General features: G+C 41.6%; 32 protein-coding genes, 2 pseudogenes and 1 riboswitch. Of the genes and pseudogenes, 13 read left to right on the top strand and 21 right to left on the bottom strand.

What is annotated here, in order from left to right; all coding sequences use genetic code 11:
* Positions 1–298: 298 nt before the first annotated feature.
* The 6 genes from V7K79_RS06150 to V7K79_RS06125 all read right to left on the bottom strand — a co-directional run bounded on the left by V7K79_RS06150 (position 299) and on the right by V7K79_RS06125 (position 10,714).
* The gene (locus tag V7K79_RS06150; protein WP_335045681.1) at positions 299–2,272 is read right to left on the bottom strand and encodes a hybrid sensor histidine kinase/response regulator; all 1,974 of its coding nucleotides are present in this window, start codon (positions 2,270–2,272) and stop codon (positions 299–301) included.
* Positions 2,269–2,745 (bottom strand): response regulator, encoded by a 477-nt coding sequence (locus tag V7K79_RS06145; RefSeq protein ID WP_335045679.1) that lies wholly within the window; start codon positions 2,743–2,745, stop codon positions 2,269–2,271. The genes V7K79_RS06150 and V7K79_RS06145 overlap by 4 nt, the downstream gene beginning before the upstream one ends.
* Positions 2,742–5,879 carry a PAS domain S-box protein gene (locus V7K79_RS06140; protein ID WP_335045677.1) on the bottom strand — a complete coding sequence of 1,046 codons (3,138 nt, stop codon included), beginning with the start codon at positions 5,877–5,879 and terminating at the stop codon, positions 2,742–2,744. Before V7K79_RS06140 ends, V7K79_RS06145 begins: the two co-directional genes overlap by 4 nt.
* Positions 5,880–5,883: 4 nt before the next feature.
* Complete coding sequence (locus V7K79_RS06135) at positions 5,884–6,123, bottom strand: helix-turn-helix domain-containing protein (protein WP_335045675.1); 240 nt, start codon at positions 6,121–6,123, stop codon at positions 5,884–5,886.
* Between the two features lie 96 nt (positions 6,124–6,219).
* The gene (locus V7K79_RS06130) at positions 6,220–6,387 is read right to left on the bottom strand and encodes a hypothetical protein (RefSeq protein WP_335045673.1); all 168 of its coding nucleotides are present in this window, start codon (positions 6,385–6,387) and stop codon (positions 6,220–6,222) included.
* Between the two features lie 529 nt (positions 6,388–6,916).
* On the bottom strand, positions 6,917–10,714 hold the full coding sequence (locus V7K79_RS06125) for a protein kinase domain-containing protein (protein WP_335045671.1): 3,798 nt from the start codon (positions 10,712–10,714) through the stop codon (positions 6,917–6,919).
* A 154-nt stretch (positions 10,715–10,868) separates the two neighbouring features.
* Between V7K79_RS06125 and V7K79_RS06120 the strand changes: the two genes are divergently transcribed.
* Positions 10,869–11,090, top strand: coding sequence for a hypothetical protein (locus V7K79_RS06120; RefSeq protein ID WP_335045666.1), 222 nt, complete (start codon positions 10,869–10,871; stop codon positions 11,088–11,090).
* 31 nt (positions 11,091–11,121) lie between these two features.
* On the opposite strand, the gene V7K79_RS06115 is transcribed toward V7K79_RS06120, so the two are convergent.
* From V7K79_RS06115 to V7K79_RS06100, 4 genes are all read right to left on the bottom strand, one after another.
* Positions 11,122–12,420 carry a P-loop NTPase fold protein gene (locus V7K79_RS06115; protein WP_335045664.1) on the bottom strand — a complete coding sequence of 433 codons (1,299 nt, stop codon included), beginning with the start codon at positions 12,418–12,420 and terminating at the stop codon, positions 11,122–11,124.
* A gap of 145 nt (positions 12,421–12,565) precedes the next feature.
* Entirely contained in the window at positions 12,566–13,573 is a 1,008-nt protein-coding gene (locus tag V7K79_RS06110) for a pentapeptide repeat-containing protein (RefSeq protein ID WP_335045663.1), read from the bottom strand.
* A gap of 110 nt (positions 13,574–13,683) precedes the next feature.
* Entirely contained in the window at positions 13,684–15,159 is a 1,476-nt protein-coding gene (locus V7K79_RS06105) for a pentapeptide repeat-containing protein (RefSeq protein ID WP_335045661.1), read from the bottom strand.
* Positions 15,160–15,511: 352 nt separating this feature from the next.
* Complete coding sequence (locus V7K79_RS06100; RefSeq protein WP_335045659.1) at positions 15,512–16,222, bottom strand: pentapeptide repeat-containing protein; 711 nt, start codon at positions 16,220–16,222, stop codon at positions 15,512–15,514.
* A 199-nt stretch (positions 16,223–16,421) separates the two neighbouring features.
* Here V7K79_RS06100 and V7K79_RS06095 point away from each other — a divergent pair, with 199 nt between their 5' ends.
* Together V7K79_RS06095 and V7K79_RS06090 are read left to right on the top strand one after the other, a co-directional pair.
* Entirely contained in the window at positions 16,422–17,612 is a 1,191-nt protein-coding gene (locus V7K79_RS06095) for an FAD-dependent oxidoreductase (protein ID WP_335045657.1), read from the top strand.
* 186 nt (positions 17,613–17,798) lie between these two features.
* Positions 17,799–17,883, top strand: a riboswitch (ZMP/ZTP riboswitch).
* A 37-nt stretch (positions 17,884–17,920) separates the two neighbouring features.
* Positions 17,921–18,472 carry a GNAT family N-acetyltransferase gene (locus V7K79_RS06090; protein WP_335045655.1) on the top strand — a complete coding sequence of 184 codons (552 nt, stop codon included), beginning with the start codon at positions 17,921–17,923 and terminating at the stop codon, positions 18,470–18,472.
* 159 nt (positions 18,473–18,631) lie between these two features.
* On the opposite strand, the gene V7K79_RS06085 is transcribed toward V7K79_RS06090, so the two are convergent.
* From V7K79_RS06085 to V7K79_RS06075, 3 genes are all read right to left on the bottom strand, one after another.
* Entirely contained in the window at positions 18,632–20,470 is a 1,839-nt protein-coding gene (locus V7K79_RS06085; protein WP_335045654.1) for a tetratricopeptide repeat protein, read from the bottom strand.
* Between the two features lie 303 nt (positions 20,471–20,773).
* Entirely contained in the window at positions 20,774–23,941 is a 3,168-nt protein-coding gene (locus V7K79_RS06080) for a plasmid replication protein, CyRepA1 family (RefSeq protein ID WP_335045652.1), read from the bottom strand.
* Positions 23,942–24,145: 204 nt separating this feature from the next.
* The gene (locus V7K79_RS06075) at positions 24,146–24,316 is read right to left on the bottom strand and encodes a hypothetical protein (RefSeq protein WP_335045650.1); all 171 of its coding nucleotides are present in this window, start codon (positions 24,314–24,316) and stop codon (positions 24,146–24,148) included.
* A gap of 289 nt (positions 24,317–24,605) precedes the next feature.
* On the opposite strand from V7K79_RS06075, the gene V7K79_RS06070 reads away from it, so the two are divergent.
* The 3 genes from V7K79_RS06070 (at position 24,606) to V7K79_RS06060 (ending at position 26,685) form a co-directional block, all read left to right on the top strand.
* A complete protein-coding gene (locus V7K79_RS06070) occupies positions 24,606–25,421 on the top strand; it encodes a hypothetical protein (protein WP_335045648.1) in 816 nt (271 codons plus the stop codon).
* 101 nt (positions 25,422–25,522) lie between these two features.
* Complete coding sequence (locus V7K79_RS06065; RefSeq protein ID WP_335045646.1) at positions 25,523–26,314, top strand: hypothetical protein; 792 nt, start codon at positions 25,523–25,525, stop codon at positions 26,312–26,314.
* Positions 26,315–26,400: 86 nt separating this feature from the next.
* Positions 26,401–26,685 (top strand): hypothetical protein, encoded by a 285-nt coding sequence (locus tag V7K79_RS06060; protein WP_335045645.1) that lies wholly within the window; start codon positions 26,401–26,403, stop codon positions 26,683–26,685.
* A 76-nt stretch (positions 26,686–26,761) separates the two neighbouring features.
* Here the strand turns inward: V7K79_RS06060 and bchB are convergent, their stop codons facing one another.
* Entirely contained in the window at positions 26,762–28,288 is a 1,527-nt protein-coding gene (gene bchB, locus V7K79_RS06055) for a ferredoxin:protochlorophyllide reductase (ATP-dependent) subunit B (protein ID WP_335045643.1), read from the bottom strand.
* A 450-nt stretch (positions 28,289–28,738) separates the two neighbouring features.
* Here bchB and V7K79_RS06050 point away from each other — a divergent pair, with 450 nt between their 5' ends.
* The gene (locus tag V7K79_RS06050; protein WP_335045641.1) at positions 28,739–29,428 is read left to right on the top strand and encodes a Uma2 family endonuclease; all 690 of its coding nucleotides are present in this window, start codon (positions 28,739–28,741) and stop codon (positions 29,426–29,428) included.
* Positions 29,429–29,460: 32 nt separating this feature from the next.
* Here V7K79_RS06050 and V7K79_RS06045 read toward each other — a convergent pair whose 3' ends face one another.
* Positions 29,461–30,480 carry a DUF6745 domain-containing protein gene (locus V7K79_RS06045; RefSeq protein ID WP_335045639.1) on the bottom strand — a complete coding sequence of 340 codons (1,020 nt, stop codon included), beginning with the start codon at positions 30,478–30,480 and terminating at the stop codon, positions 29,461–29,463.
* Complete coding sequence (locus V7K79_RS06040) at positions 30,467–30,853, bottom strand: hypothetical protein (RefSeq protein WP_335045637.1); 387 nt, start codon at positions 30,851–30,853, stop codon at positions 30,467–30,469. Before V7K79_RS06040 ends, V7K79_RS06045 begins: the two co-directional genes overlap by 14 nt.
* A 308-nt stretch (positions 30,854–31,161) precedes the next feature.
* Here V7K79_RS06040 and topA point away from each other — a divergent pair, with 308 nt between their 5' ends.
* The 5 genes from topA (at position 31,162) to V7K79_RS06015 (ending at position 38,949) form a co-directional block, all read left to right on the top strand.
* Positions 31,162–33,813, top strand: coding sequence for a type I DNA topoisomerase (gene topA / locus V7K79_RS06035; protein ID WP_335045635.1), 2,652 nt, complete (start codon positions 31,162–31,164; stop codon positions 33,811–33,813).
* 524 nt (positions 33,814–34,337) lie between these two features.
* On the top strand, positions 34,338–34,478 hold the full coding sequence (locus V7K79_RS06030) for a hypothetical protein (protein WP_012410890.1): 141 nt from the start codon (positions 34,338–34,340) through the stop codon (positions 34,476–34,478).
* A gap of 7 nt (positions 34,479–34,485) precedes the next feature.
* Positions 34,486–34,950 carry a type II 3-dehydroquinate dehydratase gene (gene aroQ, locus V7K79_RS06025; protein WP_335045633.1) on the top strand — a complete coding sequence of 155 codons (465 nt, stop codon included), beginning with the start codon at positions 34,486–34,488 and terminating at the stop codon, positions 34,948–34,950.
* Between the two features lie 115 nt (positions 34,951–35,065).
* Positions 35,066–36,010: an ADP-ribosylglycohydrolase family protein gene (locus V7K79_RS06020; protein ID WP_335045631.1), complete on the top strand. Its 945-nt coding sequence runs from the start codon at positions 35,066–35,068 to the stop codon at positions 36,008–36,010.
* Positions 36,011–36,240: 230 nt separating this feature from the next.
* Positions 36,241–38,949, top strand: coding sequence for an HD family phosphohydrolase (locus V7K79_RS06015; protein WP_335045629.1), 2,709 nt, complete (start codon positions 36,241–36,243; stop codon positions 38,947–38,949).
* 443 nt (positions 38,950–39,392) lie between these two features.
* Here V7K79_RS06015 and V7K79_RS06010 read toward each other — a convergent pair whose 3' ends face one another.
* Positions 39,393–42,335: a hypothetical protein gene (locus V7K79_RS06010; protein WP_335045627.1), complete on the bottom strand. Its 2,943-nt coding sequence runs from the start codon at positions 42,333–42,335 to the stop codon at positions 39,393–39,395.
* A gap of 168 nt (positions 42,336–42,503) precedes the next feature.
* Positions 42,504–45,332 (bottom strand): hypothetical protein, encoded by a 2,829-nt coding sequence (locus V7K79_RS06005; RefSeq protein ID WP_335045625.1) that lies wholly within the window; start codon positions 45,330–45,332, stop codon positions 42,504–42,506.
* Positions 45,333–45,427: 95 nt separating this feature from the next.
* On the opposite strand from V7K79_RS06005, the pseudogene V7K79_RS06000 reads away from it, so the two are divergent.
* Positions 45,428–45,833: pseudogene (locus tag V7K79_RS06000) on the top strand (transposase); the annotation flags it as partial.
* A 209-nt stretch (positions 45,834–46,042) separates the two neighbouring features.
* Here V7K79_RS06000 and V7K79_RS05995 read toward each other — a convergent pair.
* The 3 genes and pseudogenes from V7K79_RS05995 to V7K79_RS05985 all read right to left on the bottom strand — a co-directional run.
* On the bottom strand, positions 46,043–46,192 hold the full coding sequence (locus tag V7K79_RS05995; RefSeq protein WP_335045623.1) for a hypothetical protein: 150 nt from the start codon (positions 46,190–46,192) through the stop codon (positions 46,043–46,045).
* 329 nt (positions 46,193–46,521) lie between these two features.
* Entirely contained in the window at positions 46,522–46,812 is a 291-nt protein-coding gene (locus V7K79_RS05990; protein WP_335045621.1) for a hypothetical protein, read from the bottom strand.
* 220 nt (positions 46,813–47,032) lie between these two features.
* Positions 47,033–47,224, bottom strand: a pseudogene (locus tag V7K79_RS05985) (DUF4277 domain-containing protein); the annotation flags it as partial.
* Between the last annotated feature and the right edge of the window lie 80 nt (positions 47,225–47,304).

Below are 47,304 nucleotides of genomic sequence, written 5' to 3'. Positions count from 1 at the left end.
CTGCAATGAATCAATTTAAACCCTCTTATGCTTCTGGATGATTTAGCTCCTAAACTACTTGCTTATTCCGGAAAGTGACAGAAGAGGGATATTTATAGATTTGCAGAGGCGCAATACTGTTCGGTTTATACAAGAGACGCGATGAATCACGTCTTTGCAATCTAAAATTATCCATTCCCCAGATATTTCTCAACATTTACGAGAGTATTTACTCAGATTTTTTATTATTTGTGAAGAATAGTTTAAAACCTGTAATATTAAGCATAGTTCATCTAATTACTCAGGTTGATAATAAACCCTAAGTAGATTGGACTAAATTAGAAATCGCCATGAGCAATTCCTCTGGTGCTACAGGTTTAACGATGTGCTGCTGAAACCCTGCTCTTAATGCGTACTGCTGATTGATTTCGCCTGCGTAAGCAGTCAGAGCGATCGCCGGCATCTTTTTTCCTCCAATTTTTGCTTCCAGAGTCCGTACCTGTTGCATCAGCATATAGCCGTTCATCTCTGGCATTCCAATATCGCTGAGTAAGATATCTGGTTTTGACTGGGTTAGGGCTTGTAATGCTTCGTATCCTGATGCTACTGCGGTGACGATCGCGCCAAACTGTTGCAGTACAATACTGAAAAAGTCGCGGGTATCATCATTGTCGTCAACAACCAGCACTTGTAAACCCATTAGTGGAGAAGAAGTAAAAGTGGCAGTTGAGGAATCAGTTTTTGTGTCATCCTCGATTGTCGCCCCGTCTTTGATCAGCGGCAATCTAACTGTGAAAATCGCTCCTTTGTCCTCGCCAGGACTTTTTGCCCCAACCGTTCCCCCGTGCATCTCGATCAAGTGACGAGCGATTGCTAAACCTAACCCTAATCCACCAAACCTTCTAGTTGTTGTACTATCACCTTGACGGAAATAGTCAAATACATAAGGTAAAAAGTCAGGGTGAATGCCTTTACCTGTATCGCTGACGGTAATCTGCGCTTGAGCGTCGATACGCTGCAATCGCACACTTACTTTTCCCTTAGCCTCAGTAAACTTGACGGCATTCGATAGAAGGTTCCAGAAAACTTGCTGTAAGCGGGCTGAATCGCCCAAAACTTTCCCCACATTTGGCTCGATCATCGTCTCAATCTCAATGGTTTTAGCCTCTGCTGCCAAATGCACTGTTTCCATTGCGGCTTCAATTGTGGATACCAAATCGACTGGAATCGTGTTGAGGCTGAGTTTGCCTTGGAGGATGCGAGAAACATCTAGTAAGTCTTCAATTAGTTGAGCTTGTAATTTGGCATTGCGCTCAATAGTTTTCAGAGCTTTGTTGAGCGATGCCTCATCAAATTTCCGACTCTGCAACAATCTTGCCCAACCGAGAATCGGATTCAAAGGCGATCGCAATTCATGAGAAAGTACTGCCAAAAACTCATCTTTGATTCGGTTAGCAGCTTCAGCTTCCGCCCTGGCTGTTTGTTCGAGTTGCAAAAGGCGATCGCGTTCTGATTCGGTGCGTTTGCGATCGGTGATATCAGTTAGCATAGCGATCGCACCCAAACACTCACCTTGCTCATTCAAAATCGTTCTGGCAGAAATCAGTGTCCAGATGTACGAACCATCTTGGCAGCGCAATCGCCCTTCTTTGAGATCGCTCTCTTCTCCTTTGAACCACTTTAGTTTCGCTTCGTCGGCTGTATCATCATCAGCCCGATCCATAAAATCAAATATAGAACGACCGAGTATTTCTGCTGCCGGATAACCTAACATCTGAGATATCCGCTGATTCACAAACTCTGTTCGGGCTTCAGAGTCAATCATCCAGATTCCCTCATAAGAGGTATCAACAATTCGGCGATACTTGGCTTCACTCTCCTGTAAAGACTTTTCTACTTGCTTGCGCTCACGCCGCTCTTGAGCTTCCCGCAATGCCCGTTGCACTGAAGGAACTAACCGCCCTAGTCGTTGCTTTAATACATAATCGGTTGCACCGTTCTTCAAAGCTTCGATCGCTAATTCTTCACCCAGAGCAGCAGAGACAAAGATAAAAGGAATCTCAGGAGTGCGATTTCGGGCAATTTCCAAGGCAGAAATTCCATCAAAAGAGGGCAAGGCATAATCGGCAAGAATTAAATCGAAAGTTTCTGTTTCCAGAGCAGCTAAAAAATCAGCACCGGTTTCGACTCGGATCAGTTGGCAATCAATTCCCCCTTCGGTTAGTATCGCTTGGGTTAGCTCTGCATCTAACACGCTGTCTTCCAAAAGAAGGAAACGGAGGATATTCATCATTTGCTCTCCTTTTGATGATGAGGTGCCGCAGGTAAAGCACCAACCGGAGGCTGATTGATCACTGCCCAAAACAGGCCAACACCTTTAATAGAATCGACAAAATCATGGTAATCTACAGGCTTGACAACATAAGCATTAACCCCTAACTCATAGCAGCGAACCAAATCCGGTTCCTCGCGGGAAGAAGTCAGTACCACCACTGGAATTACTCGCATTACTGGGTCAGATTTGAGTTGTGTCAGCACTTCTAACCCATCAATTTTAGGCAATTTCAAATCGAGCAGCACTACCACAGGATACCCTTCCATTCGCAACCGGAACAACCCCCGGCGATAAAGATAATCTAATGCTTCTTCTCCATCACGTACCACGACTACTTCATTGGCGAGATGGTTTTCTGACAAAGCGGCAAGGATTAACTCTGCATCGTTGGCACTGTCTTCAATTAGCAGAATCCGCTTCAGTTCTTTCATTCATTTTCCTTTTTGGACAATTTAGGCAGCGAGAAATAAAAGGTGGCGCCACTGTCAACTATAGCCTCTGCCCAAACTCGACCATTATGCCGATGAATAATGCGTTGCACGTTTGCCAATCCAACACCAGTGCCTTCAAATTGTGGGTCGCTATGCAGACGTTGAAATACTCCGAATAGCTTGTGTACATATTGCATATTAAAGCCTATGCCGTTATCTTGTACAAAAAAGATAACTTCGTTTTCATTGTCAATACTTCCAATAGTAATTTCTGCTGGGTTTTGAGTCTGGGTATATTTTACGGCATTGCCGATCAGGTTACGAAGCACCAGCCGCAGCATGGAGGGATCGCCCTGCGCTTCTGGCAGTGGCTCGATGTGCCAAATGATTGTGCATTTTGGGGTTTCTGCGATCGAGTCGCGTTTTACTTCTTGTACCAATTCCTCCATATTGAGGTTGATGTAGCGCATTTCCGTGCGCCCCATGCGAGAAAATGTCAGCAACTCATCGATCAGTATTCCTGCCCGTTTGGCAGTTTCGGCAATTATTCTTAAATAGCGCTGACTTGTTTGATCTAAGCTGGTTGAAGTTTGGCGCTTCTGAAGCAAATCGACAAATCCGGCGATGTGGCGTAACGGTGCCCGCAAGTCGTGAGAAACTGAGTAAGAAAAGGATTCGAGTTCTTTATTAGCGGCTTCGAGTTGGGCAGTGCGTTCGTGAATTCCCAGCTCTAGGATTTCATTGAGTTGTTGCAGAGAGGCTTGGGCAAGTTTGCGCTCGTGAATGTCGCTGGCAATGCCCACCCACTTGATAATCTGTCCGCTTTGATCTCGAAATGGTAAACCCCGGACAATATGCCAACGATAGCTACGATCAGAAACTTGCCGGAAGCGAACTTCTACTTCGTACTCTGTGGCGTTAGCAACAGCCTGCATGGAAGTTTTTAAGACACGATCGCGATCATCAGGGTGAATGGCATAAATCCAGCCATAGCCAACGGTCTGCTCCATTGTCAATCCGCTATAGTCTAACCAGTATTGATTACAATAGGTAATACCACCATCGCGATCGCCCATCCAAATTGCTTGTGGTGATACCTCTGTTAAAATTCGGTATAGCTCCTCACTGTCACGTAGCGCTTCTTCTGCTAACTTGCGATCGTGGATATCAACACAGGAGCCGATATAGCCAAGAAACTCCCCTGTTGGTGTTAAGCGTGGCACACCAGTATCCAAAAGCCAACGGTGTTCGCCATCAAAGTGTCTGAGGCGATATTCCATTGTAAATTTTTGTCGGGCATCAAAGGCATTGATGTATGTATCTAAGCAACGCTGAAAATCATCGGGATGTACACCTTCAGCCCACCCATTGCCCATCTCTTGCTCCAGAGTCCGCCCGGTAAAATCTAGCCAGAATTTATTAAAGTAGTTACAAAGTGTGTCAGTGCCGGACATCCACACCAGTATGGGAGTGGTGTCTGCCATTTGGCGAAAGCGAGCTTCACTTTCACGCAACGCTGCTTCTGCCTGCTGGCGTTTGCGTAGTACAACTTGCTGTTCGCTAATGTCGGTGACTAAGGCTGCATACCCTTCAACGATTCCCTGTCTATTAACCTGGGGAATATAAATGGCATTAACGTAGCGTGTCCCACCATCTTTATAAGGTATTTCACTTTCAAATGTAACCTGTTCTCCTGCTAGTACCTGTTCTACATAGCGACGAATTCCTTGATATGCAGGTTCACCCACAACTTCCCAAATATACTTTCCATATATATCTGCCGCCGGATGCCCAAACCAATCTTGATATGCTCGGTTGTTGAAGCGGTAGCGTTGTTCTGAATCTACAAAGGAAATCAGAACTGGCAACGTATCTGTAATTAAACGAAGTTCTGTTTCTCGTTGCCGCAGTGCTTCTTCTATGAGCTTACGGTTGGTGATATCGCGCCAGCAATCTATTGCACCAATAATCTCACCTTGGGAATCTCGAATTGGTACAACGTTAGCGATCGCTGTAATTGCAGTACCATCTGGACGTTCAATAATGTATTCTTGATTGCGGATAGTTTCACCATAGCGCGTCGCACGGTATAAAGGTAGTTGCTCTAAGGTGAGGGGCGTTATACCATCAGCGAGAAACAGATTGTAGAGCTGAACATAAGACTCAGAAGATATGCCAACGAGAGATTCACTCGCTCTGCCCAAAAGCTCTTGTGCGAGTTTGCTGTTAGCGATGATTGGGAAATCAGGGGAACCGCCAGTAATAGTAATTCCCTCTGGGACGTGTTCTAGGAGCAATTGTAAAATGCTTTGGGCGACTTCTGCTTGGTGGGAGCGATGCTGGGCTTCTGCTTCGGCTTGTTTGCGTTCGCTCAAGTCAAGAGCAAAACCAATGATTGTCCGATCTCCTTGTTTGGCAAAACCAAGTAAAACCGGAACTAGAGAGCCGTCTTTGCGGATGTATTCCTGCTCAAAGGGCTTACAACTCCCAGTAATTGTCAGTTCTTGAATCGCTCGCTCGCTCACCTCAATGTATTCGAGTGGAACGATCTCGCCCCAGCGGATTCGACTAGAACGCAAATCCTCGCGGGTATAATTGAGCATTTTTAGAAAGGCATCATTGGCTTCAATGATTAAGCCATTGAGATTGACCACAATCACCCCAATAATATTAGACTCGGTTAAGCAACCAAACCGTGCCTCACTTTCGCGTAATGACTTCAGGTTCGCTTCAGCTTTTCTTTGGGCTATGCGGCGTGATTCGTTGAGCCAGATGATTAACCCTGCTGTGATCGTGAACACAACTAGCCGCACTGAAATGTCCACATTTGTTGTAATCTTCAGCAAAGAAAGCGGATGAAGATACAAGTAGTTGATTATCAAAGTAGACAAAACAGTTGCAAGTAGTCCCGGTGCGAAACCCCCGTACCAGGCACTCACCATCACCGCAGCCAAAAATATTGCCGTAGGTACTGCGGTGAAATATGGACGGAGCAGCAGCGTTAGTCCCACTGCTAAGGCAACGGATAGCAAAGCAATACAATAGTGCAGCAGTTGCTCCCGAATGATTGCGCCCTTGTTTCTACCGCCAGCAAAGATGTTTTGGGATTGAGATACCTTCGCTTTACGACTCATAACCCTACTCTGCTTCTAGAAAATACTGATTTAGCAGTCTTTTGCCGGGTTCATCCATCTTCGGTAACATTTCTTTTATTAATTTTAGTGCTATGGATGAAGGGACTGTATGCTGATTCTTCCAACGATTAACTGTTTTGAAATGAACTCCCACTTTAGCAGCAAACTGTTTTTGAGAAAGATTAAGCTGCTGACGAAGTTTCCAAATGAAATCTAAAGTTTCCAGCCGCTTTGTTAGAGACATTTCTGTATTTTATCCCCATAGGATAACTAGGATAATACAGATGTCGTGTTTATTATCTCTTACTTAGAGAAGATTTTAAAAGTGATTGGCTGTAATTTAGGCTTTTTGAGTAATACGATATTGCACAACTTCGTTGATGAATTGACTGCGTTGGCGTAGCCTCTCCTCTGGAGAATCGCTTACCCTTTTAGTATTTAAATTTGCGCCCAGAATAGAAGAGTCATAGTGCTGTAGCAAATCTTCTGAGTCATCGTAAATTGCCATATTACCCAATCCCCTATTTCTTTTACTTCATCATCCCATGAGAGGAGAAGAAGGTTAGAGAAGAGATGGCGATCGCCTGAGATAATTTTAGAAGATGCGTAGATGCTGCCTCGGCTTGTCGCCAGATATTGCCTCAATAAAACTTCACCAACTCCAAATCACGTTCTGCGCGTTGGATGGCTCCCTCTTTTAACTGTTCTCTAAAATTGGCTAAGGTTTTCTGAGCAATATAATATTGCATAGCTTCATTGATGAATCTACTGCGATCGCATAGCGTCTACTCTGAAGAATCGCCTTTTTCAATGACTCGATCAATTAGTTCAATTGTCTCATCTGGCAAGATAATGTTAATCCGGCGATGCATAATGTTTCGCTTTGTCTTGCACGGCAATTTTATTGTACACATCTAAAGTGTGTATGATTGTGCAAAGCGATCGCCTGAGATAATTAAGGAAAGTGCTGCGATCGCCTCAAAATTTTACCAAAGCAAGTCTGATTTGAGGTCTCGACCATTTCTTTGCGTCCTTTTCTACATTGTTAAATCTTGTAAAACCTCTTTAGCTGACTGGTATCTCTCACGAAAGTCGTAAGACACCATCTTATTTAAGACCACAGCCAATTTATGACTAGTTTTGGAAATTTCTCGCCAAATTAGTGTATTTGTGTTCTCCTCTCGCTGGAGTTGGTTAGGAAATTGCCCAGTTAATGCTTGAATAGCAATCATTCCTAAAGCATAAATATCGCTGTTTAGTCTTGGATGACCTACCAACTGCTCAGGAGGTGCATAACCCATAGTACCCACTGCTATCGTCTCATATTGTAAAGTCTGAATTTGTTTGACAGCACCAAAATCAATTAACACAAGTTTTCCATTATCTTCTCGCCGAATTAAATTACTAGGTTTGATATCTCGATGAATCACACCATGATTATGAACAAAAACCAGCACTTGCAACACATCTTCAAGTATATTGATCACTTGCTGTTCTAGTAAAAATTTACCATAAGTTAATTCTTCTTGAAGAGAATGCCCATAAATATACTCTTGTATAAGATACAATTGCTGATTATCTTCAAAATAATTTAGTAGTTTTGGAATTTGATTATGTTGTCCTAGAATATTTAAAATATCAGCTTCATTTTTAAATAAACGTCTAGCAACTTCTAAAAATTGAGCCTCCTTATGTTCTAATTGCAAATGCTTTACTACACATAGAGGATTATCTAAATGATTCATATCTTCCGCAAGGTAAGTCCTACCAAAACCTCCAGAACTAAGATTTTTAATAATTTTGTAACGCTTGTTCAATAATTTATTTATGATAACAGTATTACTATCAAGTTGCATTGCCGTTCTGGGATTAATCTCATTTACTGTTAACGTATTTTGCAACTGGTTTATACGTATCTCTTGCTCATAAATCTGAAGGATTAGGTTGTCTTTTTGTTGATTATTTTTATAAGCTAAATAGCCAGCTATAATACCTCCAAATCCTATCAATCCAAGAGATATTTTATCTTGATTAGTCGAGTAAATTCCAATAGAAAATAAAATTGACGTTATCACCAAAGCAGCATTAAAAATTATTTTCCTCCACAAAGGATTTAAAATAAATATATATTTTAATACTTGTTTGATTTGATTTAATAGTTTATTTAAAATAATAACTAATTTATTGCCAATAGAATTAGTTATTATTTTATTGTCAATATTAGTTATAATAGTTCTTTTGGAAGTTAATAGTATATTTAATGACTGTGGTACTACCGAAATATTATTTGTTTGAAGGAAAGTTTTATTATTAAAAATTTCTTTTTTAATAGAAAATTCTATCTTTTGACGAATCAAATCAACTAAATAATCATGAACAAGTTGATAGCGGTTGCCGTAAAATTCTGGGAACAAAGATACTAATCCTGATTTGACTAAAATTTCTAAGACTAAATCCAATTTGTCTGAATCTGCTCCTAAACCAGCTTTCAAGTCAGCGTATGTCTTAATAGGACGAGTACCATTGTTATTTGTTAGCAAATACAGCACTAATTCGGCAGTATTTTCATTACCATAACCAAAATCCCTTAATACTTCCTCTAAAAAACGCTGGAGAAGTTTCTCCTTTGTGCCAAATTGATAATACTTTTCTAAAGTAGTTATTTTATCTGTTTGTAGCTGTACTCCTACTATTTGTAACTCAATAGGCCGAACTTCTCTTGTTTCACCTGCTAAATCATTTACTAATTGCTCAATTAACTCAGGTTTAAAATCTAAATGCGTTCTCTCAGTTAAATTGTGAATAACATTTTTAGCTTCTTGTCGTGAGAAATTAGCTAAATAATAACGATTTCTTTTTGTTAAGATATCATTATTTATTGTTGACATATAACTCAAACGTTCACATTCTAATAAATAATGTAAATAATCTTCTCGTAACGAAAATATAATTTTGACAAAAGGAATATCTAAAGAGACGCGTAAAAATTCATAAAAGCTTTGTCTTGTAACTTGATTTGTGTAAACAAAGAAAAACTCTTCAAACTGGTCAAAAATTAAAACTGTTAACAAATTTCGGTTAGCATTTTCTCTGAGATGTTCCAAAATTGCTGCTATTGAATCTAGTTGGATAGATTTGTTATCTCTTACTTTATCAAAAGCCTCTACTAAAGACTTTCCTAACATTTTTACCCAATCTGTATAAGTTCGCAAAAGAACAGGTAAGGCATCTCGCTCGCCAATAGCTTCTTGTCGAAGCGTCGGAATTAATCCTGCTTGTAAAATTGAACTTTTACCGACTCCTGATTGACCATGAATGACAATCAATTTATGCTCAGTCCCACTAATTCTTTCAAGCAACCGCTTAACATCCTGCCCCCGACCAGAGGCGGCAATTTCTTGAGCAATGGTTTCAGAATTTTCAAGTTGTAACTGTATAGAATTAATTGCTTGTCGCTGTGGGTTGAGATAAGATGCACCAACAAAAGCGCGAAAGCCATACTGTTGTTCGATTTGTAATTGTTCTTGCTTAATATTAAAAGCTTTCAGATATTCACCTTGTTCAAAGTAGAGTAAGCGCAACCTTTCTAATATAGATATATATAATTGTGGATTGTACTGATGATTGCTTTCAAACTTTGCAGTTTCTAAACTATTAATTGCTACTTGAGCTTGACCTAAACCCTGTTGAGATTTTGCTAAAATAAACCGATACAATCCCAATTCATCTGATTGAAGATTAGGGATATTAGCTAATATTTGCAATGATTGCCCCGCAAGTTGATAAGCTTCATTCCAGAGTGACTGTTCTAAGGCTACTTCTGCCAAAAAACCATAATCTTTAGCCAATTGCAACGGCGTGCCATAATTTTGATGTAGCGGCAGAGACTTGTCCACAAGGTTTTGTAACTCTGACCATGCTTGCAAATCTCGTAGTACTTCACCCAGTTTAGTAATATGTTTTGCAACTAAATCTGAACGTTGTGCTTGTTCAAAAATTTCAATAGCTTGCTGAAAGTAATTTCTCGACTCTTGCCAATAGCGTTGATTTTCTATTTGGTTTTTTTCAGATTGGCGGTTATAAGCTGAAGCAATATTAACGAGTAATATACCTTGTCGCTCTAAATAATTACTTTGTCGCCAGAACCCCAAGCTTTGTTGATAATGTGATAGAGCAGAATCTATCTGGTCATGTAGATAATCATTTAAACCAAGCAAAAACTCTAAACTTGCTTGAAGTGCTGCTTCTAACACTTCTCCTCGATTTTGCAAATCTTGACGGGCGGTTTCTAGTTCCCGGCACATTTGGGGATTAGGCGTTACATCATCAGCAAAGATTTTGTCACTTTTTTGCTGAAGGAAGTTGACTAACTCATCAGTAGGGTTTTCAAACTCAATGATAGTTGCCCAATTTTCTAAATCAGTTGCTAATCGAATAAGTTTTTGCAGAACTGAATTATTAACCCACAACAATATCGGAAACGGAAAGTTCTTTCTAAACTCCTCCCGTACTTGGTTAGCTGAAGTCAGAACTGTATCAATATCTTTAACCGACTCCAAACCAACAATCATCAACGCAGGTGGCTGTTCATCTCCCAGTTGTTCGCTTATATTTGTGTAAAGCGTTTTGACTGATGCAGGTAAGGTAATTTCGCATATTTCCACAGGAGAGACTTGGTGCAGCCGTTCTACGATGCGCTGACGTAAAGCAACATAATTACAGCGCAATATAATCAGCGAAAATTGCCCCTGAGAAAAGGTAATTGCTCTGACTAAAGTTTGTAATGAACCCTCATTGTCAAAGGCTAAATTTTCCGGTTCTTGCTGATTACTCATAACATACAGCAGTTTTGTTTTGCATGAAGTACAAAGTTACGGTTTTTGAGGCAGGAGGCAGGGGGCAGGGGGCAGGAGGCAGGAGGTAGGAGGCAGGGGGCAGGGGGCAGAAAGGACGATTTATTGCTAGTTGTAAAAAGCTGTAGTTGTGAAGATGACAACTGACACGGCTCCCGCACTTGCTGATATAGCTCCCGCACTTACTGATGTAGCTCCTGCACTTGCTGATATAGCTCCCACACTTGCTGATATAACTCCCGCACTTGTTGATATAGCTCCTGCACTTGCTGATATAACTCCCGGACTTGTTGATACGGTTCCCGTAATTGCTGACACTGCTAACGTTGTGTCATTTTACAAAATACCTGATAGCTAAGAGCGTACAACTCTACGCCTCTATAGGGGATTTATAACCTAAATTCTTTGGCTTGTGCCAAAATTGGATTGATATCAAACCATGAACCATCCTCATTCCGGTATTCAAATACAAACATACTGCGGAGCAAAAGTTCGTATCTTTCATGACCTCTCAAGTTTTTCGCTTGCGCTACCTCACGTAGTAATTCCCATTCATCAGGCGTAATTGCCAAAGTTAGCTCATTGCGGCGTTGTTTAATCACCCTATCCACACACTCCCGCGACAAAGGTGGGTCTTCTTGCTGAAGACAGCGAAACAATAACATCAACAAGTTACGCAAATGACCGCCGCTAACTTGGCAAAGTCGCTCTAAAGTATCAGGACTATCAAAAACCTCAGTAATTAAATTCCGACTTTGTTCCCAACTGACACCAGGAAAAGCCCTCGCCATCACCATTTGTTGCAGCAGCGTAATTCCTTGTGAAAATTGTGAACCATCTTGTAATTCTACAGGAACCATCGGCAAAACCTTGGGGTCTGCGCCAAAGCGATTTGTTAACCTTCCTAAAGCGTTGGAAAAAATCAACACTAACGGAATGGTATAAACAACATGACAATTTAGCTGGTTTAACTGTTCGCCCCGTTCCACAAAGAGATATTCTGGCTGATAATGACCGGAAGGTTTTTGAGAATTATCTACTCTGTCGAGATTATCTATAATTACCACCAGTCCTTTTTTACCCTGCTGCTTGAGTTTTTCTCTAGCAGGCTTGAGCAATTCTTTGTTTATTGATTCTAAAATGCCGTTGGTGCGCGGTTCTAAATATTGCCGTAACTGGGAGCGGAGTTTGGGACTATCTTTAGTTTTGGCAGTAATTTTGGCAATACCTACAGATAACTCTCCCCCAAGTTCTATTGGCGTTTGCAAAAATTCACCAAGTTCAGTAAACAGAGTTTGAAAGTATCCTGGCTTGAGGTTAATTTTTATTGCTTCCAGACTTTGACTAACTTCACGAGCTACTGCTAATAAAATATCTGTAACATCAATATCAGCCATATCCAGGCTTTGGCTAGACTCGAAATAAACCACATGAAATCCCTGCTGCTCTAACTCTGCCTTTAGCCGCAGTAATTCAGTGGATTTCCCACAACCGATATGTCCGGTAAACAATTGACAAGTGGGTTGCTCAGGTGAAAGGCGGGTGATAGTTCGCCCAAGTTCCTCAATAATCTTGGCACCACGCACTTTAGAGAAATCAATATAATATTGTCTATCCTCCGGTTTGCTCACGACCAGAGTTTTACTGGGGTTGCAAGCTTGAAAAAACCTGACTAAATCTAGTTTCATCACAAATTACCCGAAATCAGTCTAACGCTCTTGCCCATTTCAGTGATTATACAGAGGATAAAGCGGCTATTTCGGAAAAAACTTCTTCAGATTGAGTGATTATTTTTGTCTTAAAGGTTCAAGTCTCAGTATCTAAGGGTGAGATTTAAGCGTTCCAATGTTCGGGTGGTTGAAGATTTTCTGGTAGGATGGTTGTGCGATCGCCAATTGCCAATTCAATCTGGTGTTGTTCTAGGTTTTTGGCTCCAGAAAGGTTTGTCTTTTGTAAATTGGCTTCAATAAGGTTTGCCAGGTGCAGGTTTGCTCCTGGAAGAAATGACCCTTGTAGGTTTGCTTTATAAAGGTTTGCTTGTTGCAGCTTGCTTCCAGAAAGGTATGCTTTTTGCAGATTGGCTTCGGAAAGGACTACTGACCGCAGGTTAGCGTTGTAGAATTCTGCATTTTGCAATCTAGCTTGCATGAGCAATCCTCCTTCCAAATTGCTTGAAATGAAGTCTGCTCTTTCCAAGTTGGCTTTAATGAGGTTTACCCCCCTGATATCGATATTACTTAAATCCAGGCTTTGTTTTTCCTGCTCATTCTCGGCATTGCGGCGTCCAATAACGGTAAGGGCTGCTTGAATATCAGTGCGAATTTTTGTTGATTCCTGCTCCTCGTCTTTTTTTAACGGAGCATTCTCCCGCACAAAAGCCGTGAGGACTTCCATAATTGTCCAGTGATCATCTTTGGAATCTTTAGCAATTCGTTCTAAAGTATAAATTGCCCCTAATCGCACTTCAATCTTTTCATTTCCAAGCTGTTCAATCGCCTTAGCAAAGCGCTCTGTGATTTGCTTGTCTTGTGCAGCGTTAGCATTTTGGAGTGCAGCTTCAGCAGTTTTATTTGCAGCCTCAGCACTTTTATCCATAGCTTCCCAACGCTTTGCTGCATAATAAGCATTGATTAATACTGCAAATCCACCAAAAATCGTCCCAAGAGTTGTTAAGGCTTTAGTTCCATAATCTAGCCTTTGCTCTGTTTCTAAACCTTTAGGATTCAAAAATGCAAAATCAGAAAATAAAAATACCCAGATAACAGCAATTAAAAAAACGATAAATATAACAGCTATAATTATCAAGCAATCTTTAAGTGTGTCTGTCTTGTTATCAGACATAGCTTTAGTCTTCCTCATCTCCTAAATATTTACGGAGACTTTTGGTAAAAACTATAGCATTAATTGAAATCGGTAGAATACGCCCAAATAACGAATGATGCTGCGATCGCTTAACCCGATTGCCGCCAATGTGTCGGTGCTTCGATATAATCAGGTAGGCGAGTGGTGCGATCGCCAAGTGCTTCTCTAATCTGCTGCAACTCTAAGTTTTTCGCTCCTGTCAAAATAGTCCCTTCCAATTTGACATCACTGAGATTAGCTTCTGAAAAGTTAGCTCCCATGAGATTTGCTTGAGTTAGGTTAGCTTGATAAAAGCTTGCCCTATACAGGTTTGCTCCAATCAGATTAGCCTGATAGAGGTCAGCTTCCGTTAAGCTAGCTTCCGAAAGGTTGGCAAAATAGACTTCTGTTTGGTGGAGTTTAGCTGCATTCAAATTAGCCCCAGAAAGGTTAGCTCCATTTAAGTTTGCGCCACAGAGATTAGCACCAATCAAACCTGTTTGGTGAAGGTTGGCTTTACCCAATTTTGCTCCTTGCAAGTTAGCTAAAAATAACTTTGCTCCAGAAAGGTTAGCGACTTTTAAGGTCGCTTGTTGGAAGTTAGCTTTATAAAGGTTCGCTCCCTGTAAATTAGCTGCACGCAGACTTGCACCAGAGAGGTTGGCTGAACGCAGGTTTGCTCCAGAGAGGTCAGCACGATTTAGGTTAGCCCAACAAAGGTTGGCTCCATATAAACTAGCTTTTAGTAATTTGGTTCCATAAAGAATCGACCTAATAAGTTTAGCGCCAGTAAGGTCTGCTCCACTTAAGTCAGCCTCACGTAAGTCAGCCCCACTCAAGTCAGCCCCACGCAAATCAGCTTGTTGCAGGTTAGTTTTTAGTAGGTCTGCTTGTCTAATATCGGTGTTACGTAAATCAAGTTTCTGATCTTTTGGGTCTTCGAGTAAATTACGTCTGCCGATAACAGTCAGGGCTGCTTGAATATCAGTGCGTATTTTGGGAAATTCTTCATGAAGATTTTGATCTACCTGCGGTGTCAGACGCGACCCACTTCTACTCTTACTTGGGTAAACTGCTCCTTGATATTCCGGCTTTTGTTGCTCTCCTTTTTCGTTCTGGATGGGTGCATTCTCTCGCACAAAGGCTGTGAGAACTTCCATAATTGTCCAGTGTTCTTGAGGAAAATCCTGAGCAACTCTTTCTAAAGCATAAATTGCGCCTGTGCGAGTTTCCACCTTTTCATGGCCAAGCTGGGCAATTGCGCCCATAAAGCGCTCTGCAATCAACCTGTCTTGATTGAGTTTGGCATTTTGCAGACCAATTTCTAAGTTTTTCTCAGATGCGATCGCACTCTTGTGCATCGCTTGGGCACGCCTTGCTGCATAATAAGTATTAAACATTGCTGCCGATGCCAGAAAAACTATTGCAGTAGTTGTTAAAGCTTGGTTTCTATATTGGATTTTTTCTTGAATTGACAATTCTTTAATACTGGACAAGACGAAGAAAATTACAGTCAGCGAGCAGCCAAATATAGCTGTTAAAGTTATCAACCACTTAAAAAGAGCGTCTGTCTTTTTAGAAGACATGATAAAAATTTTCCTTACAACCTAGAATTATTACTTAGATGTTGAGGGAAAATAGTATAGCATTTAGCAGAAAATTATAATAGGTGTCAAAACACTCATTGAACTAAGCAATGATATCGAATATAATTTTACGTCACGACACAAAAAAACGCTTGCAGTACAAGAATTACGAATTACCCTCAAAAGAGGGAATGGGGGATAGAAAAAATTTTCATTAACTTGCATTCTCCTGCTTAATCCCGTCTCTTTAGTTAAGAGTTTCTACCTCTTCCCTCCTGCCTCTGCCTCAAAATCCGTAACTTTGTACTTCATGCAAATAAAAACTGTTGTAAGTAATCAAACGGATATGATGTTACTCAGAGAATTTGGTTTCTCTGAGGTTTGCGTCATCAAGTATGGTGTCATAGAGAATTGTTCCATGCAAGCTAGCTAGATATAAACTAGCACGATACAGGTTAGCTCCAGAAAGGTTAGCTTCAGAAAGGTTAGCTGCACTAAGTATTGCTCCTTCTAAGTTCGCTAGATATAAATTAGCTCCAGAAAGGTCAGCTGCACTAAGTATTGCCCCAGCTAGATTAGCTTTGCTGAGATTAGCTCCAGCTAGATTAGCTTGATAGAGATTTGCCTGTTGTAAATTCGCCCCTTTCAAGTTGGCTCCTCTCATATCTGTGAAGCTCAAATCAAGTTGCTTATTTACTGGGTCTTCGTTTGCATCTCTTTTAACGATAACAGTTAGTGCGGCTTGAATATCTAAAGGAATTTTTGTTGACAGGTTGCTCGTTACTTCCTCTTGATGTATATAAGCAGCATTTTTGCGTACAAAAGTAGTAAGAATGTCTACGACCGTCCAATGGTACTGTCGATGATTATGGGCAATTTGCTCTAAATCATTAATTACAGCTAGATTGGTTTCTATGGTGTTATTTTTTAGTTGTTTGCTTGCTATTCTTAAGCGTCGTTTTAGCGATTGATACTGATTCTGTTTAACTTTTTCCTGGAAAATAGGTATCCGTAGGAATGTTCTTGGTATCTGGATGTGAGTTTTTAATGAGATATTTTTCATGGTATTCAAAATATTAATAATTAATGCAAATTAAAAAAAGTGCTGTAAATTTTGAGGAAGTAGATATAAGCATACATCCTCTTGTCATTCCCAATAATAAGTTGGATTCAATAGTCTTGAGTCTTCACTGATAATTAGCCAATCTCATGATAAGTTTGATTTACTTATAATCAATAATTAACTAAAAAAGAATATAATAATGCAGCAAAATATACAGCCAATAGTTCAAAATGTGGTATTAATTGGTGGCGGTCACAGCCATGCTATTGTGATGAAAATGTTCGGCATCAAACCGTTAACAGGAGTACGTTTAACGTTAATTACCACAGCATCAGAGACAGCCTACTCTGGGATGTTACCAGGACACATTGCCGGATTTTACAGCCACAATGAATGCCATATTGACTTGCGACCCTTGGCGAATTTTGCTCAAGCACAATTGTATATTGACACGGTAGTTGCCCTAGACTTGAAAAACAACAAAGTTCTCTGTGCTAACGGACTTGTGGTAGATTTTGATGTACTGTCTATAGATATTGGCAGCACTCCGGCTAGAATATCTGTATCAGGTGCGGCAAAATATGCGATCGCAGCTAAACCAGTATCGCAGCTATTAGAGCATTGGCATGAATTAGTTGAAACCGTAGGTAAAAATCCTCAAGAACTAATTAGGATTGCGATCGTAGGTGGAGGTGCTGGCGGTGTAGAATTAACGCTATCGATGCAATCTCGTTTACATCGGATTTTTCATGAAACTCAACAACCTATTCAAAACCTAGAAATTCATTTATTTCAGCGTAGACAAGAACTGATGCCCAATTATCATCAATCAGTGCAGCGTCAACTTCAGCAAATTTTAACTGACCGAGGTATTAAGTTATATCTTAAAGAAACTGTATGTAAAATTGTACCAATCGCACTGAAGGAAACTAAAGAAGTATTTGAAATTAAATGTGAATCTGGGTTAACGGTAGAGTGCAATAAAATCTTTTGGGTAACACAAGCATCAGCACCCGAATGGTTAAAAAACGCTGGACTAGGAACTGATGAGCAAGATTTTATTTTGGTAGAAGATACATTGCAATCTCAAACGCACCCGCAGGTATTTGCATCTGGTGACATTGCCACAATCATAAATCATCCGCGTCCAAAAGCTGGGGTGTTTGCTGTTAGACAAGGTAAACCTTTATTTGAGAATTTGCAGCGAATTTTATTAAGTAAGTCGCTCAAACCTTATAAGCCACAGAAACAATATTTGAGTTTAATTGGTACAGGAGACAAACAAGCAATCGCAACCAGAGGTATTTTTACTTTACCACCCGACAAACTCTTGTGGCGTTACAAAGATTGGATTGACCGCCGTTTTATGGAAGGCTTCTGCAACTTCTGATGGCATGGCACAGGTAAAATAGTGCAAGCATGTGTTAATAACACCAACCCAAATATTATCCATCTGTAAAATTTCAATCTCAGTAGACTAAGTTTTAATTCTCTATACAAATTAGGAACATTTAGTGCAGATTGCGATTAATATATTTAATATTGTTGATGGCTAAAAGATTAGCTAAAACCATCAACCCCCTCATGTGACTGGCGATTTAAGTAGAAAAAACTACTAGGGAGCATGGGGAAATCTAATGCCGAACGCCTGGGCAGCCACTTTATGTAAGGCAATATGTGTCTTTAGAGGAACTGTCTATGGTTAGCGATAGCAAACAACTCTGTTTCCAACACGCCAGCATATCTGAGGTTCCATCCCTTCACCAAATCTTGGTGGCTTGCGGTCTTGATATGAAAGACCGCTTCGGTTTGAGTCACTGGATGCCGCCAAATTATCCACTTGAGCAAATGCTCCACGATGCTATGGAGCAGGAGGTTTACGCCGTTATAGTCGGCGAGAACCTAGTGGGCACTTTCACACTTGAGATGATGACAACGGCTCCATTGAGCTACATCAAGTATGGAAACATTCTTTGGCAGATATCAGATGTTCCGGCAGTATACGTACATAAACTAGCAATACTTCCATCTTGGCAAGGCAAAGGGATAGGAACATGGTGTATGCAAGCTATTGAGAGGCTTGCGATTGAGTGCGGTTACTCTGCTGTACGCTTGGATGGAGTGAAGACACACCCAAAGCTCTTGTGTTTCTATAAAAGTCGAGGATATCAACAAGTGGGAGAACTAATTTACAACTCAGATGTGTGGGTTGATGCAATTGTCTTCGAGAAAGTTTTAGTATTTCTGTAGAAATCAATTCTACAATTTCTGTTCCTACTGCATTTACAGCCGTTTTAACTTTAGTTGACTCTACCGTACTATTTCAAATACCCTCCTAAACAATGTCAAAGTACTACTGGCATGAACTCACAACGGTTGATTTCCAAAATCTCGATAGTAGCAATATAGCTATCCTGCCGATAGGCGCGATTGAAGCTGTTCAATTAGCTCAATAATTTGTTGGTAATATTGAATATTTCCTTCTTGGTAATATAAGTCTGCGGATTTCTGGAAATCTTTAATTGCTCCTTGAGAGTCTCCCAGATTTCTGTAGACATCTGCCCGGAGAATGTAAGCTGAAGCCCAATTAGGCTGACGTTGTAAGGCTTGGTTTAAGTCTGCAAGCGCTCCTTGTAAGTCTCCCAACAGAGAACGGCTACGACCCCGATTGTACCAGTCTTCGGCAAAGCTGGGGTCGATAGCGATCGCTCGACTGTAATCTTCTATTGCTGCTTGATAATCTTCTAGGGCATAGCGAGCATTGGCGCGATCGCTGTAAAATGCAGCAGATTGGGGATTGATTTGCAAAGCTTGGGTATAATCTGCGATCGCACTTTCATAAGCTTCTAAAGCATAATGGGTTGAACCTCGGTTGTAATATGCTTCAATTAAATCAGGATTAATTTTTAATGCTTGATTATAATCTGCGATCGCTCCTTGTTCATCTCCTAAAAGACGACGAGCATTTCCCCGATTGCAGTACGCTTCAGAAAAATCAGGAACAAGCTCTATAGCTTGAGTGTTATCATCAATTGCTCCCTGTAAATCTTGCAGAGCTTCACGGGCAATACTCCGACCATAATAAGCTGCGGCTAAGTTATCATTAATCTGCAATGCTCGATCATAATCTTTAATTGCTCCTTTATGATCTCCTAAAGAACGACGAGCCGCCGCGCGATCGCAATATCCTTCAGCTAAATTAGGATTGAGTTGTAAAAGGCGATTGCTATCTTCAATTGCACCTTGATATTCTCCCAATCGGCGACGAGCATTTGCCCGAAAGCCGTATACTAAAGCTAGAGTCGGGTTTTCTTGTAATGCTTGGTCATAATCTGCGATCGCACCCTCGTAATCTTCAAGAGTACTACGAACCAAACCGCGCTCACAATAAACTTGCACATCATCAGGATTCAGCTTTAATGCTTGGTTAAAGTCTTCAATTGCTCTGTGATAGTTTTTCAGGTGAGCAAGCACCAAACCCCGATTATAGTACGCTCCAGCAAAGTTAGAATTGATTTTTAAGGCGTGGTTGTAATCTGCAATCGCACTTTGATAATCTGCTAAAGCGTAGTGAGCATTACCTCGGTTATGATAAGCCTCCGCCAAGTTAGGATCTAATTGTAATGCCTGGTTATGATCAGCGATCGCTTCCTGATAATTGCCTAAAATATGGTGAATATTGCCGCGATTGCTGTAAGCTGCGGCAAAATGGGGATACCATTGTAAAGCTTGCTGGAAATCTGCGATCGCACCTTGGCGATCACCATGTTCAAAACGAGTTACGCCCCGATTATGATAAGCATTAGCAATATCAATATTGATATTATCAGCTAATTGAGTACTCATTTCTATTGTTTGGATATAATCTGCGATCGCTTTATCGTAGTTTTCTAAAGCGAAGTAGGCATTCCCCCGGCTGTGGTAAGATTGCGCCAGATTAGGATCGATTTGTAATGCGACGTTATGATCGGCGATCGCGTTTTGATAATCCGCTAAAAAGTAACGAGCATTGGCCCGGTTGTAAAAGGCTATGGCAAAATTGGGATTGATTTCGATGGCGCGATTGAAGTTAGCGATCGCACTGCGATAATCTTTGAGTTGACCGCTTAAAATCAGCCCTAGATTATGGTAGGCTTCGGCATAGTCAGGATTTGACTTGATTGCTTGGGTGTAAGCTGCGATCGCGGCTTGATAGTCTCCTTGCAAATTGTGGTTTAATCCTTGGTTGAAAAAATCTTCAGTATTCATATAATTTTTTCTGCTTTTGACATTCCTTAGCCTAAAGCATCGCGATTGTTAACAATATGTTTTGAAAGTCATTCTAACTACTATTGTACCTGTTGCAACAAAATTTATTTAAAAGCAGAGATTAACTAATCATCACTATATGTTATTTCTAACTTTCATATTTTATTATTTTATCTAATGATTAAATAGCAGTTAAATCTCAACTGTTTAAACCGTGTTTGGGTCAATTCCTTGGTGTTGTAATCTGGCTAACAGATTTTGCGATTGTTCTTCAGGCGTTGAGTCTCTGTTACCATGCAATTACTATATCTTAGATAATAGGAGAGTGGACGTAGATAATATTTTGTCTGTCTTTTCAGACTTCGTTTGTAGAATTTCAAACTTCCAAGCTGAAGAATAATCAGGCAACTTATAACCAATATTCTTAGCTTTAGCCAACATCAACTCATCTCGTTGATACCAAACAGCAAATATTTTTTCCCTGCCATCACATAACGTTTCTAAATCGATTTGATAAACCTCATTTATTCGCTTAAGCTTTAAACCCAATAAATTTAGTAATTTGCTAAGTATTTTTATTGCCGAAACTTGCTCTTGATCGCCAACTAAATTAATCCCAAGCACTCTTTTAATATGTTTACTATGCTGACAAGCAATATTTTTCAGCAATATCAAATCTGAATTGTTCTCAGTAAATTTTTGTTTTTCTTCAAGAAATTGAAGCATTCCTAAAGCTCTCATAGCTTCAACTTTGAGCGTATAAGTTTTTAAATCTGGGAGAAAAACTTTCCCTTCACCCCAAGACAATTGCTGATGCCATTCTTGCTCATCTCTAACGTGAAAGTACTCGCTCTCATGAGTTAAATAATAGTGAATTAACAGTTGATGATAATATCCTTGATCATCCTGCAATTTCAGCCAAGGAGTAATTTCTACACCATACCTCTGTCTGAGAACATATTTGTTGATTTGGTTACGTTCTCCATTCGTTAGGGAATGCTTAACTAACAATTGCTCGTATTCTATATAATTGATATCTTTAGTATTGGCTATAGCAGATGCTACTCCTAGTTGATTTTGCTGCTTAATTTCTTTAATTTTACGTTTAATTTCTTTAGCTTTTTGACGACTTTGTACCCAATCTTTTTGAACCTTGACAATTTCTAAAATTAATCTTCTGCGGGTTGTTAAATCATCAGCGTCAGTTGCCAAAAACGCAAGGCGTAAATCTCGAATAATATTATTATGAACAGCATTACTCCGTATCTGAATTTGATGCCCATCAGCAATAAAACCATCTTGCATCGATTGTCGATAGAGGCGAATAGAAGCATTTACTCTTGCAGATAGCTTTGCCCAAGTTCGCAAATGAATTGGGTCATAAACTAAAGGTAAATCCACATCTATTTTATGCATGGGACTCAGCAAAGCTAAGTTTTCTTTTTGATTTTCTTGATACCAATCAGATAACAAGCGATAATTTGTACTACCACTACCAATTAAACCAATACCTCGTTTAGCACACCAGACAACACGCGGCACATCATCCCTAACTCTTGCTAACGCTTGTCTTGCTTCCGAGTCAGGAATTACCCCTTGAAAAATACCATAAACTCGGTCAAAATGTTGGACATCAATACTAATCCCAGTACCAAGACTAGGGGTAACAAAAACGCCATCATATTCAGAGATTTTTTGATTAATTGCTGCGATAAAATCAACTGCTGCGTGACCAGGTGTGTTAGTAGTATGACTACTAACTATGAGAGTTTTAGGAAATTGCCGTCGTAATTTTTGTAGCCGCTCTTTCAGATAACCTTCAATTGTTTCACAACTATAACGTCCAGCCCGACTATCGGTAGTAACATAACATTTACGTCCCGCAAGTAAATCCAATTCGAGTTGGTGAATTAGCGGTGTTGGATTCGGTGAGTCATAAAAAGTCACGTCCCAACCTTGCTGAGGCTTCCACTGGTTGAGAACTACCCAAGGTGTTAACTTAATTCCTGCTAATCCCTGTAAGTATTCAAGTGAAACATCTGATAAATCAGCATCTTGAGCAATTACTAATCCACCAGTTGTTAAAACTGTGGAAATTAGTTGCTGGAATAGCTTTAATATTTTTACTCGCTTGTGCTTACAAGTATTACTATTTAACAAATGCCATAAAGATTGCTCTACTTCATCTAAAATTACTATTGCTCCACGCCAATTTTCCGGGTTAAGCTTCCAAATCGAATCAATGCACAAGCCTAGAGATTGCTGAGGAAAGAGAGAGCGGAGTAGAGGAGGAGCGGGGGTAAGCGTTTTATTAATCTTTTTCTCCCCATCTTCCTTATGTGTTCCCCATTGAATACCAATTTTTTCACACAAAAATCGTCCAAGTAAGATTCTGTGAGTAATTAATAAAACAGGTTGATTTCTAGTTTTCGCTTGCTGAACAACGCCTTGCAGTGCTGTAGTTTTACCCGTTCCTTTTGCTGATTTTACTCCTATTAATCCAGAAGTGGGAAAGGGTATTTCACCTATATAAGGACGGTTGAAGGTGAGTGCAGCAGGAATGCTTAACTCGGTATGAGGTTTGCTTTGAGCAAGATAAATTTCTAAATCAACACTTTGGCGATAAACTTTCTCGAAGCTATTTGCACCTTTAGCAACAATAAACTCATCAACCCCTTTTTCCATTCCTGGAAGTTCGATGACTTTTACAGAGCAATTTTTTTGCTGGAATAAACAACCAAGTTGAGAAATAGCATTATTTACAGCAGCAATTGTTTTGGGTTGAGTTTCAAAATCAAAGCAAATGTAAAAATTGCGCTTTGTCATCGCAAACGCTGCTAAATCTGGAATTAGCTGACGACGGGTAACTTTGCCAAATTCATCTTTAACAACCCGATAACCACTGGTAACTCCGGGAATGGCAATAGCTACATATCCTTGCGTCAATAAGGTAGCTGCTTTCTTTACACCCTCGCAGATAATCAGAGGGATGTTTTGTTGCATCACCCATTGCCAAAAGCCTCCAGCTTCACCATCATCAGTAATGGTGATGTTGTCAGGCATGACTAGATTATAATGCCCAGCGACTTGCTGCCACACTTGCAAAGTTACCCGCAAACAAAACACTCGCGTTGGCGTGCTGGGGGGATGCTCGTACTTGATGGATTTGCCATTGTGATTTTGTCGGGGTTGGTTTGGCTTAAAGCATCCCCATTCCATTATTTGCCAATTATTCAGAGGGTCTAGTCCCGAACACCACCAACCACCTTCTGTGATGTGAGCATAACGCTGTAACCAACTACTTTTCACCATTCCGGTATTGGTACGGGGGAGTAGTTCAGAAATCAACAGGTACTCATAAGCAGTTACACCTTGAAGCGACCTAAAATTGAGATGCACTAAGTGTAAGTCTATACCACTACTCTTGACTAATTCTTCAAGGTGTTGGGGGTGTAAATAGTGCAGATGCATAGGGAAAGCCTCGAAGGGAAGACAATGAGATTAAAACACTAACATGCATCTACTTTTTTTTAATACGCGAGATTGCGAAGCTTTTATGATGCTTTTTTTACTTCGTTACTGGAGGCACATCGGTTACAGATATAATGGGTTATTCTGCCTATTAGATCCCCAAAGTAATAATTTTGTATTGTGATATTTGTTCGCTTTTAATTTTTATTTATCAGTAAATTTCTGCGTTAAAGAATGCGATCGCTGCATGGCATCGCTATAAGGTAATATATTCATGGAGTAAGTTTTCGGAGATTGTCCAGCAATATGCGATATCAAAGAGAGTTTAGCAGCGATCGCACATCCTCGACCATTGCCTACCGAACTCAATGCCATTTGATTATGCGATCGCGATAAATCATAACTATTTTACGAAACATCTGATGCACATAGTTGGAGAAATGGTATTAATCTATGGTTTTGTCAAGATTCCTAAATGCGTAAATAATGTTAAAAAATAAGAACGTTTTCTGGAAACTACGGTTGACAAAGTTGATTTTTTATATAACTGGAGTGGAACTTCTTTAATAAAAGAGGGATCTAGTTAGTTTGATTATTAACTATTTACTTTTTGGGGAGACGGTTAGTCTTTAGTAATAGATAACATATTTTAAACCGTAAAATTATGTGGAAATCAAAGTTAGTATTTAAATTGATACTGTCGGCTGCGGCGATCGCCACTAGCGTGCAGCTAAGTTCAACGAGTGACTATGCTATTGCTGAAAGTGCATCTTCCAATCCGACTGCTGAATCTGAGCAACAAAATCAAGCTTTAGAAGATGTCAAGGTTGGGATGACAGGAGTTGGTATAGGAGCGATCGCAGGCTTACTTATTTCTGGTTTATGGTATCAGAAACGTCGTTATCGCAAAATCCAGTCACGTGCCAAAATAAACCGCTTTCGTGAAGAGTTTCTCTGTGGGTCTTTAGCAGATTATTACTTATCTAATTCTAATGCAAATTCTTCACCTACAAATTATCGGAAAACTTTACCAACATCAACTAAAGAAGAATCCCCTAGTTCTGAGGAAACTTTCGTAACCCCAATTAAAGAAGAAATATCCGATTCCTCTACTTCTGAAACAAATAATCTAGCAGCAAAACCTACGCCAGCCGCACTATCTGATTCCTTATCTGACTCCTACCACAAGTTAATCGAGGAAATTGTTAATACCACCCTCAACGATCAAATCAGTTCTAAAGAGTATATATATAGCCAATTAGTAGAAAATGTGAGCAATGGTGATGGTGAAGTTTTTGAACGCTGTTTGAGCGATCGCTTGCATTCTACTCAATCTGAACTACATAAAGTAATAAATTCTCCGAGTTTATTCCAGAAAGAGACTCCTGAGTTAAAAAAAGCTCGTTTAAATCGCACCTTGAAGGCATTACAAACTATTCAAGGAGAATGGGAACAAATCCAAAAACAAAAACTAAATTAAGCCCTAGTTACGGTAGCTACGCAACAAATTATCACCGACTGAAAAGTAAGAAACTTTTCAGTTTGGTTACAAAATCGAACTAATATTATTAAATTATTAGTATGGACATGATTGCCGACTATTTAGCCCAATTACCCTCCGATAGACTACTATCTCAAGCAAAAACAGATGAGCAACGAATCGAGTGGTTGAGGTTAAGGCTTAACTATGGATTACTATCAGTATTTTGGAAAGAAAGTTATTCTATCCAACATAATCCATTTGACATTATTGCTGATAATAAGCAAATTAACGCTCATATTTGTGAACACTACCAACGATGGATGAACTATCTGATGGGTTTATGGAAATTGGTACAGGTTGTTGAACAGCAATTTAGAGAAAAATGTCTAAAAGCAAATTTACCTTTTAAGTATCCTTTTCAATCTCCTTTGGAAATGTTCTTCGCATTTTTGGAAGAAGAAGCAGAAGATGAGTTTTTACCTTGTCTACAAAATCATTATGAAAAATCACTTCCCAAAATCAAGGAAATGATTAACTCAGGCAAAAAATCTCATTTAGTAGAAAATCCAAATGGAACGACAAAGTTAGTTCTTGAGGAGCAACGTAATTCAATAGAAATTAAGAAATATAAATTATTAGAAAAGAGGCACTTTGTTAAAGAAAGACGTTGGTACTTTCTTTTTATTACTTTTTGTCGGATAGAGTCAAAGTCAAATCGACGGATTAAAGAGAATTTTGATACCCTTATGACAGCATTTTACGAATTTCATAACCATATAGGTACTTCAATTCGTAAGAGAAAATCAGCTACCTGGCAAAAAAGCTACTCTTATGCTTGGAAAAAAGGTGCAAAAGTCTCTGCTGGCAAGGGTGGTTCTTATTCTGCTTAACAATTCTTCATATCTTTGACACAGTTGATAGACCCATTAGGAACAGGCTTTAGTCTGAAAAGTATGAATTTAGTGGGTTTTAACCTATGAATAAAAATAACGGAATTAGTTTTTTACAGTCTTCACCCTCCTTTTACCAAAAATCTGAATACGACGTTTACACCCAAAAGACAGTGGAGAAAGTAGAAAAACAGCAGGGGATGCTTATCTCTTCCGATCCTCCAACACCACTCCCACCTGTAGTTTCAATCCCCATATTGATGTATGGAGGAATTGCAGTACCCGTCATTATTTTAATAAGTTACTTTTCCCAAATCCAATTGAAGTTGATTATTGAACTAATCAAAACACTAAACAAAAAGACTAAGTAGTTTGCTAGCTCTACTTACATAATACTATCAGCAGTCAGCCTTGGAAGTTGACTGCTGATATTGTTAAGCTCTGAAACTAAGCTCCGACAGCTTCCTTGGCGGCGTACAATACCTCTGCGTTAATTTCCTTGAAACCGCGATCGCGGGCAAATTTTTCAGTATTACGCTTCACTTTGCCGCGAACAAATCCCGGAATCTTATTCAATTCTGCTTGACCATCTTTTGTCCAATTCAAATCAGAATCAGCAGAAATTCCTCTAGTAATAACTTCTTTGGTATCGTGACCGCCGAAGATTTCTAACAGGTGATCTTCCATTCCCAAAGTGAAGGAATTATAGATCAAATCTGTAATTTGATTCGTGCCTTCGTAACCCATAAATGGTTTGTAACCAATGGGGAAGTTTTGGACGTGGATTGGTGCAGCAATTACGCCGCAAGGAATATCCAAGCGCTTACCAACGTGGCGTTCCATTTGTGTGCCGAAAATGGCAGAGGGTTCGACACGAGCGATCGCATCCCCAATTGCACCATGATCTTCAGAAATTAGCACTTCATCGCAATACTCGCTAACCTGTTCGCGGAACCAATCTGCATCATGTTTACAGTAGGTTCCAGCCCAAACAACATGAATCCCCATTTCTCGCGCCAGAATCTTGGTAATAGCCGCAGCGTGGGTATTATCACCAAAGACTACAGCTTTTTTGCCAGTCAAGTTTTGACAGTCAATCGAACGGGAGAACCAAGCAGCCTGAGAGACATACAGGGTTTGCTCATTGATGAAGTCTTCATAGTCAACTTCTGCGCCTTGAGCGTTGATTACCTGCTGAATCTTGCGAATACAACGGGCAGTTTCCACTACACCCATTGGAGTAATGTCTATATAAGGTGTGCCAAATTGTTCTTCTAGGTAACGGGCTGTGGTCAAACCGAGTTCGCGGTAAGGCACTAGGTTAAACCAGGCTTGGGACATCTTTTTCAAGTCATTCACTGAAGCACCTTCGGGAATTAAAGTATTTATCTCAATTCCCAAATCAGCCATCAGCCGTTTGAGTTCGGTACAGTCGTGATTATTGTGAAAACCAAGGGTGGTAGTACCGATAATGTTAACCGAGGGCTTTGCTGTTTTGCCCTCTGCCAATTCGCCCCGCTTCCGGGCTTTTTCGATGTAATATTGGACAATTTGATCCAAAGTGCGATCGGCGGCTTGCAGTTCGTTGTAGCGGTAGTGGTTCACATCCGCCAGCATGACATCTCCTTTAGCTTCCAACTGCGCCCGTTCGACAAAGTTGTGCAAATCCTCTTGCAAAATGCTGGAGGTGCAGGTGGGAGTTAACACAATCAAATCTGGGTGTTCTTCGGCATCCTTACGGACGATGTTATCTACCACCTTCTCTTGAGAGCCACGGGCTAAAACGTTGCGATCGACGACACTGGTTGTCACCGGAGTAAAATTCCTCTCCCGCGATAACATGGAGCGCATGACGTTAAAGTAGTCATCGCCAATGGGGGCGTGCATGATCGCATGAACATTTTTAAAAGAGCTAGCGATTCGCAGAGTGCCGATGTGGGCTGGGCCAGCATACATCCAGTAAGCTAATTTCATGTTTGTGTTTCCCTTTTAAACTCAAATAACTAAGTAAGTGGGCGTAAAAAATATAAGATAGAGCTTACCACCAACCCCTTCGGTGCGTAGTTTACCACCGTAGGCATCGCCCAGCGTGCCGTTGGTAAGGAAGGGGAGAGGTTTGGAGAGAGGTATTATCTTTGAATTCAGCCCATCTACTTATAAGTGCTTGATTATTAAATCGTTTCTGATTTTCTCAAACCTGCTGGCTGAAAAAAAATAAGGTTTGTTGCGGGTTTTAGGTGAGGCGATATAGCTGAAACTCATTTAATGCTTGGGATGCAGCTATCAATTTAAACAATATTACTGGTGATTTTGGAAAAAAATCTTAATGTTCCGGTAAATTTGTTGATTAATCTCTCATTCCCTAGTCAGTTGCGTTTTTACCTAATTCGCTAAGATGTACACAAGCTCATTTTCACAACAATTATGGTGAAAACCCCCTCCCAGCTTTGGACAATTCCTCCTTTGGAAAATGGCGACAAACTTACCCGCTACGAGTTTGAGCGTCGCTATAATGCCACCCCTAACTTGAAAAAAGCTGAATTAACCGAAGGGATTGTCTATATTATGCCTGCTGCTGGGCGTTTCCGAAGTCACGGTCAACCGCATGGTTGGATTTTGACATGGCTTGGTACTTACGAAACTGCAACTCTTGGTGTAGCGTTGGGAGTTGAACCTACCGTCCGCTTAGACTTAGATAACGAACCTCAACCCGATGCTGTTCTGTTGATTGAACCGGAAGCAGGTGGTCAAACGCGGCTGAGTGAAGATGATTATATTGAAGGTGCGCCAGAGTTAGTTGTGGAAATTGCTGCTAGTAGTGCGGCTATTGATCTTCATGGCAAAAAACAGGCTTATCGTCGCAACGGTGTCAAAGAATATATTGTTTGGCAAGTTTTAGACCAAAAATTGACTTGGTTTTTTCTTGAACAGGGTGAATATCTGGAATTAGTACCTGACAATGAAGGCATTTTGCGAAGTCGGGTATTTCCAGGGTTGTGGTTAGCGGCGACGGAGTTATTAGCAGGTAATATGCAGAGGGTGTTGAAGGTTTTACAAGCAGGTTTGCAGTCTGCTGAACATGGAGATTTTATCAAGAAATTAGGTAGTTATTAACCCGTTATAAATGGGGAAAATCTTTTAAGCAATTAAGTTTGCACACTAAATTCCTCTGGATCTACTCCCCAATTAACCCAGCGAATCGCTTCACACGCTGAGTTCATACTTGGTGGAACTCGCAAGGCATGAATAAAGCTTGTGCTAGGGCAAGTCATTTTTAATAAAAAAATCGGCTCGATATCCACATTGTTATCAATTTCTAATAGTGTGTATTCATGCCAAGTATCTAATTCAATAGCTTGTAATTCTTGGCAAATTCGGGCGTAACCAATACCCTGAATTAACACTCGGCGTAGTTCGGCGTTTTCTTCTGTTAAAAGCCATTCAGCTTGCCATTGCTGCGGGTGGATTTTACCGTATTTTTCAGGCAAGGTCACACCGTGGTATGAGTAGAGGCTATATCCATCGGTAAATTCAATGGCGGGTTCACCTTCAGCGTGGAGGCGATTTTGATTGTCGAAAGAAATTTTAGTCGGACGCTCACAGATAACGACTAGACTCTCTGAACAAAAAATTAAGCCACAATATTCAGCTACATCCTGCATAGCTTGCAAATGTCTTGCTGGATAAGCACAATTTAAAACAGAAATACAAAAATCAAATAAACAGCTAGAAGCTAACCAGTATTTGGGGTCAAAATTATTATATCCATCTACTTTAAATCTTTTTTGTACAATTGAATATTCTAGTGAAGAATATAAATCTATTAATATTTTGTGGTCAATGTTAATAGCACAAAAAAGCTTTACCGAAATTTTGTTCCAAAGAGATTTTTCAAGTTGATTATGAAACTGACTTGAAAGGTAGTTGTCTAATTCTCCTCTTGGTTCTATCCATACATTAAAACGGATTAAGGATATAGCACTAGGACTATCAACAAATATAATCTCAGGTTTAGCTAAATCATTTAAAGCGTACGCTTTATTTACCGATTTTACAGCTTTTTTCTTATTTATCTTCTCTGTTGAAAGCGCAATTTTCCGCCACTTTTCCCGATAAACTGGAATCAAAGCCTCTTGCTCAGGCGTTAACTTTTCAATCAGCGACATAACGCCAACCTTCAGGCTCGTATTCTCGCTGAATTTTCACCATCCAGTCACCTTGGGGAATAGAAATAGCTTTATGCTCCTCATGGGCAAGTAATGCCAACTCTGAAAACACACGTAAATAAAGTGTGCTATCTTTCTCGTATAATTGTGCGTTTCCCTCAGTAATGCGATGCTTATGCCCAGTAACTTCGCCTTCTGCCAAAGTTAAGTGAGGTATTTTTTGTCCTTCAACCTGTTGCACAGGCATTAAGATAACATCACCCTGACGAATTGGTTGCATAGTTTTGCTTTCCTGACATGGGTATAAATCCCACTTCGCTTTTGCTCTCAAGTTTGATTTAATTTTGGCACAGGCTTTATTAAAGTAGGGCATTGGGTATTGGGCATTAGTTATTCTCCTTGTCCCCAGTCCTCAGTCCCCAAATTTTTAAAACTGTAGTCGCCAATTATGCGTTAGATAAGTTAAAGATTGAAATAGCTGGAAATTAAAACCCAGCGTACCCTCATTTATCCTCTGGGACAGACTGGTGGGCCATAAGTTCAGCAGGTTTTCTCCCAAGCAGGCGGTTTATGTGAGGATTAAATCACTGCCCTAAGCGTGACCTTTGATCTTGACAATTTGCAAAAATTACCTCAATTTGACTGTTTAGCTTCGCAGCTATTCTTTTTATTGAAATTTCCATGTCAACTCTTGTCATCGTCGAATCTCCAACCAAAGCTCGTACCATTCGCAACTACCTGCCATCAGGCTATCGCGTGGAGGCGTCTATGGGTCATGTGCGTGACCTACCCCAGTCGGCTAGTGAAATTCCCGCTGCCGTTAAAGGGGAAACATGGGCACAGCTAGGGGTAAATGTGGACGCCGACTTTGAACCGGTATATGTTGTCCCGAAAGACAAAAAGAAAATTGTCACCCAGCTCAAAGATGCCCTCAAAGATGTAGATGAACTGATTCTGGCAACGGACGAAGACCGGGAAGGTGAAAGCATTAGTTGGCATTTATACCAATTGCTGAAACCAAAAGTTCCGACTAAGCGGATGGTGTTTCACGAAATTACCCAAGAGGCAATCAAAAAAGCTCTCAAAGACTGCCGGGATATTGATGAGCAGTTGGTTCGCGCTCAAGAAACGCGGCGGATTTTAGATCGACTTGTAGGCTATACCCTGTCTCCCCTGCTATGGAAAAAAATCGCCTGGGGATTATCTGCTGGGCGAGTGCAATCTGTAGCTGTGCGGCTTTTAGTTACTAGGGAACGCCAACGCCGCGCCTTCCATGAGGGTACGTACTGGGATTTGAAAGCTAGTTTGTCCAAGGAAAAAACCCCCTTTGCTGCCCAGTTGGTAACATTGGAAGGAACCAAAATCGCTAATGGTAGTGATTTTGACGCCGCAACCGGACAAATTATCGCAGGTCGCAATGTCTTGTTGCTCAACGAAGAACAAGCGGTAGCGCTTAAAGAACGCTTAACTGGGAAAACCTGGAATGTTAACGACATTGAAGAACGCCCTGTGACGCGCAAACCGTCGCCACCATTCACCACCTCGACGTTGCAACAAGAATCTAACCGGAAACTGCGCCTCTCAGCCCGCGACACCATGCGCGTTGCCCAGAATTTGTACGAGCAAGGGTATATTACCTATATGCGGACAGATTCGGTGCATTTGTCAAATCAAGCGATCGCAGCTGCTCGCAGTTGTGTAGAAAAGCTTTACGGTCAACAATACCTCAGTCCCCAACCCCGGCAATACACTACCAAATCCAAAGGCGCACAAGAAGCGCACGAAGCAATTCGTCCAGCAGGTAGCAGCTTCCGTACCCCTCAAGAAACTGGTTTGGGTGGTCGGGAACTTGCTGTCTACGATTTGATTTGGAAGCGGACTGTCGCCTGTCAAATGGCTGATTCCCGGCAAACTCAAATTACCGTGCAATTGCAAGTCGAAGACGCTGGATTCCGTTCTTCTGGCAAACGGATTGACTTTCCAGGATACTTACGTGCATACGTAGAAGGTTCAGACGACCCAGAAGCAGCACTGGAAGACCAGGAAGTAATTTTGCCGAATCTGAAAGTGGGAGATCATCCAAATTGCACAGACCTAGAAGCCGTTGGGCACGAAACCCAACCGCCAGCTAGATATACTGAAGCAACTTTAGTGAAAACCCTAGAAAGCGAAGGTATCGGTCGTCCCAGTACCTACGCCAGCATCATTGGCACAATCATCGATAAGGGTTATGCCCATTTGGTGACTAACGCTCTCATTCCCACCTTCACCGCTTTTGCCGTCACCGACTTGCTGGAGAAACATTTCCCGGACGTTGTTGATCCTAGTTTCACCTCGAAGATGGAGCAAACCCTTGATGACATTGCCACAGGTGAAGCGAAATGGCTACCCTACTTGCAGAAATTCTATTTAGGAGAAAAAGGACTGGAAACCCTGGTAAAAGAGCAGGAAAGTCAAATTGATGCCACCAAAGCTAGGACTGTAGAACTGGAAAATTTAGATGCCAAAGTCCGCATTGGGAAATATGGCCCCTATATTGAAGTCGAAAATGGTGAGGGAGTGATCACCGCTTCAATTCCCAAAGACCTGACGCCAGCTGACCTCGACCCCAAACAAGTAGAAGTATTGCTGCGGCAAAAGACCACTGGCCCTGACCAAGTAGGTCGTCATCCCGAAACTGGCGAACCAATTTATGTGAAAATTGGTGCTTACGGGCCTTATGTCCAATTGGGTGACAAAACCGACGAAAACCCCAAACCGAAACAAGCCTCTCTACTCAAAGGTGTCACCCCAGAAACCGTTACCCTGGAAATGGCTGTTGGTCTATTGGCACTACCCCGAACGTTAGGAGTTCATCCAGTTACTGGCGGCAAAATCCAAGCAAGTTTGGGACGCTTTGGCCCTTATGTGGTTCATGACCAGGGTAAGGAGGGGAAAGACTACCGCTCTTTAAAAGCTACTGACAATGTATTGACAATTAGCTTAGAACGTGCATTGGAGTTGTTATCAGAACCAAAAAAGGGACGCAGTTCCACCAACAGCAAGTCAAAAGCAGCCTTACGCGAATTGGGTACGCATCCAGAGGACGGGGAAACAATTAATATCTACGATGGACCTTATGGGCCTTATATCAAGCATGGCAAAACTAATGTCAGTATCCCAGAGGGTCAAACGGTAGAAGATGTAACCCTGGCGGCGGCGCTGAACTTGTTGGCAGCTAAGACCTCGACTGGGAAATCGACTCGCAAAACGAGTAAATCAACGACTTCCAAATCTAAGTCAACTGCTAAATCATCAACAACCACTGCAAAGAAAAAAGGCACAGAAGGCTAGTGGCAACTCAAACAATTTTAGATTTTAGATTGACGCTAACGATAGGTTAGCGATGTTCGCGTAAGCGTCTCTGAGATTTTAGATTTATTTCGCCCGCCCATAATGGATATCCAAGAATTAAATTACTCAATTCCTCCATCCAACGCTACTATCCAATTTCTCCCCCTGCTTACCAAAACAATTGATTATTTTTTATTTGGAAGTCCCTAATGGGCGAGGTATGAATCTAAAAATTCTCTTAATCCCAAATCTAAAATCTAAAATTCATACTCAATAGTCTATCTAAAGTCCGATTTTTAAGTCTTGACCCTTGATATCCATCCTTGATAGGATACACTTCGGCAGGTTCAAGTGTGATACTCTAAAAAGTAAGGAAAACACAACTGCTAAATTTTAGAAGTGGCTTATGTCCCAAATTCGGGATTGTATATCAGCCCGATTGGAAGCCAGAGGTGCGAAAGTATGTCATTTTCTGCGTACCTGTTAATCAAAAATTGAGGTAGTATCTCAGGAGCGATCAGTTCATGGACTATATAGAAAAGGTGCTGGAAAAGCTTAAGGAATTAGCTCGTAGGCTAATTGAAAGCTTATTAGGGCCAGAGGCTGAACCGGAACCGGAACTGATTCCGATTCCAGTGAACGATCGCTCGCGCCGTCGCCACTAACCCTACAGTGGTAAAATCGACGTTACGACCCTTAAGTATTCTGGCACTGCACGGACCAAACTTAAATTTGCTAGGACAGCGAGAACCAGGAATTTATGGTTCGTTGACACTAGCTGAAATTAACCGCCTGTTAGAAGAAGAAGCATTCAAATTACAGGCGAAAGTTTTTCATTTGCAATCAAATCATGAAGGTATTTTGGTAGATACTATTCATGGGGCCTTAGGGCAACATCAGGGAATTCTGATTAATGCAGGAGCTTATACTCACACAAGTGTGGCATTACGAGATGCGATCGCTGCTGTTAATTTGCCCACAGTAGAAGTACATCTGAGTAATATATACCGCCGGGAAGATTTTCGCCATCATTCATACATCGCCCCAGTTGCGATCGGACAAATAAGTGGTTTTGGCGTTCAAAGTTACTTATTGGGTTTACAAGCTTTGATAGATCATTTGAGAGTTAAAAGTTAGGAGGGACGCGCTTAATCGCGTCTGTACAAGAGTTAGAAATTGCTAGTTGGTAGTAAAGTTAGGAATTAGTAATATTTCATTAACTCCTCATTCCTCACTTTTAACTACAGAATTTATGCGTTACTCTCCTATAAGTCGGTTTAAAGGAACTTTACTCGGAGCATTTCTGGGAGGAAGTTTAGTTTCTGATGGGAAAGTACAATTTGAGAGTTACCTAGATTTAGGCAGAATGGCAGTTCTGGGTATCCAGAGTTTGATTGCCTTGGGTAGATTAGACTTAGATGATTGGATAAAGCGTCAGCAAGAAGAATCTCATCATTCAGCAGCAACTAATAACATCTCGATAAAAATAATTATTGCTACATTACCAATAACACTCTTCTTTCACGAAAATCCGATTAAGCTCCGACAAAACTTGCTGCGTGTGCTGAAAATCTGGGAAGATGACCCAGTAATCAGGGATGGAACTCTAGCACTAGGATATGCGCTCGCTCTTGCCCTAACTGAAAAACTTGACCCTCTAACTCTTATCCCACAAACAATTTCTTTTATCGGCGAAACACCGACATCAATACCAAAAAAATTATTAAGAGTCCAGAATTTATTAGAGCAAGGGGCAGGATTATCAACGACGCAAGCTGAGTTTGCTAAGGAAGAAAAACTTAGTAACACTATTGCTATGGCATTCTATTGCTTTTTGAGTACGTTAGAAGACTTTCGCCTGACACTTTTACAGGCTACTCACAATCATAATTTTCAAGTGCCAGATGCTACGCTTATAAGCTCACAGGCTACAGGTGCAATTGCTGGTGCTTTGTCAGGAGCATACAACGGTATAGGCGGAATTCCTGTAAATTGGCAAGTCTTGCTCTTGCAGAGGAATTCTCCAGCATGGGGACTAACTAGCTTTTCCCAAATGTTAGAATTAAGCGATACATTTGTGGGGGTGTGGTCAGGAGTGTATAATCTTACCTTAAACCCAAAAGAGTTAACAGACGAGGGATGTGAGGTGGCTTTGCTTTCAGTCTACGCAGCTCCTCGCGTTATTCGGTCGCGTTAATCTTAAACTAACCAGATAAGAAGTTAAAAGTAGGCAAACTTCCGCCACAGTGTATTAGTTTCATATACTAGAATTTTTCAGTAAACCCTTGGACTGATTCTGTAGCTAGCTATTGTGGCAAATCAGCAATAAAAAAAGCCGCGCCACAGAGTTGCAGCAGCCGCAGATCAAACTTTCCTGATGATTGTCTTTTTTTGAACTATCAAAGTCGGCAATTGCAGGTAGAGATAATGAAAATGCATAAATTTTTGCAATTCTTGAACCAGCAATTGACTCACTGGCGGCAACAGTACAAAACACTATGCCGTAAGGGAAAGTTAATGAAAAGTCCTAAAGGTAAAACCCATAGAAGGAAACTTCTAAGGACTATGCTCAAGAATGTATTTCTGTTTTTATCAAAAACCAATGAGAAAAACGAACGCCGAAAACAAGAAAGAGCGCTAACGTCAAAGGCAAAATCGCTTAAAACTAAGAATAGTATTTATGCAGTCGCTTTAGATTGGGTATATAAACAGCGTTACTCGGTGATTTTGGCGATCGCTGTATTGTCCCTCACAGGTATTATTGGACATAAATTATACAATCAGACTCAACTCCAAGTCGGACATCCCGCGCCCCGAACGATTACAGCGCCTTACACAGCTAGTATCGAAGATCAGAAAAAAACAGAAGCCGAGCGCAAAGCTGTCAGTACAAGCTCCTTACAAGTGTTGAAGCTTGATGCACAAATCAACGAAAAAATCAACGAAAATTTGCAACAACTTCTAGATGATGGCAACGAAATTCGCGCTGTTGCTGGAGCTTTTCCTTTTTTTGATCCTGTAGTTTTATCCATCTCCACCCAACGTTACTTCCGCTCTTGTCCTGAGATAGAATGGCAAGCACTACTATCGGCTGTAGAAAAGAATAAAAATCAGCACAAGAAAGGAAGCGCCGCTTCATCCCGTCCATTATCCATAGCTGCACCTAATCAGAAACGCCAGCCGCGTATCACATCTAAATTTGATATCCAGAGTCGAGAAAAAACAGAGCCAGTAGATTTTTCTCAAAATACTGATTTTACTCAAGCTGTAGCAGAACTAGAATCTTACCGCCTCACAACTTCTGAGAAAAGGTTGTCTTTACTAATTGCCCAAATTTCCCAAACACGCCAAAGATATAGCCAAGCTACTGCCAAACTTTTACAGTTAAAGACTCTTACCCCAGAAGCAGTATACGAGGAATCTCTACTTTTGGATTTGTCAGATGTGGAATGGGAAAAAACACAAATTGGAATCCATCAGAGTATAGAGCGGATTCTCACCCAAGGCATTCCACAGGGACTGCCAAAAAGTATCTTACAAGATGCAGTGAGTTTACAATTACAGACCTTTGTACCAGAATCCACTGAAACATTGGCAAAGAACCTGTTGTTAGCTGTACTCAAGCCGAATCTGCAAACAGATGAAGAACAAACCAGGCAAAATGCTCAAAAGGCTGCGGCTGGTGTGCCACGTGCGATGGTGAAGGTACGGCATGGTGAGGTAATTGTCAAAAAAGGAGAGCAGATTACTGCATGGAACTTTGAGGTACTGGAGTATTATCACCTGATTCGTCGGGAGATAAAGTGGCAGGAATTGGTGAAGTTAGCAGGCGTTATTGCGATCGCTATTGGCATTTTTGTCTGGGTAGAACGCCATATTGATTACGAATTGCGACAACGCGATCGTTTATTAGTGTTATTGCTAACTCTGAGTGTACCAGGAGTAATTGTAATCGGATTGCCCTATACCACTTGGAGCGCCCTTGGTTTATTGTTGGGAAGCTTTTACGGCCCGACTTTGGGGTTGACAGTTGTCGGCCTACTGTGGCCGATATTAGCCATTAGCTTCGATATGAGCAAGGCTGCGCTTTTAGCTGGTGTAGGAGGAGCAATATTAGGTAGTTACATTGCCCAACGATTGCGATCGCGTGAAGAGTTGGCATTATTAGGTGTGGCGATCGCCTTAACTCAGGGTGGCATTTACCTGATTGTTAAAATTTTAATTGGTCAAGTATTTGGTTCAACCTGGTATATTGTCTTCCAAGAAGCGGGATTATTTGCTTTATCTGGCTTAGGCTGGAGTATTATCGCCTTGGGTTTGAGTCCTTATCTAGAAAAAGTTTTTGATTTAGTTACCCCAATTCGCCTAGCAGAACTGGCGAACCCTAACCGCCCTTTATTAAAACGACTCGCTACTGAAACTCCGGGAACTTTTCAACATACGCTGCTCGTGGCTACTCTTGCTGAAGCTGCTGCCAAAGAATTAGGATGCAATGTTGAACTAGTCAGAGCTGGTACATTATATCACGATATTGGCAAAATGCACGACCCTGTTAGCTTTATTGAAAATCAAATGGGAGGGCCGAATAAACACGATACTGAGATTAAAGATCCTTGGAAGAGTGCAGAAATTATCAAAAAGCACGTAACTGAAGGGTTGGTGATGGCGCGTAAACACCTTTTACCTACGGCAATTCAAGCTTTTATTCCAGAGCATCAAGGAACGATGGTGATTGCTTATTTCTATCATCAAGCCCAGCAAATGGCTCAGTCAGATCCAAGTCTAACTGTAGACGACGCAGATTTTCGCTACGATGGTCCAATTCCTCAATCACGGGAAACCGGAATTGTCATGTTAGCAGATTCTTGCGAAGCAGCGCTGCGATCGCTGCAAGTCTCGGCTAAATCTATAGGAGAGAAGCGATCGCTCAAAGATGTTTCTACCGAACAAGCTTTAGCAATGCTCAACAATATTCTGCGTGCCAAATGGCAAGAGAATCAACTCGTAGATTCAGGACTAACACGAGAAGAAATGTCACAAATTGCCCAGATATTTGTGGATGTTTGGCAGCAATTTCATCACAAACGAATTGCTTATCCGAAGTTGAAGGCTAACGGTGCTGTACGGAATTCTTAATCAAGAAACTTAGGTTTAATCGCGGATATGATATGAAACTTTTATTTCTTTGTGACGGCAGTCGTTACAACGGGGAGAAAATACGCAACACGCTGCCTTTTTTTGCACTCTTCTGGTACGTCTGCTGCGCGAATGTGATTCGTTTTTCTTAATTTTGGATAAGTTAAGAAATTTAAATGTAGTAGGGTGCGTTGTACTGCGTGACAACGCACCATCAACAATTCAAGGTGCTCCCGCCTACGACATAACACACCTTACTTCCTACTAACTATCAGGGTTTGTGTGAAATAGTATTAAACTTTGGTGTTCCAAGCTTGGAGTTTGGTGTTCCAAGCTTGAAGTTTGGTGTGCTGAACTCAAAGTTTGGTCTTTAGAACTCAAAGTTTGATGTTCCGAACTCAAAGTTTGCTGTTTGGAACTCAAAGTTTGCTGTTCTAAGCCAACTATGCTTGGATAATAAAATCAGATGCCTTAAGAATTGGCGCACCACTTAGAGTCACAAATAGACCACCGCTACCAAAACCAGCCGTACTGCCATTTTCGTTGTAGAACAACTGCCCACTCACAGGATCGTAGACAATTTTCGCCGTGCTAGTCCCCGCTGAAGAAGTGATTTCAAAATCACTCTCGTTACTAAAGCCTATTCCCGGAACAGAAGTAATTGTATTAAAGGTAGTCTTATCTAGTACAATCTTGTCACTTTGTGTAGTGGCTGCAAAAAATACACCGTAGAACCCATTAATACTATCTAGACCAACATCAGTGCTGTCAAAAGCAGCATCGGTGTTGTAAAGGAATCTGTCAACACCCTCACCCCCTGTGAGTACGTCATTGCCAGCACCGCCAACCAGAGTATCATTGCCACCACCACCGATGAGGGTATCATTACCAGTTCCACCCCGCAAGAAATCATTGCCGCCCTTGCCGTCGATGATATCATCACCTCCCTGACCATTAATCACATCGTCGGAGTCTATAAAACCCGTAATGTTATTGTTAAGGTCATTGAGGAATGTAACGGTGTTCTTGTTAAACAAGTTAGTTTGAGTGGAGTTGGCATTGAAGATATCAAAACTGTCAACGATGCCCCTCTGGTTATCAAACAAGATATTACCAATAGCTGGGCTGGTATCAGATGCTGATAAATTATTCAAGTTTTCTAATTTGAAGTTTTCCAGAATGACTTTGGTATTGCTTACATCTTCAAAAGTGACTTCTAGATTATTGCCATTTTGATTTAATTGCAGATTTTTCGCAGTTAATCCTAATCTAGTAAAATCCAAGGTATCAACTTCAGCAATTACCGCCGCTGATGGATTTGAATCTCTACCGATGCCGCCAAAGTCGGTTATGGTGTCAATGCCATCGCCTATTGAGAAGATGAATTTGTCTCGACCACCATTACCTGTGAGCTTGTCGTTACCAGCTTTGCCCTCGATGATGTTGTTGTTGGGTGTGCCGATGAGGATATCTGCACTACTTGTGCCCGTGATCAATTTCTGGACAAAACCCAAAGTGGTGGTTGCCACTGCACTCGTGTTACTGAAACCTTGCCCGTCATTGACGACAAACTCAATTGTGGTGTTAGCAGTGGTAGCTGTACTATTATAGGTAACGCTGCTGAGGACTTGTCGATAATTGGTAATGGTATCCGTCCCGCTAAGGGTGAGAGTGCCTGTTGTGGGGTTGTAGATAGCCGTGATGTTGCCGATGGCAGTAGCATTGAGAGTTTCGGCAGCGCTATTCAAGAGATTGGTAATGGTGATAGTAACACCAGCTAGGGTAGTGTCGTTGTCGCTGAGGGTAAAGTCGCTATCAAGGATGGAGACGGGAGTACCGCTAAAGGTGGTGCTAAAATCAATTCCTTCTAAGTTACCGTTGAGGTCGAGGACGGGGGCGCGGTTGCCGAACACCACGTAGCTCTGCCCTGAGCTGATGTCGTTGGGGTCGGCAAAGGGTGCCCCGATAATCAGGTCATCAATACCGTCGCCGTTGATATCTCCGGCACTGCCAAGAGAGTAGCCTGAACGGTCATTTTCATTGATGCCATTGATGACAAAGCCATTTGTGCCGTTGAGGGTGGAGAGGTCGAATTGGGCACCAAAACTTTCCTTGCTGCCAAACACCACATAGCTTTGCCCTGAACTAGTGCCGTTGGGATCAGCAAGGGGTGCCCCGATAATCAGGTCGTCAAAACCGTCGCCGTTGATGTCTCCGGCACTGCTAACAGAGTAGCCTAAACGATCATCTGGATTGATGCCGTCGATGGCAAAGCCATTTGTGCCGTTGAGGGTAGAGAGGTTGAGTTTGGCACCAAAACCCTCCTTGCTGCCAAACACCACGTAGCTTTGCCCTGATGAGTCGCCGTTGGGGTCGGCATATTCTGCCCCGATAATCAGGTCGTCAATACCGTCGCCGTTGATGTCTCCGCCACTGCTAACAGAGTAACCTGAATGGTCATCTGGATTGATGCCGTTGATGGCAAAGCCATTTGTGCCGTTGAGGGTGGAGAGGTCGAATTGGTCACCAAAACTTTTTTTGCTCCCAAACACCACGTAGGTTTGCCCTGAGGTGTCGCCATTGGGGGAGGCACTATCTGCCCCGATAATCAGGTCGTCAATACCATCGCCGTTGATATCTCCGGCACTGCTAACAGAGTTGCCTAAGGAGTCATTTTCATTGATGCCGTTGATGGCAAAGCCCGACGTGCCGTTGAGGGTGGAAAGGTCGAATTGGACACCAAAACTTTTCTTGCTGCCAAACACCACGTAGGTTTGCCCTGAGCTGATGTCGTTGGGGTCGGCAAAAGGTGCCCCGATAATCAGATCGCCAATGCCGTCGCCGTTGATGTCTCCGGCACTGCTAACAGAGTTGCCTAAGGAGTCAACTGAATTGATGCCGTTGATGGTGAAACCATTAGTGCCGTTGACAGTAGAAAGGTTAAATTGGGTAGCAAAACTTTTCTTGCTGCCAAACACCACGTAGGTTTGCCCTGAGGTGATGCCGTTGGGGGAGGCACTTTCTGCCCCGATAATCAGGTCGTCTAAACCGTCGCCATTGATGTCTCCAGCACTGCTAACAGAGTTGCCTAAGGAGTCATTTTCATTGATGCCGTTGATGGCAAAGCCCGACGTGCCGTTGAGGGTGGAGAGGTAGAATTGGGCACCAAAACTTTTCTTGCTGCCAAATACCACGTAGGTTTGGCCTGAGGAGTCGCCGTTGGGGTCGGCACCATCTGCCCCGATAATCAGATCGTCAAGACCGTCGCCATTGATGTCTCCGGCACTGGTAACAGAGTTGCCTGAACGGTCATCTGGATTGATGCCGTTGATGGCAAAGCCATTTGTGCCGTTAAGGTTAGATAAGTTTAAAACTGAACTTACCATGAGTGCGTCCTTTTATTTCTACTACTAAAAATCTAAACAATAGAAGAAGTCAGAATGACTGTTGAATATGAACACAATGAAATATACAACTTTTATGTGGAACAACTAATGAACGGGGGTTGCCACAGTGGTACAAATCCAAACTCGAAGTTTGCTGTTCCAAGCGAATTACGCAAGACCGATAAAATCAGATGCCGAAAGATTTGGCGCACCAACCAAAGTCGCAAATTGACCGCCATTGCCGAAACCATCTGCACTGCGATTTGGGTTGTAAAACAATTGCCCAGTCACAGGGTTATAGACAATTTTGGCTGTGCTGGCTTGGCCTAAATTAGTGACTTGAAAATCACTTGGATAACTGAAAAAACCTGTTCCGGGAGTAAAATCGATCGCACTAAAGCTAGTCTTATCCAGTACAATCTTGTCACCTTCAGAACTGTTGAAGTCACTAATGGTAATGGTATCTCGACTAATATAACCGTTGTAAAGAAATCTATCCGCACCTGCACCGCCAACGAGAGTATCATCGCCAGAATTACCGATGAGGGTATCATTACCAGTACCACCGCGCAGCAAATCATTGCCATTCTTACCGTCGATGATGTCATCACCTCCCTGACCGTTAATCACATCGTTGGAGAAGTCAAAACTCGTGATGTTATTGTTAAGGTCATTGAGGAAAGTTACCGTGTTCTTGTTAAACAAGTTAGTTTGAGTGGAGTTGGCATCGAAGACATCAAAACTGTCAGTGATGCTGGTCTTTTGATCAAACAGGATATTGCCAATAGCTGGTCTGGTATCAGATGCTGGTAAATCATCCAAGTTTTCTAATTTGAAGTTTTCCAGAATGACTTTAGTATTGCTTACATCTTCAAAAGTGACTTCTAAATTGTTGCCATTTTGATTTAATTGCAGATTTTTTGCAGTTAATCCACTACCTGTAAAATCCAGCGTGTCAACTTGAGAAATCACCCCTGCTGAAGGATTTGTGTCTTTACCAACGCCGCCAAAGTCGGTGATGGTGTCGATGCCATCGCCAGGACGGAAGATGAATTTGTCTCGACCACCGTTACCAGTGAGCTTGTCGTTACCAGCTTTTCCTTCGATGATATTATTGTTGCGTGTGCCTGTGAGGATATCTGCACTCGTGGTTCCCGTGATGAATTTCTGGATAGAACCCAAGGTGGTAGTTGCCACTACACTGGTGTTAAGAGGAGCCTGTCCGTCATCGACGACAAACTCAATTGTGGTGTTAACAGTGGTAGCTGTACTGTTGTAAGTAAGGCTGTTGAGGACTTGTCGGTAATTGGCAATGGTATCCGTGCCGCTAAGGGTGAGAGTGCCTGTGGTGGGGTTGTAGGTAGCCGTGATGTTACCAATGGTAGTGGCATTGAGAGTTTCGGTAGCGCCTTTTAAGAGATTGGTAATGGTGATAGTGGCACCTGCTAGGGTAGTTTTGTTGTCGCTCAGGGTAAAGTTGGGATCGACAATGGAGACGGGAGTACCGCTAAAGATGGTGCTAAAATCAATTCCTTCTAAGTTGCCATTGAGGTCGAGGACGGGGGCGCGGTTGCCAAACACCACGTAGCTCCGCCCTGACGGGATGCCGTCGCCCCAGACACCTCCTGCCGCAATAATCAGGTCGTCAAGACCGTCGCCGTTGAAGTCTCCCACACTGCTAACAGAGCTGCCTGAACCGTCACCTGAATTGATGCCGTTAATGACGAAGCCGTTAGTGCCATTGAGGTTGGAGACGTTGAATTGGGCACCAAAACTTTCCTTGCTGCCAAATACCACGTAGCTCTGCCCTGACTTTTCGCCGTTGGGGGAGGCAAGTGGTGCCCCGATAATCAGGTCGTCAAGACCGTCGCCGTTGAAGTCTCCCACACTGCTGACAGATGAAACCTCATTTGCATTGATGCCGTTGATGGTAAAGCCATTAGTGCCATTGAGGGTCTTGAGGTTGAATTGGGCACCAAAACTTTCCTTGCTGCCAAACACCACGTAGCTCTCCTCAGAACTGTTGAAGCCCCTACCCTTGATAATCAGATCGTCAAGACCGTCGCCGTTGATGTCTCCCGCACTGCTGACAGAAAGGCCTGAACCGTTACCTGAATTAATGCCGTTAATAGCAAAGCCATTAATACCGTTAAGGGTGGAGAGGTTAAATTGGGCACCAAAACTTTCCTTGCTGCCAAATACCACGTAGCTCTGCCCTGAATAGGAACCATTAGGGTCGGCACCTGGTGCCCCGATAATCAGGTCGTCGATGCCGTCGCCGTTGATGTCTCCCGCACTGCTGACAGAAGTACCTAAAATGTCACTTGGATTGATACCTTTAATGACAAAGCCATTTGTGCCGTTGAGGGTGGAGATGTTGAATTCGGCACCAAAACTTTTCTTGCTGCTAAACACCACGTAGCTCTGCCCAGCATTATAGATGCCATTGGGGTCGGCATCAGGTGCCCCGAAAATCAGGTCGTCAAGACCGTCGCCGTTGATGTCTCCTGCATTGCTGACAAAGATCTCTGAGTTGTCAAAATTGATGGCAAAGCCCGACGTACCGTTGAGGGTGGAGGCGTCAAAGCTGGCACCAAAACTTTCCTTGCTGCCAAACACCACATAGCTCTGGCCATTACCTGCTGCGTGGATAATCACGTCGTCAAGACCGTCGCCGTTGATATCTCCCGCACTGCTGATAGACCTGCCTAATTGGCTATAATAGCTACCGTTGATGGCAAAGCCATTTGTACCGTTGAGGGTGGAGACGTTGAATTGGGCACCAAAACTTTTCTGGCTACCAAACACTATGTAGCTTTGCCCTGAATAGGAACCATTGGGGTCGGCATTCCTTGCCCCGATGATCAGGTCGTCAAAACCGTCGCCATTGATGTCTCCCGCATCGCTAACGATGCCTAAATTTTCAAATCTATCGATGTTGATGGTAAAGCCGTTACTGCCGTTGAGGTTAGATAAGTTGAAAACTGAATTTGCCATGAGTTCGTCCTTTTGTTTCTACTACTAAAAATTTAAACAATTGAAGAAGTCAGAATGACTGTTGAGTGTGAACACAATGAAATATACAACTTTGAGCATTTTCACTAACCCCAGCGAATATGGATGACCGAAAACCAGTCACAGACATAACTTAAAGACTTAATTGGTAAAATATTTGGTGATAGAGGATACATTTGTCAAAAACTATTTGAGGAGTTATATGAGCGAGGGTTGCAGTTAGTTACAAAATCTAAGAAGAAAATGAAAAATCGTTTGGTAAGACTGATTGATAAGATTCTGTTACGCAAACGTGCTGTAATTGAATCGGTCAATGACCATCTGAAAAATATATGTCAAATCGAACACTCTCGTCATCGTAGCCCATTTAACTTTTTAGTTAATTTAATGGCTGGTAATCGTGCTTATACCTACTTGCCTAAAAAACCCTCGATTGACATTTACCCAAAAGATTTACCTGCACTACCTCCTGCCATTTTTTAGTTCCGTCGAACTCACGTTAATGTAAACCCACCCAGCAATAATCCCAACCATACTTCGTATTGGCATTTTAAAATCCGACACAACCTAAATTTCAAAAATTCCACTCATAAGCTGTTCCACATTTAATTTGCATATATTAGGCGTGCGAGACGCCCACCCCACAAAAATGTACAATTTCAGATTATGTAAACTAGATGTGGTTTAGCTTATCACCCAAATAACTCCCGATGCTGATAAGCAAATCGAGAAACATCCAGACTAACTACAGATTTAGCATAAATAGCCTGATTGCGAATTGCCTGTATCTGTTCTGACTCTCGCTCCATAGCTGGTGTAAATTCTTGTCGCTGTTTCAGCAAATCCTCAAACTCAATTTCCCCAGGTCTACTTTGATAAAAAGCCGACTCTGCACAACCATCTGCACCTGCTGTTGGTCTGGAAGTGGATTTGACAGTAAAGGAATAAAAGGCTGTAATTCTAGAGGTAGTTGAACGTAAGTTTCCAATAACACCCAGTAATGATGTTGCTGACTCCAGAGAGCTTAATGACAGGCATTGAGTAATTGATAGCTACATCTTTGACTTATTTTGCTACCATCACCCTGATTTAGCATTCTCTCCAGTAAATATAGCAGGAGGCAGGAGGTAAAACTATTGCTAACTCTCTTCTTTCACCGTTTCCAAATGTCCTAAACTGTGTGACTACGGCTATAAATGCCTGGTTGATATTCCTCCAAAAGATACTGAATAATGTCCCCGTCTTTACCCCTGTCAGTTGACTGTAAGATGTACTGACCTTGATGCTGAATTAATTGCTGTAGTCCACAATAACCAGGATTCCAGACAAAGATTGACAAAGAACGCTCCTCACCCCAATGGTAAAACTGCTGTAATATCTTCATTCTGTCAGGCGTATGATACTCCACAGCCACAATTGAAGTATTTTGGTTAGCTAGAGCAGGCCAGTCTGTCAACTTCATAAATCTGACTTCAACAACTTACTTTCCCCTTTTAGAGCAAATTTCTTACTGATGCTTTAGCCACACGGATAATTATTACTAACGGGTTGGTTATATTTCTTGTGTGAAAAAGAGCGATCGCCTCCAGCACCGCGTTAATTTCGGAAACTGCTCCGCGTCTACGTGCGATGGCTACGCCTACAGCCGTGCAGACAAGCTCCGGCAACCCGTAACGGACGCATGGTTTTACTCCCGGTGCTATTAAATGCTCACAGGCTATTGTTTTAAAATATTGGGGAAACATATATAGTGGCTTTGATACAAATCCTAAGCCGTTCAATATCATAGCTTTGACTACATGACCAGGACTGACTTTTTCTCCTTTTTCCTCTTTTATTAATTCATTTATTGTTTCTACTATCCCTCTTCTGTCACTTTCCGGTTATTCTAAATAAAAGGATTAGAAGAAAAAACTCTGCAAGGGAGGTAGGGCAATGGATGTAGAATTACAAA

This window comes from Nostoc sp. (assembly GCF_036917575.1).
In the GTDB taxonomy this organism is placed as follows: Bacteria; Cyanobacteriota; Cyanobacteriia; order Cyanobacteriales; family Nostocaceae; genus Nostoc.
Note: the sequence above shows the minus strand (reverse complement) of the source record. Positions and strands in the feature narration are given on the sequence as shown.

Coding starts and splice junctions, on each gene's coding strand:
- V7K79_RS06150 (WP_335045681.1), bottom strand. CDS start 2,272: ATGATGAATATCCTCCGTTTCCTTCTTTTGGAAGACAGCGTGTTAGAT.
- V7K79_RS06145 (WP_335045679.1), bottom strand. CDS start 2,745: ATGAAAGAACTGAAGCGGATTCTGCTAATTGAAGACAGTGCCAACGAT.
- V7K79_RS06140 (WP_335045677.1), bottom strand. CDS start 5,879: ATGAGTCGTAAAGCGAAGGTATCTCAATCCCAAAACATCTTTGCTGGC.
- V7K79_RS06135 (WP_335045675.1), bottom strand. CDS start 6,123: ATGTCTCTAACAAAGCGGCTGGAAACTTTAGATTTCATTTGGAAACTT.
- V7K79_RS06130 (WP_335045673.1), bottom strand. CDS start 6,387: ATGGCAATTTACGATGACTCAGAAGATTTGCTACAGCACTATGACTCT.
- V7K79_RS06125 (WP_335045671.1), bottom strand. CDS start 10,714: ATGAGTAATCAGCAAGAACCGGAAAATTTAGCCTTTGACAATGAGGGT.
- V7K79_RS06120 (WP_335045666.1), top strand. CDS start 10,869: ATGACAACTGACACGGCTCCCGCACTTGCTGATATAGCTCCCGCACTT.
- V7K79_RS06115 (WP_335045664.1), bottom strand. CDS start 12,420: ATGAAACTAGATTTAGTCAGGTTTTTTCAAGCTTGCAACCCCAGTAAA.
- V7K79_RS06110 (WP_335045663.1), bottom strand. CDS start 13,573: ATGTCTGATAACAAGACAGACACACTTAAAGATTGCTTGATAATTATA.
- V7K79_RS06105 (WP_335045661.1), bottom strand. CDS start 15,159: ATGTCTTCTAAAAAGACAGACGCTCTTTTTAAGTGGTTGATAACTTTA.
- V7K79_RS06100 (WP_335045659.1), bottom strand. CDS start 16,222: ATGAAAAATATCTCATTAAAAACTCACATCCAGATACCAAGAACATTC.
- V7K79_RS06095 (WP_335045657.1), top strand. CDS start 16,422: ATGCAGCAAAATATACAGCCAATAGTTCAAAATGTGGTATTAATTGGT.
- V7K79_RS06090 (WP_335045655.1), top strand. CDS start 17,921: ATGGTTAGCGATAGCAAACAACTCTGTTTCCAACACGCCAGCATATCT.
- V7K79_RS06085 (WP_335045654.1), bottom strand. CDS start 20,470: ATGAATACTGAAGATTTTTTCAACCAAGGATTAAACCACAATTTGCAA.
- V7K79_RS06080 (WP_335045652.1), bottom strand. CDS start 23,941: ATGCATCTGCACTATTTACACCCCCAACACCTTGAAGAATTAGTCAAG.
- V7K79_RS06075 (WP_335045650.1), bottom strand. CDS start 24,316: ATGGCATTGAGTTCGGTAGGCAATGGTCGAGGATGTGCGATCGCTGCT.
- V7K79_RS06070 (WP_335045648.1), top strand. CDS start 24,606: ATGTGGAAATCAAAGTTAGTATTTAAATTGATACTGTCGGCTGCGGCG.
- V7K79_RS06065 (WP_335045646.1), top strand. CDS start 25,523: ATGGACATGATTGCCGACTATTTAGCCCAATTACCCTCCGATAGACTA.
- V7K79_RS06060 (WP_335045645.1), top strand. CDS start 26,401: ATGAATAAAAATAACGGAATTAGTTTTTTACAGTCTTCACCCTCCTTT.
- bchB (WP_335045643.1), bottom strand. CDS start 28,288: ATGAAATTAGCTTACTGGATGTATGCTGGCCCAGCCCACATCGGCACT.
- V7K79_RS06050 (WP_335045641.1), top strand. CDS start 28,739: ATGGTGAAAACCCCCTCCCAGCTTTGGACAATTCCTCCTTTGGAAAAT.
- V7K79_RS06045 (WP_335045639.1), bottom strand. CDS start 30,480: ATGTCGCTGATTGAAAAGTTAACGCCTGAGCAAGAGGCTTTGATTCCA.
- V7K79_RS06040 (WP_335045637.1), bottom strand. CDS start 30,853: ATGCCCTACTTTAATAAAGCCTGTGCCAAAATTAAATCAAACTTGAGA.
- topA (WP_335045635.1), top strand. CDS start 31,162: ATGTCAACTCTTGTCATCGTCGAATCTCCAACCAAAGCTCGTACCATT.
- V7K79_RS06030 (WP_012410890.1), top strand. CDS start 34,338: ATGGACTATATAGAAAAGGTGCTGGAAAAGCTTAAGGAATTAGCTCGT.
- V7K79_RS06020 (WP_335045631.1), top strand. CDS start 35,066: ATGCGTTACTCTCCTATAAGTCGGTTTAAAGGAACTTTACTCGGAGCA.
- V7K79_RS06015 (WP_335045629.1), top strand. CDS start 36,241: ATGAAAATGCATAAATTTTTGCAATTCTTGAACCAGCAATTGACTCAC.
- V7K79_RS06010 (WP_335045627.1), bottom strand. CDS start 42,335: ATGGTAAGTTCAGTTTTAAACTTATCTAACCTTAACGGCACAAATGGC.
- V7K79_RS06005 (WP_335045625.1), bottom strand. CDS start 45,332: ATGGCAAATTCAGTTTTCAACTTATCTAACCTCAACGGCAGTAACGGC.
- V7K79_RS05990 (WP_335045621.1), bottom strand. CDS start 46,812: ATGAAGTTGACAGACTGGCCTGCTCTAGCTAACCAAAATACTTCAATT.